The 46,781-nt window shown below is 71.2% G+C and carries 48 protein-coding genes and 1 pseudogene; 33 read left to right on the top strand and 16 right to left on the bottom strand.

Annotated elements, in window-relative coordinates:
- Nucleotides 1–689: CPBP family glutamic-type intramembrane protease (locus ACT3T5_RS17140; RefSeq protein WP_444595018.1), on the bottom strand; the 689-nt coding region annotated here is incomplete at its 3' end.
- Nucleotides 690–853: 164 nt separating this feature from the next.
- Between ACT3T5_RS17140 and ACT3T5_RS17135 the strand changes: the two genes are divergently transcribed.
- Nucleotides 854–2,137: a sensor histidine kinase gene (locus tag ACT3T5_RS17135; protein WP_444595017.1), complete on the top strand. Its 1,284-nt coding sequence runs from the start codon at nucleotides 854–856 to the stop codon at nucleotides 2,135–2,137.
- Nucleotides 2,122–2,901 carry a response regulator gene (locus ACT3T5_RS17130; RefSeq protein ID WP_444595016.1) on the top strand — a complete coding sequence of 260 codons (780 nt, stop codon included), beginning with the start codon at nucleotides 2,122–2,124 and terminating at the stop codon, nucleotides 2,899–2,901. Before ACT3T5_RS17135 ends, ACT3T5_RS17130 begins: the two co-directional genes overlap by 16 nt.
- Nucleotides 2,902–2,907: 6 nt before the next feature.
- Here ACT3T5_RS17130 and ACT3T5_RS17125 read toward each other — a convergent pair whose 3' ends face one another.
- Both ACT3T5_RS17125 and ACT3T5_RS17120 read right to left on the bottom strand, forming a co-directional pair.
- Nucleotides 2,908–3,342 carry a hypothetical protein gene (locus ACT3T5_RS17125; protein ID WP_444578848.1) on the bottom strand — a complete coding sequence of 145 codons (435 nt, stop codon included), beginning with the start codon at nucleotides 3,340–3,342 and terminating at the stop codon, nucleotides 2,908–2,910.
- 163 nt (nucleotides 3,343–3,505) lie between these two features.
- Complete coding sequence (locus ACT3T5_RS17120) at nucleotides 3,506–3,682, bottom strand: hypothetical protein (RefSeq protein ID WP_444578847.1); 177 nt, start codon at nucleotides 3,680–3,682, stop codon at nucleotides 3,506–3,508.
- A 249-nt stretch (nucleotides 3,683–3,931) separates the two neighbouring features.
- Here ACT3T5_RS17120 and ACT3T5_RS17115 point away from each other — a divergent pair, with 249 nt between their 5' ends.
- Nucleotides 3,932–4,525, top strand: coding sequence for an AAA family ATPase (locus tag ACT3T5_RS17115; RefSeq protein ID WP_444578846.1), 594 nt, complete (start codon nucleotides 3,932–3,934; stop codon nucleotides 4,523–4,525).
- Nucleotides 4,526–4,586: 61 nt separating this feature from the next.
- Here the strand turns inward: ACT3T5_RS17115 and ACT3T5_RS17110 are convergent, their stop codons facing one another.
- On the bottom strand, nucleotides 4,587–4,763 hold the full coding sequence (locus ACT3T5_RS17110; RefSeq protein ID WP_444578845.1) for a hypothetical protein: 177 nt from the start codon (nucleotides 4,761–4,763) through the stop codon (nucleotides 4,587–4,589).
- A gap of 236 nt (nucleotides 4,764–4,999) precedes the next feature.
- Between ACT3T5_RS17110 and ACT3T5_RS17105 the strand changes: the two genes are divergently transcribed.
- Nucleotides 5,000–5,755, top strand: a complete 756-nt coding sequence (locus ACT3T5_RS17105) for an SAM-dependent methyltransferase (protein ID WP_444595015.1) — start codon at nucleotides 5,000–5,002, stop codon at nucleotides 5,753–5,755.
- 71 nt (nucleotides 5,756–5,826) lie between these two features.
- On the opposite strand, the gene ACT3T5_RS17100 is transcribed toward ACT3T5_RS17105, so the two are convergent.
- Entirely contained in the window at nucleotides 5,827–6,807 is a 981-nt protein-coding gene (locus ACT3T5_RS17100) for an aldo/keto reductase (RefSeq protein WP_444595014.1), read from the bottom strand.
- A gap of 169 nt (nucleotides 6,808–6,976) precedes the next feature.
- Nucleotides 6,977–8,242 carry a thermonuclease family protein gene (locus ACT3T5_RS17095; RefSeq protein WP_444595013.1) on the bottom strand — a complete coding sequence of 422 codons (1,266 nt, stop codon included), beginning with the start codon at nucleotides 8,240–8,242 and terminating at the stop codon, nucleotides 6,977–6,979.
- 174 nt (nucleotides 8,243–8,416) lie between these two features.
- Here ACT3T5_RS17095 and ACT3T5_RS17090 point away from each other — a divergent pair, with 174 nt between their 5' ends.
- Nucleotides 8,417–8,953 (top strand): DUF2087 domain-containing protein, encoded by a 537-nt coding sequence (locus ACT3T5_RS17090; protein WP_444578841.1) that lies wholly within the window; start codon nucleotides 8,417–8,419, stop codon nucleotides 8,951–8,953.
- Nucleotides 8,954–8,968: 15 nt separating this feature from the next.
- Here ACT3T5_RS17090 and ACT3T5_RS17085 read toward each other — a convergent pair whose 3' ends face one another.
- A complete protein-coding gene (locus ACT3T5_RS17085) occupies nucleotides 8,969–9,481 on the bottom strand; it encodes a hypothetical protein (RefSeq protein WP_444578840.1) in 513 nt (170 codons plus the stop codon).
- Between the two features lie 51 nt (nucleotides 9,482–9,532).
- Here ACT3T5_RS17085 and ACT3T5_RS17080 point away from each other — a divergent pair, with 51 nt between their 5' ends.
- The 4 genes from ACT3T5_RS17080 to ACT3T5_RS17065 all read left to right on the top strand — a co-directional run bounded on the left by ACT3T5_RS17080 (nucleotide 9,533) and on the right by ACT3T5_RS17065 (nucleotide 13,438).
- Nucleotides 9,533–10,429 (top strand): ornithine cyclodeaminase, encoded by an 897-nt coding sequence (locus tag ACT3T5_RS17080; protein WP_444595012.1) that lies wholly within the window; start codon nucleotides 9,533–9,535, stop codon nucleotides 10,427–10,429.
- Nucleotides 10,430–10,639: 210 nt separating this feature from the next.
- On the top strand, nucleotides 10,640–11,128 hold the full coding sequence (locus ACT3T5_RS17075) for a DUF4383 domain-containing protein (protein ID WP_444595011.1): 489 nt from the start codon (nucleotides 10,640–10,642) through the stop codon (nucleotides 11,126–11,128).
- 137 nt (nucleotides 11,129–11,265) lie between these two features.
- Entirely contained in the window at nucleotides 11,266–11,634 is a 369-nt protein-coding gene (locus tag ACT3T5_RS17070) for an ArsR/SmtB family transcription factor (protein WP_444595010.1), read from the top strand.
- Between the two features lie 7 nt (nucleotides 11,635–11,641).
- Entirely contained in the window at nucleotides 11,642–13,438 is a 1,797-nt protein-coding gene (locus tag ACT3T5_RS17065) for a SulP family inorganic anion transporter (RefSeq protein WP_444595009.1), read from the top strand.
- Between the two features lie 38 nt (nucleotides 13,439–13,476).
- On the opposite strand, the gene ACT3T5_RS17060 is transcribed toward ACT3T5_RS17065, so the two are convergent.
- From ACT3T5_RS17060 to ACT3T5_RS17050, 3 genes are all read right to left on the bottom strand, one after another.
- Nucleotides 13,477–13,899 carry an organic hydroperoxide resistance protein gene (locus ACT3T5_RS17060; RefSeq protein WP_444595008.1) on the bottom strand — a complete coding sequence of 141 codons (423 nt, stop codon included), beginning with the start codon at nucleotides 13,897–13,899 and terminating at the stop codon, nucleotides 13,477–13,479.
- Nucleotides 13,896–14,396, bottom strand: coding sequence for a MarR family winged helix-turn-helix transcriptional regulator (locus tag ACT3T5_RS17055; protein ID WP_444595007.1), 501 nt, complete (start codon nucleotides 14,394–14,396; stop codon nucleotides 13,896–13,898). The genes ACT3T5_RS17060 and ACT3T5_RS17055 overlap by 4 nt, the downstream gene beginning before the upstream one ends.
- A gap of 84 nt (nucleotides 14,397–14,480) precedes the next feature.
- Nucleotides 14,481–17,057 (bottom strand): FAD/NAD(P)-binding protein, encoded by a 2,577-nt coding sequence (locus ACT3T5_RS17050; protein ID WP_444595006.1) that lies wholly within the window; start codon nucleotides 17,055–17,057, stop codon nucleotides 14,481–14,483.
- A 146-nt stretch (nucleotides 17,058–17,203) separates the two neighbouring features.
- Here ACT3T5_RS17050 and ACT3T5_RS17045 point away from each other — a divergent pair, with 146 nt between their 5' ends.
- From ACT3T5_RS17045 to ACT3T5_RS17005, 9 genes and pseudogenes are all read left to right on the top strand, one after another.
- Nucleotides 17,204–18,244: an amino acid ABC transporter permease gene (locus ACT3T5_RS17045; protein WP_444578833.1), complete on the top strand. Its 1,041-nt coding sequence runs from the start codon at nucleotides 17,204–17,206 to the stop codon at nucleotides 18,242–18,244.
- Between the two features lie 176 nt (nucleotides 18,245–18,420).
- Nucleotides 18,421–19,158, top strand: a pseudogene (locus ACT3T5_RS17040) (amino acid ABC transporter ATP-binding protein); the annotation flags it as partial.
- A 203-nt stretch (nucleotides 19,159–19,361) separates the two neighbouring features.
- Nucleotides 19,362–20,378, top strand: a complete 1,017-nt coding sequence (locus ACT3T5_RS17035) for a transporter substrate-binding domain-containing protein (protein WP_444578832.1) — start codon at nucleotides 19,362–19,364, stop codon at nucleotides 20,376–20,378.
- Nucleotides 20,375–21,343 carry an LLM class flavin-dependent oxidoreductase gene (locus ACT3T5_RS17030; protein ID WP_444595005.1) on the top strand — a complete coding sequence of 323 codons (969 nt, stop codon included), beginning with the start codon at nucleotides 20,375–20,377 and terminating at the stop codon, nucleotides 21,341–21,343. Before ACT3T5_RS17035 ends, ACT3T5_RS17030 begins: the two co-directional genes overlap by 4 nt.
- Nucleotides 21,340–22,719 (top strand): LLM class flavin-dependent oxidoreductase, encoded by a 1,380-nt coding sequence (locus ACT3T5_RS17025; RefSeq protein ID WP_444595004.1) that lies wholly within the window; start codon nucleotides 21,340–21,342, stop codon nucleotides 22,717–22,719. The genes ACT3T5_RS17030 and ACT3T5_RS17025 overlap by 4 nt, the downstream gene beginning before the upstream one ends.
- A gap of 327 nt (nucleotides 22,720–23,046) precedes the next feature.
- The gene (locus ACT3T5_RS17020) at nucleotides 23,047–23,925 is read left to right on the top strand and encodes a helix-turn-helix domain-containing protein (RefSeq protein WP_444595003.1); all 879 of its coding nucleotides are present in this window, start codon (nucleotides 23,047–23,049) and stop codon (nucleotides 23,923–23,925) included.
- A 3-nt stretch (nucleotides 23,926–23,928) separates the two neighbouring features.
- Entirely contained in the window at nucleotides 23,929–24,363 is a 435-nt protein-coding gene (locus ACT3T5_RS17015) for a VOC family protein (protein ID WP_444595002.1), read from the top strand.
- Between the two features lie 54 nt (nucleotides 24,364–24,417).
- Nucleotides 24,418–25,335, top strand: coding sequence for a LysR family transcriptional regulator (locus tag ACT3T5_RS17010; RefSeq protein ID WP_444595001.1), 918 nt, complete (start codon nucleotides 24,418–24,420; stop codon nucleotides 25,333–25,335).
- 120 nt (nucleotides 25,336–25,455) lie between these two features.
- Nucleotides 25,456–25,980, top strand: a complete 525-nt coding sequence (locus ACT3T5_RS17005; protein WP_444578826.1) for a hypothetical protein — start codon at nucleotides 25,456–25,458, stop codon at nucleotides 25,978–25,980.
- Between the two features lie 167 nt (nucleotides 25,981–26,147).
- Here the strand turns inward: ACT3T5_RS17005 and ACT3T5_RS17000 are convergent, their stop codons facing one another.
- Nucleotides 26,148–26,432 carry a YciI family protein gene (locus ACT3T5_RS17000; protein WP_444595000.1) on the bottom strand — a complete coding sequence of 95 codons (285 nt, stop codon included), beginning with the start codon at nucleotides 26,430–26,432 and terminating at the stop codon, nucleotides 26,148–26,150.
- Between the two features lie 119 nt (nucleotides 26,433–26,551).
- On the bottom strand, nucleotides 26,552–27,340 hold the full coding sequence (locus tag ACT3T5_RS16995; RefSeq protein WP_444594999.1) for an alpha/beta hydrolase: 789 nt from the start codon (nucleotides 27,338–27,340) through the stop codon (nucleotides 26,552–26,554).
- Nucleotides 27,341–27,438: 98 nt separating this feature from the next.
- Between ACT3T5_RS16995 and ACT3T5_RS16990 the strand changes: the two genes are divergently transcribed.
- From ACT3T5_RS16990 to ACT3T5_RS16965, 6 genes are all read left to right on the top strand, one after another.
- Nucleotides 27,439–28,857: an alpha-amylase family glycosyl hydrolase gene (locus tag ACT3T5_RS16990; protein ID WP_444594998.1), complete on the top strand. Its 1,419-nt coding sequence runs from the start codon at nucleotides 27,439–27,441 to the stop codon at nucleotides 28,855–28,857.
- Between the two features lie 52 nt (nucleotides 28,858–28,909).
- On the top strand, nucleotides 28,910–29,269 hold the full coding sequence (locus tag ACT3T5_RS16985) for a hypothetical protein (RefSeq protein ID WP_444578818.1): 360 nt from the start codon (nucleotides 28,910–28,912) through the stop codon (nucleotides 29,267–29,269).
- A 42-nt stretch (nucleotides 29,270–29,311) separates the two neighbouring features.
- Entirely contained in the window at nucleotides 29,312–29,503 is a 192-nt protein-coding gene (locus tag ACT3T5_RS16980; RefSeq protein WP_444578817.1) for a hypothetical protein, read from the top strand.
- A 180-nt stretch (nucleotides 29,504–29,683) separates the two neighbouring features.
- Nucleotides 29,684–31,525 (top strand): ABC transporter ATP-binding protein, encoded by a 1,842-nt coding sequence (locus tag ACT3T5_RS16975; protein WP_444578816.1) that lies wholly within the window; start codon nucleotides 29,684–29,686, stop codon nucleotides 31,523–31,525.
- On the top strand, nucleotides 31,522–33,339 hold the full coding sequence (locus ACT3T5_RS16970) for an ABC transporter ATP-binding protein (protein ID WP_444594997.1): 1,818 nt from the start codon (nucleotides 31,522–31,524) through the stop codon (nucleotides 33,337–33,339). The genes ACT3T5_RS16975 and ACT3T5_RS16970 overlap by 4 nt, the downstream gene beginning before the upstream one ends.
- Nucleotides 33,340–33,597: 258 nt before the next feature.
- A complete protein-coding gene (locus ACT3T5_RS16965) occupies nucleotides 33,598–34,110 on the top strand; it encodes a lamin tail domain-containing protein (protein ID WP_444578814.1) in 513 nt (170 codons plus the stop codon).
- 178 nt (nucleotides 34,111–34,288) lie between these two features.
- Here ACT3T5_RS16965 and ACT3T5_RS16960 read toward each other — a convergent pair whose 3' ends face one another.
- Nucleotides 34,289–34,945 (bottom strand): GNAT family N-acetyltransferase, encoded by a 657-nt coding sequence (locus tag ACT3T5_RS16960; RefSeq protein ID WP_444594996.1) that lies wholly within the window; start codon nucleotides 34,943–34,945, stop codon nucleotides 34,289–34,291.
- Between the two features lie 95 nt (nucleotides 34,946–35,040).
- Here ACT3T5_RS16960 and ACT3T5_RS16955 point away from each other — a divergent pair, with 95 nt between their 5' ends.
- Both ACT3T5_RS16955 and ACT3T5_RS16950 read left to right on the top strand, forming a co-directional pair.
- The gene (locus ACT3T5_RS16955) at nucleotides 35,041–35,241 is read left to right on the top strand and encodes a hypothetical protein (protein ID WP_444594995.1); all 201 of its coding nucleotides are present in this window, start codon (nucleotides 35,041–35,043) and stop codon (nucleotides 35,239–35,241) included.
- The gene (locus ACT3T5_RS16950) at nucleotides 35,214–35,669 is read left to right on the top strand and encodes a pyroglutamyl-peptidase I family protein (protein WP_444594994.1); all 456 of its coding nucleotides are present in this window, start codon (nucleotides 35,214–35,216) and stop codon (nucleotides 35,667–35,669) included. The genes ACT3T5_RS16955 and ACT3T5_RS16950 overlap by 28 nt, the downstream gene beginning before the upstream one ends.
- A gap of 857 nt (nucleotides 35,670–36,526) precedes the next feature.
- On the opposite strand, the gene ACT3T5_RS16945 is transcribed toward ACT3T5_RS16950, so the two are convergent.
- Nucleotides 36,527–37,447 (bottom strand): rhomboid family intramembrane serine protease, encoded by a 921-nt coding sequence (locus ACT3T5_RS16945; RefSeq protein ID WP_444594993.1) that lies wholly within the window; start codon nucleotides 37,445–37,447, stop codon nucleotides 36,527–36,529.
- A gap of 158 nt (nucleotides 37,448–37,605) precedes the next feature.
- The gene (locus ACT3T5_RS16940) at nucleotides 37,606–38,760 is read right to left on the bottom strand and encodes a DNA glycosylase AlkZ-like family protein (protein ID WP_444594992.1); all 1,155 of its coding nucleotides are present in this window, start codon (nucleotides 38,758–38,760) and stop codon (nucleotides 37,606–37,608) included.
- A gap of 238 nt (nucleotides 38,761–38,998) precedes the next feature.
- Between ACT3T5_RS16940 and ACT3T5_RS16935 the strand changes: the two genes are divergently transcribed.
- Together ACT3T5_RS16935 and ACT3T5_RS16930 are read left to right on the top strand one after the other, a co-directional pair.
- Nucleotides 38,999–41,200: an MMPL family transporter gene (locus ACT3T5_RS16935; RefSeq protein ID WP_444594991.1), complete on the top strand. Its 2,202-nt coding sequence runs from the start codon at nucleotides 38,999–39,001 to the stop codon at nucleotides 41,198–41,200.
- Between the two features lie 188 nt (nucleotides 41,201–41,388).
- Nucleotides 41,389–42,243: a VIT1/CCC1 transporter family protein gene (locus ACT3T5_RS16930; protein ID WP_444594990.1), complete on the top strand. Its 855-nt coding sequence runs from the start codon at nucleotides 41,389–41,391 to the stop codon at nucleotides 42,241–42,243.
- Between the two features lie 178 nt (nucleotides 42,244–42,421).
- Here the strand turns inward: ACT3T5_RS16930 and ACT3T5_RS16925 are convergent, their stop codons facing one another.
- The gene (locus ACT3T5_RS16925) at nucleotides 42,422–42,958 is read right to left on the bottom strand and encodes a peptidylprolyl isomerase (protein WP_444594989.1); all 537 of its coding nucleotides are present in this window, start codon (nucleotides 42,956–42,958) and stop codon (nucleotides 42,422–42,424) included.
- A 260-nt stretch (nucleotides 42,959–43,218) separates the two neighbouring features.
- Here ACT3T5_RS16925 and ACT3T5_RS16920 point away from each other — a divergent pair, with 260 nt between their 5' ends.
- The 5 genes from ACT3T5_RS16920 to ACT3T5_RS16900 all read left to right on the top strand — a co-directional run.
- Nucleotides 43,219–44,007: a hypothetical protein gene (locus tag ACT3T5_RS16920; protein WP_443397960.1), complete on the top strand. Its 789-nt coding sequence runs from the start codon at nucleotides 43,219–43,221 to the stop codon at nucleotides 44,005–44,007.
- 34 nt (nucleotides 44,008–44,041) lie between these two features.
- The gene (locus ACT3T5_RS16915) at nucleotides 44,042–44,701 is read left to right on the top strand and encodes a GNAT family N-acetyltransferase (protein WP_444594988.1); all 660 of its coding nucleotides are present in this window, start codon (nucleotides 44,042–44,044) and stop codon (nucleotides 44,699–44,701) included.
- Between the two features lie 145 nt (nucleotides 44,702–44,846).
- Entirely contained in the window at nucleotides 44,847–45,056 is a 210-nt protein-coding gene (locus tag ACT3T5_RS16910) for a hypothetical protein (protein WP_443335534.1), read from the top strand.
- Nucleotides 45,057–45,087: 31 nt separating this feature from the next.
- The gene (gene gluQRS / locus ACT3T5_RS16905) at nucleotides 45,088–46,023 is read left to right on the top strand and encodes a tRNA glutamyl-Q(34) synthetase GluQRS (RefSeq protein WP_444578805.1); all 936 of its coding nucleotides are present in this window, start codon (nucleotides 45,088–45,090) and stop codon (nucleotides 46,021–46,023) included.
- 80 nt (nucleotides 46,024–46,103) lie between these two features.
- The coding region (locus tag ACT3T5_RS16900; RefSeq protein WP_444595019.1) for a YhgE/Pip domain-containing protein at nucleotides 46,104–46,781 on the top strand (678 nt) is incomplete at its 3' end.

Genomic DNA, 46,781 nt, shown 5'->3' with positions numbered 1-46,781 from the left:
TTCCAGGCCAGCAGGCCCATCACGATCGCGAAGAGGGCGATGTCGATCTGCCCCACCCAGTTGTAGCCGTGGCCCAGCACGAACAGCGGCACGGGCACCAGGATCCCGAGGAGCGGCCAGCGCAGCCAGGTGCCGAGGACCTGCATCGGCAGCGCCCGGAAGGCGACCTCCTCGCCCGCGCACTGCAGCGGGGCGAGGAGAAGGGCCACGAGCCACGCCAGGATCACGGCCGGCCCGAGATGCGGGATCACGATCGCCTCGCGCTCCAAGATCAGGTTCAGCACCATGTTCAGCAGCACGTACACGGGGCCGACGACGAGCGCCGCCCGCCCCAGCAGGCCCCAGCGGAATCGCCCCATCACCGACAGCACGATGCCTGCCCGGCCGTAGCCGGCCAGCGATCCCACCAGCACCGCGGGGACCAGCAGCGCGAGCATGCCCAGCCCCAGCACCTGGTCGGCCGGGTTCAACGGATCCATCAGGGAGGGGCTCGTGGAGGCCGCCGGCCAGAGCTCCCCGAGGATCATCAGCGGCACCATGACCTGGAGGTTCATGGCGATCCACACGAATGCTGCCACGGCGGTCGTGACCAGCGGGCGCCACCAGTAGCCGCGGTGCGGGATCGCGCGGGCGATGCGATGGTAAGGCTGGGACGGCGTGGTGCGGGGAAGGGGTTCGTGCTGCGTCATGCCCCGATCCTCTCGTCCCGGCTCGGGTGTGGGCATCCGCCGTGCGTCCTCGTCTGCGCCGCTCGGGTCCTCCGCCCGGACCTGCCGCTCGGCTGATGGCGCGACGAGGGTCATCGGCCGCATGGCCGATCCGTCGGCCGCAGATCGATCTCTACGCTGGTGCCATGACCGTCACCGCGCCTCCTGCTCCCGCCGCGCCGTCCGTGCGCAGCGTGCGCCAGTGGGCGACCGCGGTCGCCCAGTCCCTGGTGTGCACGGCGCTGGGCTTCCTGTTCTTCCTCATCAACTTCGGCATGCTGCTCGAGGAGTTCTCCCACAACCCTCCCGAGGGTCTGCTGGGGATGTACGGGGTCGACGCCCTGGTGGGTGTGGTCGCCACGCTCGCGATCGGTCCCTTGCGGTTCGTGCCTCCCGGTCGGTGGCACAGCGCAGCGCATCTGCTGGTTGCCACCGCGGCCGGGATCAGCGGATGGGCGTGGGTGGCCGCGGCGATCGGCATGTACCGACTGGGGGTCCGGCGCCGCCTGGTGCTCGACGTCGTGGCAGTGCTGCTGGTCTCCGGGATGTCGCTGGCGACGATGGTCCTCGATACCCGGATCCGGGGGACCGACCCGGGCATGCTGGAGCTCACCACCATGGGCATCATCGTGGTCCTCGCCCTGGTCCCCCTGCTGCTGGGCCATGTGGTCGGCACCCGCACCGAGCTCCTGGCGTCCCTGCGGGAGCACGCCGCCTCCGCGGACAGGGAACGGGAGGCCGCGCAGCTGGCGCGCGACGCCGCCGAGCGCGAAGCTGCTGCTCTGGTGCGCGAGCGCGACGCGGACGACGCCCGGGTGCGCGCCGAGGAGCGCTCCGCCCTGGCCCGCGACATGCACGACAGCATCTCCCACCATCTGGCCACGATCGCCATGCACGCCGGCGCGATGTCCTACCGCGACGACCTCCCGGTCACCGAGCTGCGACGCAGCGCGGGCACGGTGCGGGACGCCGCCCAACAGGCCAACCGCGAGCTGCGCACCGTGCTGATGACTCTGCGCACCACCGGCGGCGACACTCCGCTGGCCACCGTCCCCACGCTCGCCGACGTGGTGCAGAGGTGCCGCGAGGAGGGCCAGGACGTGGACCTGACCTGGGTCGGGCTCACCCCGGAGGATCTCGAGGGTGCCGATCGCAGCACCGTGGTGACGCTCGCCCGGATCCTCACCGAGATCACGACCAACGCCGCCAAGCACGCGCCCGGCGCGCCCCTGGCGATCACGCTCTCGCGGGCCGACCACACCGTGCACCTCCACGCCTCCAATCCGCTGCCGGCGAGCGCACTGCACGCGTCGACCTCCACCGGGCACGGGCTGCTCGGGGTGCAGGAACGGGCCCGCCTGCTGGGCGGCGACGCGAAACATCGCGTGCACGAGGACTCCTTCGAGGTGGAAGCATGGATGCCATGGTGAACGAGACGGAATCAGAGGGATCCGCAGGATCCGAGAGGTCTGTGACGGCCCCGGTCCGGGTGCTGCTGGTGGACGACGAGGCGCTGATGCGCGCCGGTCTGCGCCTGATGATCCACGGCACCCACGGCATCGAGGTGATCGGGGAGTCGGCCGACGGGAGCGCGGCGCTCGAGCAGATCGGCGCCCTGGACCCGGACGTGGTGCTGATGGACATCCGCATGCCCCGCATGACCGGGCTCGAGGCGCTGCGGTCGCTGCGCGAGGCGGGATCCGACGCACGCGTCATCATGCTCACCGCCTTCGACACCGACGAGTTCCTGCTGGAGGCGCTGCGGGCCGGCGCGGTGTCGTTCCTGCTCAAGGACTCCCCTCCCCAGGAGGTCGTGCAGGCGGTGCTCGATGCGGCCGGTGACCGTCCGCGCTTCTCACCCGACGTGCTCACCCGCCTGGTGCGCCTCGCGTCCGACGGCACGCAGACTCCCGCGGGCGCTGTGGGAACCGGAGGGAAGAGGCCGGAAGGACAGGGGTCCGCCGCGGAGGCCGACGCCGAGGCACCGGCATCATCCCCGGCCCCGTCAGGGATCACCGACCGCGAATGGGAGGTGGGCAGGCTCGTCGCGCAGGGACTCGCGAACCCCGAGGTCGGCGAGGCGCTGTTCATGTCCGTCGCGACGGTGAAGACCCACCTGGGCAGGCTCTATCACAAGCTGCAGGTCACGAACCGCGTGCAGCTCGCGATCCGGGTGCTCGAGCTGGGCGGCTGAGCACTCTCACCTCTTGAGGATCCGCCACAGCGCCGTCGCGACGGGCTTGAGCACGCCCACGACGAGGAACAGTCCGATGATCAGGACCATCGGAGAGAACGGCAGGGAGTCGAACATGCCCCCGCTGGAGACGTCTGTCGAGCCGGAGAAGCCCGCCTCGATCTGCGCCCGCTGGCGGGAGATGAAGAGCCAGATGCCTCCGATGAAGGCCAGCACCACGAGGAAGAACGCGGCCTTGCCGATGCTGCTCACGAGGTCGGCCCGATCGGACGTGGCCGTGTCGTGCTCGGGCGCGGTTGCGGAGAAGTCCGCGTTCCACTGTGTGCTTCCGTCGCGGTCCTCGCGGAACGGGAGCGCGGAGTGCGAGCCCTGTTCGTGCGGTGCCGGGTCCTGTCCGAAGGGGTCCTGAGGCATGCCCTCGGGCCCGGTGCTGTCCATCATCGCGTTCGCTCCTGTGTCGCGGCGCCGCGGCGCTCCCCCTGCGACGACCGCCCCCGCGGCCGCGCTCTGCTGGGTCAGAGGATACGACACCCCACCGCCCCGCGGCCGAGGCCGCGCACGTACGCCCGGGCGTCGGCCGACGGAGCAGGCGTCGGGCGACGGATCAGAAGAAGGACAGCACCGCCGCGGTCGCGACCACGAGGCAGGCGCCGCCGAGGGCGAAGATCCACCGGGGGATGGGCCGATTCCGGGCCGTCACGCAGGAGAGGTGGATCGAGATCATGGTCGCCAGGAACAGGATCCCGGCGAAGGCGGTCAGCAGGATCGTGAGGGTGCTCATCGAGCCACCCCACCGGTGGAGGGTCGTGACGACACCATCGGTCCTCTTTCTCGCGCTTCTCGGGCGTCTCGGGTTCCTGGTGCGTGGGCCGGTCATGGCGATCCGGGGGACGGGACATGGGCGCCGCCGACGAGCCCGCACGCTCCTGGGGCAAAGCCTGCAGAATACTCCTCCGTGATGGATCCCTGATGGGCGCCGATGGCTCGCCGGGGTCGTCTTGCTCACGTCCTCCCAGGCATGATGGGCCGCATGCCCCGAGACCACGTCCTCCCGGTCCGCACGACGCTGATCCTGATCGCCGGTCCTCTCGCCGCCGGGAAGAGCGCCGTCTCCCGGCGCCTTGCCGCGGACCTGCGCCGCCGGGGCCGGCAGATCGCGCTGGTCGAGCTCGATGCCATCGCCGACATGGCGCGGCCGACGCTGCCCGACTGGGCCGCTGCGCACCGGATCTTCGCCCAGGTCACCGGGCAGTGGCTGCGGACCGGTCTGGACACGGTGATCGCCGAGTCGGTCAGCGACCAGGGCGAGCTCGACAGGGTGCTCCAGAACGTTCCCGCGGGAACGCCTGTGCTGACCGTCGTGGCCACCTGCCCTGTCGAGGTCGCGCTCGAGCGCGCGCTGGCGGATCCGACCCGCGGGGTCTCCCGGGACCCTGGATTCCTCCGTGCGGCGCACGTGCGATGGGCCGACGACGCCCGGTCGATCAACGCCGACCTCGTGCTGGAGACCTCGACGACGAGCCTCGAGGAGAGCGTCTCGCGGATCCGGGCGGCGATCGCCGAGCGGTCGACCGGGTCCGGCTGGTCAGCCGAGCCCGAACCGTCAGCCGGTTCCGGGGCCTGACCCGTCGTGCCCGCACGGTCGCTGCACAGCGTTCACGGGCCAGAGGGTCGGGGCCAGAGGGTCAGAGCGCAGAGACCACGGCGGCAATGCTGACGAGGAGCGCGGCGCAGCTCAGGACGACCACCCAGCGCGGGATCGCGCCGGGTCGCGCGGTGACGTTCGTGAGGTAGACGGAGATCACCGCGGCGACGCACAGCACGCCCGCTGCGATGGCCAGGGCGAGGGTGGGGCCGCTCATGCGGCAGCCCGCTCGGTCGGGGGCGTGAAGGGCATCTGCTGTCCTTTCCCTCCGTGCTGCGGAGGTGGCGACGGGCCGGTCGTATGCACCCGACAGGCGTCCTGCTCGACCATGCATCATACCCGTTCAGGGGCCAGAAATGAGCTCCTCCGGCGCCCCGACGGGACGATGCCGGGTGGTTCCCCAGAGGGGTATTCTTTCGACGCTCGCGGGCGGCTCCCGGCACCATGGTCCCTATGAGCACTGCCGAGACGCTGATCGCCGAGGCCGCGCGGGCTGATGTGGACGGCTGGGGCTTCGGCCACCTCGCAGGGCGCGCCACCGAGGAGCGCCCGCCCTGGGGCTATGCGGTCCTGCTCGCCGACGCCGTGGCCACCGCGGGGGTGGCGATCGATCTGGACACCGGCGGCGGCGAGGTGCTCGGGCAGTGCCCGCGCCTGGCCGCGCAGCAGCACGTCACCGAGAGCTGGCCGCCGAACGCCGCGCAGGCCCGGGCGCTGCTGAGTCCCCGCGGGGTGGTCGTGCACGAGACCGCTCCCGGCGCGCCGATCCCTCTGGCCGACGGCGCCGCGGACCTCGTCACGTCCCGCCATCCGGTGCGCCCGGACTGGCCGGAGATCGCCCGCGTGCTGGGGCCGGGAGGCCAGTACCTCGCCCAGCACGTCAGCCCGAGCTCGGCCTTCGAGCTGATCGAGCACTTCGTCGGCCCCACCACCGCGCAGCAGCGCCGCGGCCGCCACCCCGACGACGAGGTGGCCGCGGCGCAAGCCGCCGGCCTCGAGATCCTGGATCTGCGCACAGCGCGGCTGCGCATGGCGTTCTTCGACGTGGGGGCCGTGGTGTGGATCCTGCGCAAGTGCGTGTGGTGGGTGCCGGATTTCGAGGTCGACCGCTACCGGGATCGACTGCTCGCGATGGACGCGATCATCCGCCGCGAGGGTTCCTTCGTCGCCCACTCGACGCGGCACCTGATCCGGGCACGGCGCCGCTGACCGCACTTCACGAGAGCAGTGACGTTCCCGCGGGAACGCCACTGCTCACTGTGAGGTCTGCGCACCGTGGGTCACTGGGCGCCGACGACCTCATGGGGGACGTACGGAGCCTCGAGCGCGGTGATCTCCTCACTGGTCAGCTCCAGATCCAGAGCACCGAGCGCCCCGTCGAGGTGGCTGGTCCTCGTGGCGCCGATGATCGGGGAGACCACCGGGTCCTTCGCGAGCAGCCAGGCCAGGGCCACATGCACCCGTTCCACGCCCCGGTCGGCGGCGATGCGGGCGACCTGCTCCACGATCTCCCGGTCGGTGCCCTGGGTGGAGTCGTACTTCGTCTTCGCGGTGGTGTCGGTGCGGGCGCGCTCGGTGTCCGCGTTCCAGTCGCGGGTCAGGCGCCCGGCGGCCAGCGGGCTGTATGGCGTGGAGGCGACGCCGAACTCGCGCAGCAGCGGCATCATCTCCCGCTCCTCCTCGCGGTACAGGAGGTTGTAGTGGTTCTGCATGGAGATGAACGTCGTCCAGCCGTTGACCTCGGCCACGTGCTGGGCCTGCAGGAACTGCCACGCGAACATCGCGGACGCGCCGATGTGGCGGACCTTCCCCGAGCGCACCACGTCATCCAGCGCCCGCATCGTCTCCTCGATCGGGACCGTGTAGTCCCAGCGATGGATGATGTACAGGTCGATGTAGTCGGTGCCGAGGCGCTCGAGGCTCTTGTCGACCTCGGAGAGGATCGCCTTGCGTGAGAGGCCACTGCCGTTGGGGCCCTCGTGCATGCGGCCGTGCACCTTGGTGGCGAGCACGATCTCGTCGCGGTTCGCGTAGTCGACCAGCGCCTTGCCGAGGATCTCCTCGCTGCGCCCGATCGAGTACACGTTCGCGGTGTCGAAGAAGTTGATGCCGGCGTCCAGCGCATGCTGGATGACAGGACGGGCGGCATCCTCCTCGAGCACCCACGGGTGGATCCAGCGCTCGGGATCACCGAAGCCCATCGCGCCCAGGCACAGCCGCGAGACATCCAGTCCGGTGTTTCCCAGCTTCACGTACTCCATGAGGTGCTCCTTCTGAGTTCGGCTCCGGGCTGCGTCGCCCGTCGAGCTCCATCATCCCCGGGAGCAGCAGGACGAGGGAGTGCCTGCGAGTGCACCCCTCGGCGCCGGAGCGCCAGGCGGAGGCGCTGCCCGGCCAGGCGTTCCCTCTCCTCCACGTCGCCCTCGAGGATCACGAGCACTTTCGGAATGTCTTCCCACCAGGCATTCCATAGCGAAGACCCGTGTATCCCCCGTCAGCAGCGTTCGAAATTTCGGGCCCATAGGGGGTGCAGCCGGAGGACGACTTGGGCTTCTCCGATTCCGGTGCGGGAGCAGGCTTCTTGGTCTGCTGCGAGGTCGAGCCGCCGCCGGAGGACGATCCGTTTCCCGACCCACCGCTCGAGCCTCCGGTCTTGGGCGGGGCCGAGGGAGCGGGGGCCGATTTCTCGGACTCTCGATCCTTCCGGTCCTGCTCCTCTCGGTCCTGACGATCCTGTTCCTCGCGGTCCAGACGTTCCTGCTCCTCGCGGGCCTCACGATCCAGGCGCTCCTGCTCCTCCCGTTCGAGGCGTTCCTGCTCCTCCCGTTCGAGGCGTTCCTGCTCCTCCCGTTCGAGGCGTTCCTGCTCGGCGTCGAAGTCACTCTTCGCGTCGTCAAGGGTCATGCGAGCCGTCTCCGCGTGCTCCCGTGCACCGTCGGCCTCGATGCTCAGCGTGCTGAGGAAGGTCTCCATGGCAGGGACCGCCATCACGGCGTTCCCGAGGCCGGGCAGCCCGTCCGGCCCGAGAGCCGTGCGAAAGGCGTCGAGCTCTTCGACCAGCGACGTCGCTCCGGCGAGGGCGTCGGCCGGGTCCCCGTCGACAGTGAGCGGAATCTGGCCGGCGGCGTTGTCCAGAGCCTGCACCTGCGCCGGCAGCGAGCAGGCGATCTCTGCGGAGAACAGACCCAGACCTGCCTCCTGTGCGGCCCGGGACGCCTCCTCGACCTCCGGGAGGAAGCGATCGTTGGGCTCGAAGAGCACCGGGACCCCCAGGCCCTCGGCGGCGATCTCTGCATTGATCAGTGCACCGGATTCGTAGACGCCCGCCAGCGTCCGGTCGTAACGGTCGGTCCGTTCCCGGTCGTACTCGAGCTCGATCTCGGTGCCGGCCGGAAGCCGCTCGACGAGGAACTCCGCACTCTCCGGGCCCAGACACTGGACCTCCTCATCGGGGTCCTTCGTCTCCGGGGTATCGATGTTCAGCAGACGGATCGTCGTCTCCTCCCCATCGACCAGCGCGATCAACGTGTCCCCATCGATGACGCGTACGACCTCTCCTCGACGATCGTCGCCGGTCGTCATCGCATACGCCCCACCGGCGAGCAGGCCCATTGCTGCGAGGCCGACAGCGGCTTTCCCCCACGGCCTGCTCCGCCGCGGCCCGACCTGGCCCGGCACCCCCTGTCCAACGCTCACGACGCCGCCTCTCAGAGATCAACCCGCCCGATACGCCATGATCCCAGAGAATCTGACAAACCGGGCGCCCCCGAATCAGCCTCGGCAGGCTCCCCGAAGAAAGAGAGAGACCGATGGCCGGACCGTGCGCCATGCTGGGCATCCCCGTGTCGTGCACCCGAAAGAACTGATCCCATGACCACACCCCGTGACCTCCAGGCCCCACTGGGCCGAGCCCGCATGCTCTTCTCACTGCTCGCGACCCCGAAGCTGCGCGCCGGGCTGGGTGCGCGGCTCTCGGGCGCCGGGGCATCGGCCACCGGGACATCCGAGACCAACGCCGAGACCACCGGGGCGCCCGAGAACCCGAGCGTGAGCGGGCCGTTGTCCCGCATCGACTGGCTGGACGCGGACGGCGAGGTCGATCTTGCCGCTGTCCGCGACGTGGCCGACGTCCTCTCGCTGATGCGGTCCGATCAGGCGATCCTCGAGGTGCCGCGCCTCGACGGCATCCCAGTCCCGACCGCGGAGAGCCGCGAGGTCAGCGGACGGATCGCGCGACTGGTGTTCGAGCGCGTCGGGCGCGACCGGGTGCTGAGCGAGCCCGAGCTCAATGCCGCGATCGCGATGTTCGTCGGCGACGTCGCGCTCGTGCGGCGCGATGCGGTGGATTCCGGGGTGCTGACCCGCACGCCCGACGGCACCGCCTACCGGCTCACCGGGTGCACCTGACCGGGGCTCAGGCCGTCACCTCCGGGTGGACCTCCCCAGCAGGCGACCCACCCGGCGGATCAGGGGAATGCCCACGAACAGCAGCACCCACCAGAAGTCCATGCCCATCTTGAAGGCGAAGACGGCGACGATGACGATGCCCACCACGGAGGACAGCACCCCGATCAGCACCGCGGCCGTCCCCTTGCCCGAGCCGTGACTGCTGCTGCTGCTGCCGGAGTCGTTCGCGCCGGTGAAGCCCGAGGCCCAGCCCGAACCGTTCCCCTCGCTTCGGCTCGAGCCGTCCTGGCCGGACCTGTCCCCGAATACGGGCCCCTGCTGGTCGGGTCCATGCTGGTCAGGCGCCCGCTGGTCCGTCGCCCCGGAGGCCGGACCGCTGTCGCCGAAGTCCGAGGACCACCCGGTCCCGGACGATCCGGAGCCGGACGGATCGGAGCCGGACGGACCGGACCCTCCGCGGTCCTTGCCACCCAACCAGGATTGGTCGTCACCTGGCCCCTGACCGTTGTTCCCCCATGTGCTGTCCATGCCCCCAGCCTAGAGCTGCCCCCTCCCCGGTGCGGCGGCTACGGTGCACCCATGCTCCATCTCAGCGATGACCAGGTCCGCGACCTCCTGCCCGACCCTCTCCACGCCGTCGAGCTGATGCGCGAGACGCTGCTGGCCCTGGCCGATGGTGCCGCCTCGGTGACCCCGAAGAGCCAGGTCGTGCACGAGGAGGGCGGGTTCGCCAACGCCATGCCGGCGGCGTGGCCGGAGCGCGGCCTGCTCGGCATGAAATGGGTGACCGTCACGCCCTCGAACCGCGACCAGGGCCGGCCGCTGATCGGCGGGCTGATGGTGCTCTCTGCGGCCGACGGGTCCACCCGCGCCACGATGGACGCCGCCGCGCTCACCGCCCTGCGCACCGCGGCGGTCACCGGTGCCTCGCTCGCACTGGACGATCGCCCGGTCGCCTTCGTCGGCACCGGGGTGCAGGCCCGATCGCATGCCCGGGTGCTCGAGTCCCTGGGCCGCGGCCCCCTCACGGTGTGGGGCAGGCGCCGCGAGGCCCTCGACGAGCTCGCAGCCTGGTGCGCCATCCACACGCCGGACCTGGAGCTGCGCCTGACCACTAACCGCGCCGAGGCAGTCGCTGACGCAGGCGTGGTGATCAGCGGACTGCCCATTGGCCTCACCGGCTCGGAGCTGTCTCTGCGCGAGATCCGTCCCGACGCGACGCTCCTCCCCCTGGACTACGCCTCGGTGGCCGGCGCCGAGCTCTCCCGCACCGGCACCGTGGTGGCCGACGATCCCGTGCAGTTCGAAGCGCTGCGCGTGCTCAAGCACGGCGCGGACTATCCGCTCGCGAGCGGCAGCACCGGTGACCTGCTGCGCGAGGGCCGTCCCGAGGGCCTGCTCGTGGTGCAGAACCTCGGTTCGGGCCTCGGCGACGTGGTGCTCGCCGACGTCGTCGCCCGGGCGGCCGAGGCCTGAGCATGGCACCGGCCGACGGCGCAGGCTCCGAGGCGCCGAGCCCCGTCGAACCGATCCGTCGACCCCTTTCGCGGCCGCCACTGCGGGCGTAGCCTGGGTCACACAGCGTCGGACGGAATGTCCGCTTCGCAGCCGTGCCCGTCGGTGCATCCACCGCGCCGGCGGCCCCATCGAAGCTCCTGCACGGAGCACACGATCGGAGGACCTGTCATGGCAATCGACGGCCCCATCGACCCACCCCTGACACGGGCGAACGATGATCCTGCACGCGCCCCCGTGAGGTGGGCAGCGATCATGTGCGGGATCTTCTTCCTCATGATCGGCTTCGCCGGATTCGTCCCGAGCGTGACATGGAACTTCAACAACATCGAGATGGGCTACGGCTCCGAAGCGATGGTGCTGGGCATCTTCCAGGTGTCCGTGCTGCACAACGTCATCCATCTGCTCGCCGGCCTGGCCGGTCTCGCACTGTCGAGGTTCTCGGACTCGGCGCGCTGGTACCTGCGGGTCGGCAGTGGTGTCGCCGTGGTGCTGTGGGTCTTCGGCCTGCTCGTCGACCGGAGCTCGTACTCCAACTTCCTGCCGCTGAACAGTGTCGACGACTGGGCGTATTTCGTCATTGCTCTCGTCATGTTCGGACTGTCGTTCCTCTCTCGAGATGTCACTCCCGCGGCGACGAAGGCCCACCAGCCCTCCTGAGCGTCGATCGTGGGCCGTTGCGCGGACGCCGACGGCAGTATCTGGTCGGCGAGGTCGCCGCTTCTCGGGACATCGCGACATCGCTGTGCTCACATGGGGATGCCGCCCCTACCCAAACCCGATATGATGATTTCATCATGTCGTTAAGTCAGTCGCAGCGCCCCCTCTACGAGGTGAAGGCCAACCTCTTCAAGGGCCTCGCCCATCCCCTCCGGATCCGCCTCCTCGAGCTGCTCTCGGCCGCCGACGAGGTCAGCGTCACCACGCTCCAGCAGGAGACGGGGCTCGAGGCGTCCCACCTCTCGCAGCACCTGTCCGTCCTGCGGCGTCACCACCTGGTGACCTCCGAGCGCCGGGCGAGCCACGTCTACTACCGCCTCGCCGACCCCCGCACCGCGGAGCTGCTCGCCGTGGCGCGCGCACTGCTGCTGGGCATCCTCGCCGCGGACAGCGACCGGCTCAGCGACGCCCAGGGGCTCCCGGCACTGCCCGGTGCGGAGCGATGACCGGCCGATGACCAGCTCTGCGCGGATCCCCGCTCCCCCACGTACCCAGACCGAGAACGCCCCTGCCACCCCGTCGGCCCGCTGGCGCACGCAACTGCGACGCGCGACCTCCCTGCTGCCCGGCCCGTCCGACTACCGCGACCTCCGCCGCACATGGAAGGGCGACCTGGTGGCGGGCGTCACGGTGGGCATCGTGGCGCTCCCGCTCGCCCTCGGCTTCGGGGTCAGCTCCGGGCTCACCGCGGAGCAGGGCCTGGTCACCGCGATCATCGCGGGCCTGCTGGCGGCCGTCTTCGGCGGATCGAACGTGCAGGTCTCCGGGCCCACCGGGGCGATGGTCGTGGTGCTCGTCCCGATCGTCGCGAACTACGGCGCAGCCGCCGTCGCCTCCGTGACCCTGCTGGCCGGACTGCTGGTGCTGGCCGCCGGAGTGCTGCGCCTGGGGAGGGTCGTCGGGATCATCCCCTGGCCCGTCATCGAGGGGTTCACGCTCGGGATCGCGTGCATCATCTTCATGCAGCAGATCCCCCTGGTGACGTCTCCGGTGCAGGCGGCCCCCGGTGAGCTCAGCTCGAATGCCCTGGTCGCCGCTGCCCAGGCCCTCTCCGCGGCCGATCCCGGATACCTGCTCCAGGCTCTCGGTGCGGTCGCCGTGGTCGTGACCTGCATGCTGATCGCCCCGCGGATCCACCCCTCGGTCCCGGGCTCCCTGATCGGCATCGTCCTGGTGACCGTGCTGTGCGCCGTCCTGCCCGGTCCGCTGGCACGGATCGGGACGATCCCCGCGACGCTCCCCTCCCCGTCCCTGCCCGCCCTGGATCCGGCGCTGCTCCAGGTGCTGCTGCCTGCTGCGGCGACGGTCGCGGCGCTGGCCGCCATCGAATCGCTGCTCTCGGCGCGGGTGGCTGCCGGGCTCGCCGACACCGGCGTGTACGACCCGGATCGGGAGCTGGTGGGGCAGGGCGTCGCCTCGATCGGCGCCTCCCTGTTCGGCGGCATGCCGGCCACCGGCGCGATCGCCCGCACCTCGGTGAACGTGCGGGCCGGTGCGCGCAGCCGCCTGGCCTCGGTGGTGCATGCGCTTGTGCTGCTCGCCGTGGTCTATGCGGCGTCCGGCCCGGTGGGGGCGATCCCGCTGGCGGCGCTCGCGGGCGTGCTGTTCATGACGGCGGTGCGCATGGTCCATCTGGCGACGGTGCGCACGATCCTTCGTTCCACCCGGGCGGATTCCCTCACCTTCGTCATCACCGCTCTGATCACGGTCTCCTTCGACCTCATCGCGGCCGTGCTGATCGGTGTGACGCTCGCGGCGATCTTCGCCCTGCGCGGGATCTCCCGTTCCAGCGGGGTCACCCTCGAGCCGATCCGTTCCGCCCAGCCGCAGGAGGGCGACGAGGAGATCCTCGCGGTGCGCTTCGACGGGCAGCTGTTCTTCGTCTCCGCGGAGCGGGTCTTCGACACCGTGATGGCGGTGGGGCCCGTGAGCGTGGTGATCCTGCGGATGTCCGCCCTCGAGGCGGTGGACGCCTCCGGCGCGAAGATCCTCTCGGAGATCGTGCGCGGGCTCGAGCGGCGAGGGATCACCGTGCTCCTCAAGGGCGTGCAGGACGACCACTCCGCGCTGTTCCGCAAGGTCGGGGTGCTGCGGGCGCTGCGCCACCACAATCATCTGTTCGTGGAGTTCGACGCCGCGCTCGAGCATGCCCGCTCGCACGTGCGGCGCGATCGTGCAGCCCGGCAGCCGGCGAAGTCGCAGGAGGCGCCGACCCCCGATGGGCCGACGGCTCGGGCCACGCGCAGCTGATCCCATCGACCCCGGCGCCGACGGGATCAGCGGAGCGGTCAGTCGTCCGAGACGGTGACCGTGACCTCGATGTTGCCGCGGGTGGCGTTGGAGTACGGGCACACCTGGTGGGCGGTGTCGGCGAGCTCCTGCGCCTGCTCGTGGGGCAGGTTCGGGATGACGACCTCGAGCTCGACGGCGAGCTGGAAGCCGCCGTTCTCGTCGGGGCCGATGTGCACGCGGGCGCCGACGGTGGAGTCGGTGACGTCGGCCTTGGCCTTGCCGGCCACCAGGGTCAGCGCCGAGTGGAAGCAGGCGGCGTAGCCGGCGGCGAACAGCTGCTCGGGGTTCGCGCCGTTGCCGGAGCCGCCCATCGCGGTCGGGGTCGCCATGTCGAGGTCGACGGCACCCTCGACGGTGCGCACGTGGCCGTCGCGTCCCGAGCCGGTGGACAGGGATTCTGCGGTGTAGAGAGTCTTCATGATGTCTTCTCCTCTGATGCCGATGCGGGTCGGCGGGTGGCCCCGGCGGGTGCGCCGGGGAGCTGGGGCGGGACGACGTCGCGGATCGACCGGGTGAGGTCCTGCAGCGTGGAGATCAGCGCCTGCGCCTCCTGAAGGCTGCCGATCCCGGTGCCCTCGGCGATGCAAGCGGGGACGTGGGAGAGCTGATCACGCAGGTCCTCGCCGTGCTCGGTGAGCGACACGGTGACCACTCGCTCATCGGGACCGCCGCGTCGGCGCACGACCACCCCGGCCGTCTCCATGCGTCGCAGCATCGGCGAGAGGGTCCCGGAGTCCAGCTGGAGCGCCTCTCCCAGCGCCGAGACGCTCTGCTCACCCTCGGACCACAGCATCACCAGCACGAGGTACTGGCCGTAGGTGAGCCCCCAGGGCTCGAGCAGCGCCCGGTAGGCCTGGGTTGTGGCGCGCGAGGCCGCGTAGAGAGCGAAGCACACCATCTCGTCCGTCGTCGTCATGCGCCCATCGTGGCACCCCATCAAGTTGTGCACAACCGAGTTGTGCACACGTCACATCATCCAGGCACCGGGCGGGGTGCCCGCTCAGGCCACGCGCACCTGCTCGCGATGGCGGCGATGAAGCTCATCCCGGGTGCTCCAGCCGCTGAACAGCCCGGCTCCGGGCTCGAGGTGGCGCCCGGCGGCGAGGGCGCCGAGCGCAACCCCGTCGTAGCCCAGGCGGTTCAGCAGGGCGGCGACCACGTCGGCCGCGCGGGAGTCATCCGCGGCGACCGCGATCGCCCGGCGTCGCGGATGCCCGGATTCCCGGCCCTGATCCTCGACGTCGTGATAACCGATGTGGTTCAGCGCCTTCACGACGCGGGAGCCGGTCAGGTGGGTGGCGAGCAGCTCGCTCGTCGAGAGCTCGTCGCGCAGGTCGCCGGCCCCGAGACGAGCGGCGGCCACCGCGAGGGCGTCGGCCTCGCCCCAGGGGTTGGTGGCGTCGATGACGATCGCGCCGCGCAGCACCTCCGGATCGATCGCCAGGGCCACGTGCAAGGGCACGGTGAGCGCCACGACGTCACAGGTCATCGCGAGATCCTCGGCGTCCACGGGGAGCGCGCCGGGGAGCTTCGCGGCGACCGCCGGGGCCGCGGCGCGGCCCGCGACCTGGACCTCGAGGCCGCCGCGCAGGGCGGTGCGGGCCAGGGCCGTGCCGATCTTGCCGGGGCCGAGGATCCCCAGGCGCGGCGCCGTCAGGGCACGGGGCAGCGGGTCGCCCAGGGCAGGGTCGCTCAGCGCCGGGCCACCCGGAGCGGCTCGCCCCGCGCGGCTCGGGGCAGCGGGCACCGCGCCGGGCCGCGCGGTCCGCCCGGACAGGGCGAGCGCCGCATCCAGGATCTCCCGGGCCAGGGCATCGTTGCGGCGATGGCAGGGCGCGTTGGTGCGGGGGCGGGCGAAGGCGCCGATCGGCAGCTCGGAGGTCCAGGGACCCACCGCCCAGAGCCCCTCGTGCGCGGCGCCGTCGGGCGCGATGACCCGGTATCGCTCATCGACCTCGAGCGTGCCGGCCGCCGCGGCGGATTCGCGCCCCACAGCGCTCTCGCCCGCGACCAGATCCCGCAGCAGCGGGTTCGTGGACTCCACGAGCGATGGCTCGGGCAGGAAGGCATCGACCAGGGCGGTGGCGGAGACCTGCACGTCGGCGCCGCCGCGTGCCACGAAGCGCCCGGTGACGTCGTCCGCGCGAACGCGGGTGCGCGGGCCGAGGAAGCGCACGACGCCTGCGCGCTCGAGGGCGAGCAGCTGGTGGAGGCGGTGCGGGGGCGGGCCGGAGTCCACGAAGCTGAACAGCGAGTGCCACCAGTGCGGATAGTCGCCGCGCGAGGACTCTCGCAGCCGGCTGGCGGGCAGCTGGTCCACGAGCACTCCGTGCAGGCGCAGCAGCAGCTGGAACAGCGCCCGGGCGGAGCTCACGTCGCCCTGGGTGCGGGAGCGCAGGTCGTGCTCGATGTGGCGGACCACGGCGTCGCGGGCGGCCTGCTCCGAGGCATCCTCACCGAGCCGGGCCAGCGGATCATCGAGCCAGGCCAGGGGCTCCTCCCCCGGCTGGGCGCGCGGGGCATCGGGCACCCATCGCGCCACCTCGGCGGCGATCAGGGGCACCACGTCGGCCCGGAAGTCGAGGCGCCCCTGGGCGTCCTCCCGCTCCCGGAGCTTCTCGGCGGTGACGTGCACGAGGTCGCCGGGCCCGGCAGGATCGCCCTCGTCGCGCACCTTCGAGTGATACGGCACGCCGCGACGCGAGCCGACCCAGAGCCGGGGCTCACGACCGGAGGGCCGGTACTCCACGCGATCCGGGTCCTGCGGCAGCGGGGAGGGCTCGAACCGGCCGCCGCGACCCTCGGTGAGCAGCGCCATGAGGTCGATGAAGCCCAGGCCCATGCCGCGCACGATCGTCTCCTGACCGGCGGCGAGCTGGTCGAGATGGGCATCGCCGGCCTGCGAGGGTGCCAGATAGGCGCCGCCGTGGCGACGGGCGAAGGCGGCCAGCTCATGGCGCGCGGCCGACGGGCGGGAGTCGGTGTGACCGGCGGCGAGCACGAGCAGGTCGGCTTGCAGCGGGTCGCGCTCCTCGAGCTCGACGCTCCAGCTCGCGGGCCCACGTCGGCGCACGGCGGTCGCCGTCGTGCGGTGCACCGTGACGGTGACGGTCGCCGGCAGGGCCGCGAGCACCTGCCCGAAGAACCATTCGAGGTACAGCGCCTGCACCCGGCGGCTGGCGAAGCTGGTGGCCACGAGGGCGTCGATCTCCGCGAGGCGATCCGTACCGGCGGTCGGCGCGGCGATCGTGCCGCGGCGGATCCCGTCGGCCCACTGGGCCAGCGAGGGCCCTGCGACGACCGGGCCGTCACAGTCCACGGTGTCGTCGGTGAAGATCGAGACGTCGGCCGCGCGCGAGTTCATCAGCAGCAGCGGGCTCTCGGTCGCGCGCCAGATGCGCCCGGCGCCGGGCATGTGCGGATCCACGATGTCCACGTGCAGCCCGGTGCGCGCCAGCTGCGCGGCCTGCTCGGGCAGCGCGGCGCTCGCGCCGAGGCGTTCGAGCACGCCGATCGCTCGCGGTCCGCCGCCGACGATCACGAGGCGGGTGCTCGCGAGGCTGTTCCGAGAGGTCATCAGGGGATCCCTTCCGAAGCTGTATCTGTGTCGCACTGTGACGACCCATAGCCGCCGCCTTGCATGTCCATTAGGTTCGCTTATACCGTCGGGCAGTGCAAGCCATGTCCGCCCTCGCGTTCATGCATCGTCACGGAAGGCACCTCATGACCTCCTCCGCCGTCTCCGAAGAGACCGCACGCCACGTCCCCCAGGCAGCCGGTACCGCTGCCACCGGGCACGCCTCGGCGACCGGAGCGGACCCCATGTCGTGCCAGCCCGCCCCGATCCCTGCCGAGGACCTCTCGCATCTGCGGGTGGTGCCGGCCCGCCATCCGGGCCGCGTGGTCCTCGCGGTCGCCGTCGGCCTCCTGGTGGCCGTCGTCGCGTACTCCTTCGTGACCAATCCGCGCTGGGAGTGGGGCGTGGTCGCCCAGTGGTTCCTCGCCGAATCGATCCTCCGCGGCCTGCTGGAGACCCTGAAGCTCACGGTCCTCGCCGGCGCGGTCGGGTTCACCCTGGGGCTGATCCTCGCTCTCATGCGCCTGTCCCCCTCCGGACTGATCTCCGGGGTGGCCTGGACGTTCTCGTGGATCTTCCGGTCCACGCCGCTGCTGGTGCAGCTGCTGCTCTGGTACAACCTCGGCTACCTCTACGAACGCGTGACCCTGGGCATCCCGCTCACGGACATCACCCTCGTCGACGCCCGCACCAGCGACCTCATGACCCCGATGCTCGCCGCGATCCTGGGGCTCGGCCTGCACCAGGCGGCCTATGCGGCCGAGCTCATCCGCGGCGGGATCCTCTCCGTGGACCAGGGGCAGCTGGAGGCGGCGGGCGCGCTCGGCATCCCGGCCCGCGACCGCTCCCTGCGGATCGTGCTGCCCCAGGCGATGCGGGCGATCCTGCCCACCGCGTTCAACGAGATCATCGGCCTGGTCAAGGGCACCTCGATCGTCTACGTGCTGGCCCACGCCGAACTGTTCTTCACCATCCAGCTGATCTACGGACGCACCCAGGAGGTGCTGCCGATGCTGCTGGTCGCGACCCTCTGGTACGTCGTGATCACCTCGCTGCTCTCGATCGGGCAGTACTACATCGAGCGCCACTACGCGAAGGGCGCCGTGCGGAACCTGCCGCCGACGCCGCTGCAGAGCCTGCGCGCCCGGTTCGCCCGCCGTTCCACCCCGACGGGAGCCGTCGCATGAGCATCCTCGACCGCCTGCGGGGGCGCGGCATCTCGCGCCCTCACCTCATCCCGGAGATCGGATCCGATTCCGAACCGGCCCTCCGATTCTCCGAGGCGGATCGGCACGCCACGGAGCCTCCTGCTCACGCACCCTCCGCGCGCCCCGCTGCCCGCTCACGCGGCGGGCTCGTCGAGATCCGCGGCGTGCACAAGTCCTTCGGGGACCTCGAGGTGCTGCGCGGCATCGACCTGCAGATCGCTCCCGGCTCGGTCACGGCCGTGCTGGGCCCCTCCGGTTCCGGCAAGTCGACCCTGCTGCGCACGATCAACCACCTCGAGACCCTGGATCAGGGCCTGATCAGCGTGGACGGCGAGGTCATCGGGTACCGCCGTGAGGGCGACCTGCTGCACGAGCTGCCCGAGCGCGAGGTGCTCCATCAGCGCACCGCGATCGGGATGGTGTTCCAGAGCTTCAACCTGTTCGCCCACATGACGGCGCTGCAGAACGTCACCGAGGCTCCGCGTCGGGCGCTCGGCGTGCCTGCCCGTCAGGCCGAGGCGCGGGCCCGCGAGCTCCTCGCCCTGGTGGGGCTCTCGGACAAGGCGGACGTGTATCCGCGCCAGCTCTCCGGCGGCCAGCAGCAGCGGGTGGCGATCGCCCGGGCCCTGGCCCTGGAGCCGAAGGTGCTGCTGTTCGACGAGCCCACCAGCGCGCTGGACCCCGAGCTGGTCGAGGAGGTGCTCGCGGTGATCCGGTCCCTCGCTCGGGCCGGCACCACGCTCGTGATCGTCACCCACGAGATCTCCTTCGCCCGGGACGTGGCGGACACGGTCGTGTTCATGGATCAGGGGCTGGTCGTCGAGCAGGGGCCCCCGTCCCGCGTGATCGACCATCCCGCCCACGAGCGCACCCGGTCCTTCCTGCAGCGCGTGCGCACCGGCACGGAGGATCCGGACCTCCGCCCGGCACCGGCCCCGGCGTCCCCCGCGCAGCAGCCCGTCTCCGGTGCCGCTCCCGAGCGGACGGCCCCGCCCGGCGATCTCGCCGGCGTCGGCTCCTCCCATCCCCCCGTCATCGGCGCGGACCAGGCCACCAGCCGCACCCCGCTCCCCCGTCATCACTCCGAGGACCACTCATGACCCGTTCCCGCTTCCTCTCAGGCCTCCCGTCCCGTCGCGCCGTCACGACCGCGGGCCTGCTGCTGCCCGTCGGCCTGCTCGCCGCCTGCTCCGATCCGGTGCCCACCGCGTCCGCCGGGGGCACCGTCTCCGACGGCGGCTCCGGAGCGTCCGACGGGGGCGGCTCGGGCGCCGGTCCCATCGACACCTCGGGCAGCCAGGACCTGATCCGGGCTTCTGCCGACGCGGAGGCCGCCGCCCTGCTGCCCGCCGAGATCGCCGAGTCCGGTGTGCTGCGCGTGGGGATCAACGGCACCAGCGCCGCCCCGCTGTCGTTCCTGGCCGACGACAACCAGACCTACATCGGCTCCGAGATCGACATCGCCCGGATCGTCGCCGACAAGCTCGGCCTCGAGTTCGAGCTGAATCTGACCACCTGGGAGAACTGGCCGCTCAAGCTCGAGGCCGGGGAGTTCGACGTGGTGCACGCCAACATCGGCATCAACGCCGAGCGGCTGCAGAAGTTCGACTTCGCCTCCTACCGGGCGGCGTACATGTCCTTCCTCGCGAAGAAGGGCGCCGACTTCTGGCTCGAGGACGCCGACTCCCTCAGCGGGCGCATCATCGCCGTGGGCAATGCGACCAACCAGGAGCGGATCCTCACCGACTGGAACGCGGAGCTCGAGGCCGCCGGCAAGGAGCCGGCCGAGCTGAAGAACTACTCGACCGACGCCGACACCCTGCTGGCCCTCGGCTCCGGCCGGGTCGACGGCTATCTCTCCCCCTTCGCCTCGCTCTCCTTCGTGGCCTCGCGCCGCGACGACATGGAGCTGCAGGGCAAGATCAACGCCGGCTGGCCCGACGAGACGCTGGTCGCGGGCACGTTCCCCGCCGGCAGCGGTCTCGCCGAGCCCTATGCGGCCGCGCTGAACGCCCTCATCGAGGACGGCACCTACGCCCAGGTGCTCGAGCGCTGGCAGCTGACCGAGGAAGCCGTGACCACATCCCGCGCCCACACCCAGGAGAACCCGTGAGCAGCACCATCCAGCACACCGCCGACCGGACCCGGGGCGAGAGGTCCACGACCCTGCCCGTGCTCGCCGTGGACCTCGTCAGCGATCCCGCCCTGCTGGGCTCGTTCGCCGCTCTGGCCCACGGTCTCGAGCGCGCGGGCATCGGCGCCCTCACGATCAGCGACGGCGGGCTCCACCCCATCCATGTCGCCTCCCACCTGGCTCCGCTCACCGACGCCATTGCGCTGCTGCCGCGCACCGACGCCGTCTACGTGGAGCCGTTCCACCTGGCCACGCAGCTGATGAGCCTGGACCACATCAGCCACGGTCGTGCCGGGTGGCTGCTCACGGCGGAGACCGATCCGACGGTGGCCGCGACCGTCGGCCGCACCACGCTGGGTCTGGAGGACACGGCGCGCGAGGCGGCCGACGTGCTCGAGGCCTCGCGGCTGGTGTGGGACTCCTGGGCCGAGGACGCCGTGGTGCGCGATACCGCATCGGGCGTGTACGTGGACGCCGCGCGCCTGCAGTACGCCGATTTCGAGGGCGAGTCCTTCGCGGTGCGCGGGCCGGCGATCACCCCGCGCTCCCCGCAGGGCCTGCTCCCGGTGCTGATCGCCGATGCGGACCGCGCCGCCGCCGGCGAGCGCGTCGCGACCGAGCTGGCCGATGGGCGCGTGCTCGACCTCGATGTGTCCACGGGCGCCCGCCCCGACGCCGTCGTCGACGCCGTCGAGCGGGCGCTGGCCGAGGATGCCGGTCCCGCCGTGCGCCTGGTGCGCCTGGTGGGTCTGGACCTGGAGGCCGATCCGCTGGGCACCGTGGCCGAGCTCTCCGCCGCCCTGCGGGAGCGCGGGCTGCTCGCCGCGGCCCCGTCGGCCGGGCAGAGCCTGCGTGACCAGCTGGGCCTGCCCGTCGCGGCCCGTGCCGCCGATCCTGCGCGTCGCTCCGACCGCGCCCGTCTGAACTCCGAGGACCTCGCATGAGCACCACCGCCCCGTTCCGCCCCGCCGCCGACACCGAGCCGTCCGCCGAGGCCGCCGCCCTGGCCACCGGCCCCGCTGAGCATCCGATCCATCCTGCGCACACCCCCACCGGGCAGCTGTCCTTCGGGGCGTTCTTCCAGGGCGTGAACTCCTCGACCATCTGGCGACTGCCCCAGAGCGGCGACCAGGTGGCCTGGGAGTCCTTCGAGGCGCTGGTGCGCACCGCCGAGCGCGGGAAGTTCGCGGCGTTCTTCCTGGGTGAGGGGCTGCGGCTGCGTGAGCATCGCGGCGTGCCGCTGGAGTTCGACGTGGCCGGGCGTCCCGATGCGCAGGCCCTGCTCGCGGCGCTGGCGGCGGTCACGGACCAGATCGGTCTGGTCGCCACCCAAAACACGACCTACAACGACCCCGTGGACCTCGCCCGTCGGTTCCAGACCCTTGATCTGCTCTCGGGCGGCCGGGCCGGCTGGAACGTCGTGACCACGGACAACGCGTGGACAGGGGAGAACTTCCGGCGCGGCGGCTATCTCGACCACGCGGACCGGTACGTGCACGCCGAGGCGTTCGTGGAGGTCGCCCAGCAGTTCTGGCGCGGCGAGCAGATCGAGCACGACGGCGACCACTACTCGGTGCGTGCTCAGGGCGATCTGCCCCGTTCCGCGCAGGGCCGGCCGGTGCTGTTCCAGGCCGGGGCCTCGCCCGCCGGGCAGGACTTCGCCGCCCGCACGGCGGACGTCATCTTCTCCCCGCACGGCACCCTCGAGGCGGCGGTCGACTTCCGCCGCAGCATCGCCGAGCGCACCGTCGCGGTGGGCCGCGACGCGAACAGCGTGAAGATCCTCCCGGGCGCGGAGGTGGTGCTCGCGCCCACCGAGAAGGAGGCCGACGAGAAGATCCGCTGGGTGCGCGATCTGCAGGTGGGCCCCGAGCAGGCGATCGCCCTGCTCGAGCAGTACTGGGGCCGGGACCTGTCGGACTTCGATCCCGAGGGGCCTCTCCCCGACGTCGAGCCGGAGGTGGTCGAGTCCGGCGTGACCCGCGGGGCCGGCTTCCAGTTCGCCAAGGCCCAGGAGCTCACGCAGCAGTGGCGCGAGGAAGCCGCGGAGAAGGGTCAGTCGATCCTCGAGTTCGCCCGGGTCAAGGCCGGTTCCCGCCGCGGCACCTTCAGCGGCAGCTACGACGCGGTCGCCGATCGTCTCGTGGAGTTCGCCCGGCTGGGAGCGATCGACGGCCTGAACATCACCCCGTGGCTCATCCCCTCAGGCCTGGACGACATCGTGGACCACCTCATCCCCCGCCTGCAGGAGCGCGGCGTCTACCCGACCGACTACGCCGGCTCCACGCTGCGGGAGAACCTGGGGCTGCCGCCCGTCTGAGTCGCCGCTGAGCGGCACACCGTGACGACGCCCGGGGAATGGACGACGTGGGGGACTGAATGAGACGAAGTTGGGGTAATGGCAGTCGCTATCCCCCAACTTTGTCACGCCGGGCAGAGGAGCGCTCGGGTGAGTCGGCACGCCGGGCAGAGGAGCACGCGGACAGGTCGGGACGCCGGGCAGAGGAGCGCGCGGGCGAGTCGGCACGCCGGTCTGATCCCGGTTTCCTCCGACGGGTCACGCTGCGGCCCTGACCGCTCCCCACCCGACGCGCTTCCGGAGGCGGCGACCCTTGCCGTCCATGGAAGGGAGCGGGATCCTGGGATCGTGAGCGACCATGCCGCGCCGCCCGCCACGCTCGAGTTCGTGAGCGTGGCGCCGGCCGCTGTGCCCGGCCTCCGCGGCGGCTCTGCGTACCGGGCCCGCGGGTTGGAGGCAGGGGTGCACCGCGGTCTGCCGAGCACCACCCTCACCACCATCTTCAGCCTGGACGGACCTGTGCTGGGCGCCTGGGACGAAGGCGCATTGGGCACGTCGGCCGGATCCCGCGCCGATCTGGTCCTGGCCGGGATGCACACGGCGCCGATCCTCATCGACCAGCCCACCCACCAGGAGGGCATCCAGCTGCAGATCGACCCCCTCGCCGCCCGCACCCTGTTCGGCGTGCGGGCGGCGGATCTCGTCGGCGCCTTCGACGGCGCCGAGGTGCTGGGCCGAATCGGACGAGACCTCTGGGAGCGGGTCGGCGACTCCGCCGGCCCGAGGGAGCGCATCGAGCGGATCGCCCGCACGTTCCGCACCTGGTGCGCCGACCCTGCGGCGCGCGCCGGGCGCGTCCGGGCCGACGTGGCCGAGGCCTGGCGACTCGTGCTCGCCTCCCGGGGACGGATCACCATGGACACTCTCGCGGGCCAGGTATTCCTATCCCCGCGGCAGCTGCGCACCGAGTTCGCCCGCGAGTTCGGACTTGGTCCGAAGAGCGCTGCCCGTCTAACCCGCTTCGAGGCCGCGCTCGCGACGATCGCCGGCACCGTGCATCACGAGCGCAGCCCTGATCTCGCGGGAATCGCCGCCGATGTGGGCTATGCGGACCACGCTCATCTCACCCGGGAGTTCCGTCGTTTCACGGGTGCCTCCCCCAGCGCCTGGATCCAGGAGGAGCGCCGAAACCTTCAAGCGGGCGGCCATGGCACCGCGCAGGATTGAGGCATGGACACCACGACCGACCCCACACCCCCGACCCGCGTCTTCGTCGCCTTCCAAGCCCGCGACGCCCTCGCCGAGATCCGCTTCCTGTGCGATGTGCTCGGCTTCGCCCAGAACCTCGTCGTCCCCGGCGAGGGCGACACGATCGCGCATGCCCAGCTGGACTGGCCCGGCGGCGGCGCCGTCATGCTCGGCAACCATCGGCCGGACGCGGAGTACCAGCGCGAGCCCGGAACGTCTGGCACCTATCTGGTCCTGGACGATCCCGATCTCGACGCCCTGCTGGCCCGCGCCCAGTCGGAGGGCTCCGGTGCGCGAATCGTCCAAGCGCTGCGCGAACGGGACCACGGAGGGCGGGAGCTCACCCTCGCCGACCCGGAAGGGAACTTGTGGTCCATCGGCACCTATCCGGGCGAGCCGTCGGCTGCAGACTCCTGAGCGGTGTGCCTCAACCCATAAGCAGGGCTTGCTACCCGCGCCTAGAATAGGCGTATGGATCCTCGTCGTCTGCTCATCTTCCGCACCGTCGTGCGCAACGGTTCGATCGGTGCCGGTGCGCGCGAGCTGGGCTGGACCCAGCCCGCCGTCTCCCAGCACCTCGCGGCGCTCGAGAAGGAGGTGGGCACCCAGCTGCTGCTGCGCTCCTCCTCCGGCATCACGCCCACCGAGGCCGGCGGCCGGCTCGCCGCGCACGCCGAGGCGATCGCGGCCCAGCTGCACGCCGCCGAGGAGGAGCTCGCGGACATCACGGCACTGCGCCGTGGCACCGTGAAGTTCGGGACGTTCCCGTCGGCCGCCGCCGTGCTGCTGCCGCCGGTGCTGGCGAACCTGGCGAAGACGGCCCCCGATCTCGAGGTCACCTTCTCCGAGCTCGAGCCGCCGGATGCGATCCCGGCCGTGCGCGAAGGCGCCCTCGACCTCGCCCTGGTGTTCCGCTACCCGTGCAGCGACATCGACGACGAGGGCACCCTGGAGTGGACCCCGCTCCTGGAGGATCGCGTGATGGCCGTGCTGCCGCGCGAGCATCCCCGCGCCGAAGATCCGGACCTGACGTTGGCGGACCTGGCCGAGGATCCATGGATCGCGGGCTGCGAGCGCTGTCGGGCGAACCTGCTCAGCAGCGCCCGTCGGGCGGGCTTCGTGCCGAAGATCCGCCACTCCACCGACGATTCGATCGTGGTGCAGCGCCTGATCGTGCACGGCGGCGGCGTCGCCCTGATGCCCGAGACCGCGCTCGAGGCCGCTCCCCCGACCGACGACGTCGTGGTGCGCCACCTGCCGGACCTCGATGACCGCATGATCGGCCTGATCAACCGTCGCGGGGCCCTGTCGATCCCGGCCGTCGGCGCCCTGCGCGATGCGCTCGTGGCCGAGACCAACACCCGGCTGTCGACCGCGGCGATGATCTGAGCGTCCGGCCCGCGCAACGCACCCGGTGCATCGTGAGTATCTAGTGCACTCGGTGCATCGTGAGCTTCCGGTGCACCCGGCGCATCTGCCGCGCTCAGCGAGCACCTCTACCCTGGACCCATGACCAGCCCTGATACTTCCGGCCCTGCGCCTGCACCCCGCGCCCGTGCCCCGCTCTCGGCGTGGTTGCGGCCGGCTCTGCTGCTGGTGGGCGGGCTGATCGCGGCCGGCCTGCTGGTGCTGGCGCAGCAGCGGATCGCCGCCGTGGCGGTCGTGCTGTTCTCGCTGTTCATGGCGTACTGGACGAGCCCGCTGCACGCCGGGCCGCACACTCCGCTCGCCACCGCGCTGCGCCGTCGCGGCGATGACGTGGCGATCGTGCTGTGGGCGCCGGGCAACGCCCTCTCCGCCCGGCTGCAGACCGCGATCCGCAGCCCCCGGGAGGACGTGATCTGGGTGAACGTCTACCAGGATCCGGCCGCCCAGCAGTTCCTCGCAGAGCACGGCGGGGCCGAGGCCGTGCCGCTCGTGATCGTCGGCGAGGAGATCACTCCCGCGGCGAGCGTCGTGCAGCTGCTGGACGCCCAGGCCGAGGGTCGGGAGCGCGCCAAGGGTGGGGACCAGCCCGAGGGAAACTCACCGTAACGCCGTATCCAGTGGCGCCTGGCGTACAGGCTGCCTCTCTAGGGGCGAGGCTGCACACCACGCGCCAGTGGGCACGACTGCCGGAACAGCGCCCGATGCACCCCCGTGACCGACGCCGGAACAGCGCCCGATGCACCTCGATGACCGACGCCGGACCGACCCTCGCCTCAGGCGCCGGGCAGCTCGCCGATCGAGACGGACCACTCCCGCGCGCTGCGATCGATGATCACGCCCTCGCGCAGGAAGGGGTCGCCGTCCAGCGCCGCGAGCGCCGCCGTCTCGGAGTCGGCGCGCACAATCAGCAGGGCGCCCGGCGCGCCGCTGAGCGGACCGGCGAGCAGCAACGTTCCCGCGGCGAGCAGCTCGCGCAGGTGCTCGCGATGCTCGGGCCGCACGGCCTGCGTCTTCTCGGCGTCGTCGGTGTAGGTGTACTGGACGGCGAAAACGGCCATGGTCGCTCCTGGGGTCGGGGATGCGGGGCCGACGTCGGGCGTCGGCGGGGCAGGACTGGGACCATCGTGCCCCACCACGCCGCCCGCCCGACGAACGTCTCGCGCTAGCCGCCCTTCCGTCAGGCGCCGGTGGCGCGGCGGATCGGCAGCCAGTCCAGGACGTCCTGGATTCCCTGGTCCCAGAACTCCCAGGCGTGGTCGCCGGGGCGCAGGCGCGAGGCGAGGTCCACGCTGTGCTGCTCGGCGGCGTCGATGAAGCGCCGGTTCTGCTCGAGCAGGCCGTCCTCGGTGCCGCAGTCCAGGAACAGCGCGGGCAGCGACTGCGGGTCGACGGTGCCGACCAGGCCGAGCAGGTCGTCGGCGGTTCCCGCGAGATCGCGATCTCCCCAGATGCGCGGAGCCAAGGCCGCATCACGGGCGCTGAGATCCATCGAGAGCAGGTCGACCGCGCCGGAGAGGCTCGCGGCGGCAGCGAAGCGGTCGGGGTGGTTCAGGGCCAGCTTGAAGGCGCCGAACCCACCCATGGACAGGCCCGCCACGAAGGTGTCCTCGCGGGCGGTGGAGACGTGGAAGGTGCGGGCGACCAGCTCCGGCAGCTCCTCGGCCACGAAGGTCCAGTACTTCTCCCCCGCCTCCTCGTCGCAGTAGAAGGAGCGCCGCACCTCCGGCATCACCACGGCGATGCCCTTCTCGGTCGCGTAGCGCTCGATCGAGGTGCGCCGTTCCCAGATCGTGCAGTCGTCGCTGAGTCCGTGCAGGAGGTAGAGCACCGGCACGCCGTCGCCCGGGGCCTGGCCGGCGTCGGCCCCCTCCATGCCGATCCCGGAGGCGGCCTGCGGCATCAGCACCACCATCGAGGTGCCCATGCCGAGGGACTCGGCGAAGAAGTCGGTGCGCATACGGATCATCGGTGATCACTCCAGAGGTCGACGGGCGCCGCAGGAGAGAATGGCGCAGTGCCCATTGAAGCAGTGCCCCTCGACCACGTCCCGCCTACGATGGGCGCATGAACACGACTGCGCCGTCCGCACCGAGCTGGATCCGCGACGCGATCTGCTGGCAGGTCTACCCGCTGGGCTTCTGCGGCGCACCCCAGCACCGCGAGGACCTGGGCGGGGAGGGCTACGGCGGCGCCGACGGCGAGAACGTCGTGCACCGGCTGCGACGCCTGACCGGATGGCTCGACCATCTCGTGGGCCTCGGCGCGAACGTGCTGATCCTCAACCCGATCTTCGACTCCGTCTCCCACGGCTATGACACGCTCGACCATCGCCGCCTCGATCCGCGCCTGGGGAACGACGCGGACTTCGACGCGCTGATCGCGGCCTGCCGGGAGCGGGGCATCCGCCTCGTGCTCGACGGCGTGTTCAACCATGTCTCCGATCAGCATCCGGTGGCCCGTCGGGCGATCTCCACCGGGCCGGGCAGCCCCGAAGGTGCCCACATCCGCTGGTCCGGGGACCAGCCCTACGGCTTCGAGGGCAACGCCGACCTGGTGGAGCTGGAGCTCGGCGACTCCGTGGTGCAGGACGCGATCGTGGACATCATGTGCCTGTGGCTGGACCGCGGGGTCGACGGCTGGCGGCTGGATGCGATGTACGCCGCGGGGGTCGACGCCTGGGCCCCGATCATCCAGCGCGTACGCGCCGCGCACCCCGACGCGTGGATCCTCGGCGAGGTCATCCACGGCGACTATCCCGCGTTCGCCGCGGCCTCCGGCGCGGACTCGGTCACCCAGTACGAGCTGTGGAAGGCGATCTGGTCCGCGCTGCGCGACGGGAACCTCTTCGAGCTCGCCCATGCGCTGGGTCGCCACCAGGAGTTCCTCGAGGCCGACGGGGGCGCGCACCCGCTGACCTTCGTGGGCAACCACGACACCACCCGCATCGCCTCCCAGCTCACCGACGGCCGGGACCTCGCCGCCACCTACGCCCTGCTGGCGCTGCTGCCCGGCATCCCCGCCGTCTACGCGGGAGACGAGTTCGGGGCCACCGGCGTCAAGGAGGAGCGACCCGGCGGCGACGACGCGGTGCGCCCCACCTTCCCCGAAGACCCTGCCGAGTCTCTGACCGGAAATCATCCTGCGGTGCTGCGCCCCGAGGCGGCCCCGCGGATCCTCGAGGTGCACCAGCGCCTGCTCTCCCTGCGCCGGCGCGAGCCCTGGCTCGCCGAGGCGAGCGTCGTGGTGCGCGAGGAGTCCCTCGAGAACACCTACGCCGAGATCGTGCTGAGCCCCCGTGGCGACGAGGACAGCGCCGACGGCGGCGAGCACTCCGCGCTCACCCTCGTGCTGAACCTCGGCGACGAGGACCGGCCCGCTCCCGGCGAGGTGGTGGAGTCCGTCAGCGGCGCCGACATGCTCGACGGCGTGGGCCCGGCGGCACCGGGCGTGGTGCCCGCGCACGGCATCGCCGTGGTGCGGTGACGGGCTGCTCTGCTTCAGAGTCCGCACACCGGCCCGGCGTAGGCTCCCGGCCATGAGCATCACGATCAAGCCTGCCGAATCCGTCAACACCGCCTCCGTCGTCACCGCCGGACTGATCGGCGGCTGGCTGACCGCCCGCGAGACCGGGATCCGTCCGCTGGGCGGCGTGGTGCTCGCCGCGGCCGGGATCTACGCCGGGCGCACCTGGCTGGCCCGTCGCGGGGCCGGGACCACGGCCGTGCTCGGCGCGACCTACGTGCTCGGCTTCGGCCTCTCGCACCCGCTCGCGAAGAAGATCGGCTCCTGGCCGGCAGTGCTCACCGTGACCGCCGCGACCGCCAGCGCCGCAGCGCTGCTCTCCGACGCCGCCTACAGCGAGTGGAGCCCGGTCGAACCGGCCGACGAGGCCTGAGACGCCCCCGCCCCACTCGGCTGGACGGCCGAGGGTGGAGGGATGCGCAATCTGACGAACGGTCTCGCCCTCGGATTCGCCCTGGGCCTGCTCCTCAGTGCCGCCGCGAGCGAGCTGGGCGGCGGCGAGATCCCGGTGATCCGGCTGATCCTCGCCGCGGTGCTCCTCGTAGGCATCGTCTTCGAGATCCTGAGGGTCCGACGTGTCGAACGGAGCGAAGCCTCTAGCGGGTGACGTCTCACCCCGCCTCGTGATCGCCATGAACGAGGCCGGGGCGACGGGCAGGGATGCGGTCCAGGCGGTGATCGATTCACAACGCGCGCGGAATGCGCTATCGGTCGTCGGGATAGTTGACTAGGCTAAGACTTCGTCCCGACCGCCGGGACAGCGCAATCCCTGAGGACTCCTTTCCCCATGCTCGGCACCATGAGCCGCCTCTGGCAGACGGTCCGCCCTATCCGATTCCGCCTCTACCTGGGCCTTCTCAGCGCCCTCACCGCGTCCCTCGTGGCGCTGATGATCCCCCAGGTCCTCGAATACATCGTCAACCGCCTTGAATCCGACGCCGTCGCCGCGACCATCTGGACCGGTGGTGCGATCGTGCTGGCCCTCGGTCTGCTCGAGGCGTCCCTGATCTGGCTGCGACGCACGTTCGCCGTGGCCCCCTCGACCACGGTCGAGAAGCAGATCCGCGTGAACTTCTACGAGAAGATCCAGAACATGCCGGTCTCCTTCCACGACGGCTGGGGGTCCGGGCAGCTGCTCTCGCGCATGCTCACGGACATCAACCAGATCCGCCGCTGGATCGCCTTCGGCATGATCATGGCGGTGACCAGCTCGGTCACGGTCATCGTGGGCATGGCCCTGCTGTGGCGCTCCTCGGGGATCCTCGCGATCATCTTCTTCCTGGCCGCGGTGCCGGTCTCCGTGATCGCCTACCGCTTCAACCGCAGCTTCTCGGTGCTCTCGCGCACCTCGCAGGACCAGAACGGCGACCTGGCCACCACCATCGAGCAGTCGGTGCAGGGCATCCGCGTGCTCAAGGCCTTCGGGCGGGGCCCGTCGGCCCTCGAAGGCTTCACCGAGCAGGCCGAGGAGCTGCGCCAGACCGAGGTGCGCAAGGCGACCGCCATCGCGCGCTTCGACATGTTCATGTTCATGCTCCCGGAGCTCGCACTCGGTGTGGCCCTGCTGGTGGGCCTGTACCTCACCGCGGGCGGCTCGATCTCGACGGGGCAGCTGGCCTCGTACTTCGCGACCGCCACCCTGGTGGTCGGCCCGGTGCGGCAGCTCGGCATGCTCCTGGGCCAGGCCGTCAACGCGACCACCGCCCTGGACCGTCACTACGAGGTCATGGACGAGGAGAACCGGATCACCTCCCCGGAGCACCCCGTTCCGGTGGACCCGGCCCGAGCTCTCGGAGCGGTGCGCCTCGAGGGTGTGCACTTCCGCTACGAGGATGCCCCGGAGCATGTCCCCGACGTCCTCGACGGCGTGGATCTCGAGATCCGTCCCGGTGAGACGATGGCCCTGGTGGGCGTGACCGGCAGTGGCAAGTCCACGATGCTGCAGCTGGTCCCGCGCCTGTACGACGTCACCGGCGGCACCATCACGATCGACGGCGTCGACATCCGCGACATGGACCTGATCGCCCTGCGCTCCCTCACTGCGTTCGCCTTCGAGGACGCCACCCTGTTCTCCGACTCGGTGCGCGAGAACGTGCTGCTGGGAGCAGATCCGACGCTCCCCGAGGCGGAGCGCGAGCAGCTGCTCGACCTCGCCCTGCGCACGGCCGACGCGACCTTCGCGTTCGACCTTCCCGACGGGGTGGACACTCCCATCGGCGAGGAAGGCATGAGCCTGTCCGGTGGCCAGCGTCAGCGCCTGGCTCTGGCCCGCTCCATCGCGGCCAAGCCCGCCGTGCTGCTGCTGGATGATCCGCTGTCCGCGCTGGACACCAAGACGGAGGAGACCGTCACCGGTCGCCTGCGCGAGGTGCTCGCGGGCACGACCACGCTGATCGTCGCCCACCGCACCTCCACCGTGGCCCTCGCCGACCGGGTGGCCATGCTCGACCACGGTCGCGTGATCGAGGTGGGCACCCATGCGGACCTGTTGAAGACCTCCCCGCGCTACCGCTGGGTGATCGCCAACCAGGAAGAAGAAGCCCGCCGCGACCAGGACATCGAGACCCTCACCGGGGAGCTCGAGCTGTCCGCGATCCGCGACGCCGCCGGGGAGGGGGAGCAGCGATGAGCGCCACGGCCGTCGAACAGGACAAGGACGACGACAACCAGGATGCCCCCACCGCCGCCGAGAACAAGGCCTCCCGGCAGCGCTCCTTCGCACTGCTGCGAGAACTGATCTCCCCCGTCAAGAAGCAGTTCCTGCTGATGGCCCTGATGGTGGTCGTCGCCCAGCTCGCCGTGGTCGCGGGCCCGACGATCATCGCCTGGGGCATCGACACCGGCCTGCCCGAGCTGAAGGCCGGCAACCCGGTCCCTGCCATCCAGGCGGCCGCGCTGAACGTCGCCGCGGCCATCATCGGCGGTCTGCTGACCTTCGGGTACGTGCGCCAGTCCGTCGTCGTCGGCCAGAAGATGCTGCTGTCCCTGCGCCGCAGGGTCTTCCGCTTCACGCAGCGCCAGGACCTCGAGTTCCACGAGAACTACACCTCGGGCCGGATCGTCTCGCGCCAGACCTCGGACATGGAGGCCCTGCGCGAGCTGCTGGACTCGGGCGTGAACGTCATGGTCGGCGCGTTCCTGTCCATGGTGTTCACGATCGTGCTGATCGTGACCATGGACTGGGTGACCGGCGTGGTGATGCTGGCGATGCTGATCCCTTGCGTGCTGCTGACCATCTGGTTCCAGAAGCGTTCCCGCATCGAGTACCGCGCGATCCGCACCCACTCGGCGCGGCTGATCGTGCACTTCGTCGAGGCCCTCGCCGGGATCCGCGCGGTCAAGGCGTTCCGCAAGGAGGAGCGCAACCAGAAGGAGTTCGACACCCTCGCCCAGGACTACCGCGACGCCTCGCTGCGCTCGGTCAACGTGTTCGGCATCTACCAGCCGGCGCTGCGCATCCTCGCGAACGTGACCATCGCCGCCGTGCTGCTGGTGGGCGGCTTCCGGGTGCTCGACGGCAACCTCCAGGTCGGCGTGCTGGTCGCGCTGGTGCTCTACTCCCGCCGGTTCTTCCAGCCGGTCGACGAGATCGCGAACTTCTACAACGCCTTCCAGTCCGCTGTGGCGGCGCTCGAGAAGATCGCGAACCTCCTGGCCGTGCAGCCGCACGTGCAGGAGAAGGAGAACCCCACGCCGCTGCCGACATCATCCGGCAAGGTCGACTTCGTGGACGTGGCCTTCCGGTACACCGAGTCCGGGCCGCTCGTGCTCAAGCCCATGGACCTGCACATCCCCGCCGGGCAGACGATCGCCCTGGTGGGCCAGACGGGCGCCGGCAAATCCACGGTCGCCAAGCTGATCAGCCGTTTCTACGACGCGACCGAGGGCAGCGTGCGCCTGGACGACGTGGACCTTCGGGACATCTCCATGAAGGACCTCACCCGCAACATCGTCATGGTCACCCAGGAGGCGTACCTGTTCTCCGGGACCGTCGCGGACAACATCGCGCTCGGCAAGCCCGGGGCGAGCCGCGAGGAGATCGAGGGCGCCGCGCGAGCCATCGGAGCGGATTCCTTCATCGAGTCGCTCCCCTACGGCTACGACACCGATGTGAACAAGCGCGGCGGGCGCGTCTCGGCCGGTCAGCGTCAGCTGATCTCCTTCGCGCGCGCCTTCCTCGCCGATCCGCGCGTGCTGATCCTCGACGAGGCCACCAGCTCGCTGGACATCCCCAGCGAGCGCATGGTGCAGGAGGGGCTCTCGAAGCTCCTCGGGCACCGCACCTCGCTGATCATCGCGCACCGCCTGACCACCGTGATGATCGCGGACAGGGTGCTCGTGGTGCATGGCGGCGAGGTCGTCGAGGACGGCTCCCCGCAGGAGCTCGTCGCCCAGGGCGGCCGCTTCGCAGCGCTCTACCAGGCGTGGCAGGACTCCATGTGAGCCAGCGGTGGGAGCCGACGTGATCGCGTCGGCTCCCACCTCGGCACCGGGTCGCCGCATGGTCGCTGAGCGAGGAGCTGACCAGGAAGAACGCGCTGTGACGCGCATCGCTGGGCAACTGCGCAGAATCTCTGGCGCGAAGGCGCCGGGCGGGTTACATTACTTCCACAATCAACCACCTCGATCCTGAGGAGCCCCGGGCGCACCGTCGCGTCCCGACCGGCCACCCGCGGATCGCCCTCACCCTCAGAGGCACCCATGCTCTCCTCTATTGTGTCGCGCGCCCGTTTCCTGACCATGCTCCTCGCCGCCCTGCTGGTCGTGGGCATGGTGGGGATCGCTCCACCTGCCGCCGAGGCCGCGGTGAAGAAGCCGCTGGACATCGTGAAGGTCTACTACGATCCGCCGGGCAAGGACTACTCCAAGAACAAGCTGTTCAACAAGGAGTACATCCAGGTGAAGAACACCGGGAAGAAGACCCTCACGCTCACCGGCTACACGATCCGTGACAGCGGCCCGAAGAAGTTCACCTTCCCCAAGGGCACGAAGCTCAAGCCGGGTAAGACCCTCACGATCCGCACGGGCAAGGGCAAGAACACCGCCAGCACCGTGTACTGGAACAACAAGGGCTACGTCTGGAACAACACCGGCGACACCGCCCGCACCTACACGAACAAGGGCAAGCTCATCGAGTCCTGCAAGTACAAGGGCGGCTCTCACAAGGCGACGAAGACGTACGTGCGCACGAGCAAGACCACTGCCTACTGCTGACGCGTTCGCGCGGAGCAGCCTCTCGGGCCGTTCGAGCTGCCAGGGTTCCTCCGGCAGCTCGAGCGGCCCGAGCTCATCGGCCCGCCCGGAACGCCCAAGACGCTCGGACGCTACGGATCCCATCGTGACCGGGACCTCCGGTCGCCCGACCCTCCCGACCCCTGGGCAGCTGCCCGGTTTAGGCGCCGAGCAGCTCCCTCAACTGGTCAGTGACTCCCTCGACCCCGACCGGCACCGCGGGCCGCACGAAGCGGTCCGGGGTGAGCAGGAAGCGCTGCTCGACGATCCCCGGCCCGGGCTGCGGGCCCATCGCGGTGCCGTTGTCGACGTACCCGCAGCCGTGCGAGACCGCGAACGAGGGCGCGTTGCCGAGCACGGCCGAGGACTCCGCCCGCTGCGCGCCGAGGTGGTCGAAGGCGAAGACCAGCATCGCCTGCCGCATGAGCTTCCCGTAGCCCTTGCCGTGCGCATCGAGGGTCAGCCAGGAACCGGTGGTGACGGTGCGTCGCTCCGCGAACCGCTTCGCGCTGATGTCCTGGCAGCCGATCATCCGGCCGCCCGCCCAGATGCCCAGCGGCAGCTGCCATTCCTCCGGGGAGACTCCCGCGCGCAGGCGCCAGTTGAAGCTCAGCGCCTGGCGCACCCTGGTGTCGGGATCGGTCCGGTACCAGGGGAAAACCTCCGGGGAGTCGGGGTTCGCGAAGATCGGCCGACGCAGCAGCGCGGCGTATTCGGGCAGGTCGTCGTCGCGCATCATGCGCAGGGTGAGGTCTCCCGCGCGCAGGAGCAGCCCGAAGGGCGGGAACAGGGCAGCGAGGTCGGGCGTGAGCGACATCGCCCCAGGGTAGCGCCAGGTCCCGTCGTCGCCCACCCGAATATCGACAGCCTCCTTCCGCCCCGCTCGTCCTGCCCGCTCCGTAGGCTGTGCGCATGATGATCGATGTGCTGCTGAGCGGTTTCGAGCCCTTCGCCGGGGCTGTGGAGAACGAGTCCTGGCAGGCGGTCTCGCAGGCTCTGCCCGTGCTGCGCGAGAGCGGCCTGCGGGTCGAGGCTCTCGAGCTCCCCGTGGAGTTCGGGAGATCCGGGACCTGCTCGAGCAGGCCGTGCGCACGCATCGTCCGGCCCTGGTGATCGCCGTGGGGCTCGCGGCGGGACGCAGCGGGATCACCCCCGAGCGGGTGGCGATCAACGTGCGCGATGCCCGCATCCCCGACAACGCGGGCGCCTCCCCCGTCGGCGATCCGGTGGTGCCGGGCGGCCCCGTCGGCCACTTCACGAGCCTGCCGATCAAGGCGATGGTCGCCGCACTGGGCGAGGCGGGGATCCCGGGCTCGGTGTCGCAGACCGCCGGGACCTACGTGTGCAACGACGTCTTCTACCGCCTCCAGCACCTGCTCGCGACCGACTCTGAGCTGGCGGGTGTGCGAGGCGGATTCGTGCACGTCCCGTCGGCAGACGTCGTGGCCCCTCAGGCGGCGGCTGCCGCCCTGGTGTCTATGGTCGGGACGATCCGGGAGACCGACGTCGACATCGCACGGACCGGCGGCACCGAGCACTGATCCACGCGACACCCCGTGCCGACGGCGCTACCACATGTCGGCGACGGTGAACAGAGCGGCCCTCCGTGGGGCTCCGGGGCTGTGGACAGCCGCCTTCATGGTGGATGACCACACTCCGTCCACACCCTGCCACGCCTGAATCCAGAGGTTATCCACAAGACTCTCCACAGTGGTGGACGAATGACAGAGTTGTAGTTCCGCAGGTACGGGCGTCGCATGCGGCGTGTCGCGCCAGGCGTTGAGGATAACCCGTCCAGCGGCCCCATCCGCGCCGTTCCCGCTCCTGACCTCCCCTCAATGAGGCGACCATCACTGCAGGTCATCGCGAGATCGGCGATTTTTCGCACAGTCCGCGATATGTGGGGCCCGGAGTGCCCCGATCAAGTCCAGAGGGAGGTCAACGCGCTGTGGATCGCGGGGATGAGGCCTGGAAGTCAACCGTCGCCGGATTGCTTTCCCCACTGTCTGTCCACACCCCATCCCCGGTTTTCCACATCCCGCGGCCCACATCCCCCACTCGATCGCAGTCCGTCCCCAATGTTGTCCACAACTGGGGATAGTCACACCGTTGTCATTCGCCCCGGTTCGCAGGCCACAAGAATGCGGTGCCGCAGGGCCCTCGGGGTGCCGGGGTGCCGGGGTGCCGGGGTGCCGGGGTGCCGGGGTGCCGGGGTGCCGGGGTGCCGGGGTGCCGGGGTGCCGGGGTGCCGGGGTGCCGGGACACAGCGCCTGCCAACGCACAAGCACGTCGCACGGGAACGGAACGACACGGAACGGGCCGGCGCAGCGTCATCGGCTGCACCGGCCCGTGCACGGTGGGGTCTGCCCGGGCAGGTGCCTGCCGGGCGAGGTCCCGCTCAGAGGGGGAGCATCAGAGTCTTCACGATGATCGCCACCACGCACAGCAGCACGACGCCGGCCACGCAGGCGGCGTGGAGCAGTGCCGACCGCTTGGCCAGGGCCTGCCTGTCCTCGCCGGGGCTCGCCTTCGGGCGCAGGGCGAACATGGCCGCCGTGAGCGCGCCGCCCACCACGAGGCCGCCGAGGTGGCCCTGCCACGAGATGTTCGGGAAGGTGAAGGTGATGACGAGGTTCAGCGCGATGAGCACCACGATCTGCGCGGTCTGCCCGCCCAGGCGACGGTTCACGATGAACATGGCCGCGAAGAGGCCGAACACGCCGCCGCTGGCCCCGAGGGTGCCGCCGTACCAGGCGTTGCTCATCGGATCGGTCAGGAGGTAGACGGCGGTGTGCCCGCCGATGAGCGAGGCGAAGTACACCGCTGCGAACCGGGCGTGGCCCATGGTCGGCTCGAGGTACTGCCCCACGATGTACAGCGCGTACATGTTCAGCAGCAGGTGCATCACCCCGCCGTGCAGGAAGCCCGCCGTGAGGAAGGTCCACGGCATGATGAGGATGCGGAAGGGCGCGAACACCCCGAACTGGTACACGATCTCGGGCACGAAGGTCTGGCCGAGGTAGGCCAGGATGCACAGCGCCATCACGGTGTAGGTGACGTAGGGCCTGCTGCGGCCCATGCCACCGCCCATGGCGTTGCGGGGGCGTGAGGCGGCCTGCTGCTTGCTGAGCTCGCGCTCGCAGTCCACGCACAGCATGCCCACCGAGGCGGATCGCTGGCAGTCCGGGCAGGCCGGACGCTCGCAGCGCTTGCAGCGCACGTAGCTCACCCGGTCGGGGTGGCGAGGGCAGACGGGGGCCGTCTGCTGCGCTGGGTCCGGATTGTCCTCGGCGCTGTAGCCGTAGCTGGGGCGTTCCATGGGGTCATTCCATCACGAGCACCTGGGCCGTTGCGGTGCCTTGCGGTTCGGGGCGGGCTGCAGCGGGCCGACGGGCGGGCCGACGGGCGGGCGGGCCGACGGGCGCGCGGCGGCGGGGCCGACGGGCGGGCGGGCCGCCCAGTCCCGGGGCCGACGGGTCAGGGCGCCGTGTACGGGAAGGCCGTGAAGAGCGTCGCGAACCTCTTCCGCTGCGGGGCGCTGATCGGACGCAGCTCGGTGAGATCCAGTGACCGCTTCCCGGCGGGTCCCTTCCGCGTCCAGGTGCCGACCACCTCGCCGCGACGGATCGCCGCACGCTTGAAGACCCCGTTGTTCCCGGGGACGAGCGCGTGGTGCCGCTCCTGGTCCAGGAGATAGAGCCGGTCAGGGTAGCCGAGCTCCAGTTCGTCGAAGCCGGGCAGCAGCATCTCTGCCATCGTCTCCTTCTCCCGGGCCGCGTACTCCTCGGCGAGGCCGGGACGCCACCACAGCTGCTCACCATCGCCCCCGCGGGCCTCGGCCGCCGTGGCGTGGAGGCGGCCGTCCTTGTCGGCGCAGCCGCTCTCGAGGTGCTCGGTGACCAGCGGGATCGCTGCGCGGATCGTGCGCAGCGGCAGTTTGGACCACCAGGCGAGGTCGCGCTCCCCCGCCGGTCCACGGGTCGTGAAATACCGGCGGGCCAGCTCGGCGGTGGCCGCGACCTCGTCGCCCCCGAAGGCGCCGTCGAGATCCGTGCCCGCGGGCAGCCAGGTCCTCGCGAGCACGACGGCCGTCTCCCCGTCGCGCCAGGGCCCGTAGGCGGCGACACCGAAGGAGATGAGCTCGCTGAGCAGGTGGTAGCCGCGACCCTGATCGGTGCGGATCCCGGCCGCCTCCCAGGCGGCGACGAGCTCCTTGCGCAGCACCCCGCGGCCCACGCCGGGCGTCGAGTGCTCCGCGGCGACCTCCTCGAGCACCTCCTGCGCGCGGCCCACATGGCGGTCCTCGAGCTCGAGCTGGCTGCGCCGGGAGATCGCGGCCCGCAGCGGGCCGCTCGCACACAGCTCGGTGAGCCAGGCGAGGGTATCGGCGGCGACCGCGAACACCGTGCCGCGCATCGGGTAGCCGCGCACGATCTCGCCCCGGTCGAAGGCCGCGAGGACAGCGCCCACATCTCCCCCGGTGCGCAGGGCGAGAGAGGCCATCACCCCGGACAGGTCCTGCCCCTGATGGGCCCCGAATTCCCGTGCGGCCTGCACCGGGCTCGTGAAGCGCTGCGGGCCCGCGAGGCCCTGCGCGAGGATCCGGGCACCGGCGAGGCGTCGCTGCGTCATGGAGCGAGAGTAGCGGCCACCACCCACGTCCGATCTCATGCCCGGCCCCCGCCCGACAGCGCACCCGGCTGTTGTCGTCGGCAGCACCGCTGGCAGCACCGCCGCCAGCCCCACGCCCGTCCGGCGAATACATCGAACGGTTGATCCCCTTCCGTCGGCCCGTCCATAGCGTGGGAAGCACCCGATCCGGGGACCGCAAATTTCCCGCCACCAGCGGCTTTCTTACGAAGGACCCACAGTGCCTGCATCCACACCGCTCACCCACCGCCACCGGGCCGGTGATCCCGTCCCGTCCGATCCGTCGGCCGCGGGCCGTCTCGGTCCCGACTCGGGCTCCACGCCCGTCGGCGAGGGCCCCACCGGTCCCCGCGGCCCCCTCGGCCGTCTCGCCGAGCGGATCGCCGGGGCCCTCACCGGTCGCCGCTCCGCCTGGGTGATGCTCGCCGTGTTCGTCGCGCTCCTCGTGGCCATGGCCGGTGGCCTGCGCGGCGCCGGCCCCGCCGCCGGGATGGACGCGCTGCCGGACTCCTCGGAATCCTCGCGCGCCGCCGCGATCGCCGACACCATGGAGGGCAACCGCTACCAGCCGGTGTTCGCCGTGGTCACCCGCGATGACGGCGGCGCTCTGACGGCTGACGACACCGCCGCGATCGAGTCGCTGAAGGCGGACCTCGCCGAGGTCTCCGGCCGCGACGCGATCGGCCCCATGCCCGCTGAGGACGGCGAGGCGGATCTGGTCATGACCACGGTCGACTCCGAGGCGGACAACGACACGATCGATGCGATGATCACCGATCTGCGCTCGGCGGCCCAGGACTCCGCCCCCGAGCAGCTCACCGTGTCCGTCACCGGCGGGCCGGCCGTGGGCTCCGACATCCGTGGCGCGTTCTCCGGCGCGAACTTCACGCTCCTCGCCGTCACCATCTCCGTGGTGGCCGTGCTGCTGCTGCTCACCTACCGCTCCCCGATCCTGTGGCTGATCCCGCTGTCGATCGTGGCCCTGGCCGACGGCGCCGCCGGCGCGCTGACGTCGATGCTCGGCGAGCAGTTCGCCCTGGCCTTCGACGCGGGCGTGATCAGCGTGCTCGTCTTCGGCGCCGGCACGAACTACGCCCTGCTGCTGATCTCCCGCTATCGCGAGGAGCTGCACGCCACGGACGACCACCGCCCCGCGTTGCGCACCGCCTGGATCCGCACGGCCCCGGCGATCATCGCCTCGAACGTGACCGTGGTGCTCGCGCTGATGACCCTGCTGGCCGCCGTCATGCCCGCCACCCGGGGACTCGGCATCGCCGCCGCAGCCGGGCTGGTCGTCGCCCTCGTCGCCGTGCTGTTCCCGCTCACCGCGCTGCTCGCCGTCGTGGGCCGCAAGGTGTTCTGGCCCTTCGTGCCCAAGCCCGAGACCTCCGCGGACGCCGCCCCCCGTCGTGACGATGCCGAGCACGGCCCGTTCGCGGTCGTCGCGCGCACCGTCACCAAGCGACCGGCCTTCGCCGCCATCATCTCCGTGCTGCTCCTGGGTGTGCTGGCCACGGGCCTGATCGGCACCCGGGTGGGCCTGTCACAGGATGAGCAGTTCGCCTCCGCGAACGAGTCCTCCACCGGTTTCGCCGCGATGGCCGAGCACTACGGCGCCGGCGAGAGCGCCCCGCACCAGATCGTGGTCCATGAGGACTCCGCGGACGCCGCCGTGGCGGCCGCCGAGACCGTGCCCGGCATCGACCGCGCTTCGGTCACGGGCACCACGCCGGACGGCTGGGCCGTGCTCTCCGCTGTCGGCACCGCTCAGCCGGAGTCCCCCGCCGCGATCGACGAGGCCCAGGGACTGCGCGACACCCTGCACGACCTCTCCGGGGCCGACGCACTGGTGGGCGGCACCACCGCGAGCGCCATGGATGTGCGCGCCGATTCCACCCGCGACCTGCTGGTGGTGGCCCCGATGATCCTGGGCGTGGTGCTGCTGGTGCTGATGGTCCTGCTGCGGGCCGTGGTGGCGCCGCTGGTGCTGCTCACGGTGAACGTGGCCAGCGCTGTCGCCGCGATCGGCCTGGGTCTGTGGGCCGGACGTCTTCTGCTGGACATCCCTGCGCTCGACGTGACGGTGCCGCTGCTGGCTTTCCTGTTCCTCGTCGCCCTTGGCGTGGACTACACGATCTTCCTGGTCCACCGCGCCCGGCATGAGGCCGTCGAGCACGGCACGAAGAACGGCATGGTGCGGGCCGTCGGCTCCACCGGCGTGGTCATCACCAGCGCGGGTGTGGTGCTCGCCGCAGTGTTCGCCGCCCTCGGGGTGCTGCCGCTGGTGGTGCTGGGGCAGCTGGGCCTGATCGTGGGCCTCGGCGTGCTGCTGGACACCCTGCTGGTGCGCACCGTGCTGGTGCCTGCACTGTTCGCCCTGATCGGCGACCGCATGTGGTGGCCCTCCAAGCCCACCGCTTGAGCAGCGCCACCGCTCGCGCAGCGGAGCCACCGGATCGACGGGGCCCGCGGGGAGACCCGCGGGCCCCGTCCGGCGATTTACGGCCCGATAGAGTTGCCTGATTCGGAAAGCCTCACCTTACGTTCATGCAGGTCAGCGTAGCCTCACCTTGCTTGTCTGTACTGAGTCCAAACAACTAGAGTGCCGATATGGCTCTCGTCGACTCGCTCCCTCCCACGGCACCGCCGTCGGCCCGCCCACGCCCCGCAGCGCCGACCGCCGCAGGCACCTCCAGCGCCCCCGGCACTCGCAGGGGCCCTGCGCCGGCAGCCCCCAGCACGCCCACTTCCGCCTCCCGCACCCCGTCGGACCTGGAGCGGGAGCGCGCCTCCCGCTCGGAGCGCGTGAACCGGCTGCGCGCCGGGGTGCTCGGGGCGAACGACGGCATCGTCTCCGTGGCCGGCCTCGCGGTCGGCGTCGCGGGTGCCACCACGGACATCCGCTGGCTGCTGATCTCCGGCCTCGCCGCCCTGGTCGCCGGTGCCCTGTCCATGGCGATGGGCGAGTACGTCTCCGTCTCCACCCAGCGCGACACGGATCGGGCCCTCATCGCCCGCACCCGCGCCGATCTCGCCGCACAGCCCCGCCGCGAGCATGGCCACCTGGTCGAGGCTCTGACCGAGACCGGCATCCCGGACGACGTCGTGGAGTCGGTCGCCGACTCCCTCGAGCGCCACGACGCCCTGGACGCCCACACCCGGTTCCGCCACGGCGTGGAGGGGGACGCTGTGGTCTCCCCCTGGGGCGCCGCGATCACCTCGCTGGTCTCCTTCGCGATCGGCGGCGTGATCCCGCTGCTGGCGATCCTCATCTCCCCCGCCATCTGGCGACTGCCGGTCACCATGGCCGCCGTCGTGATCGCCCTCGGCGTGCTGGGCATGGTCAGCGCCCGTCTCGGTCAGGCGCAGGCCCGCAGGGCGACCGTCCGGACGATCGCCGGAGGCCTGCTCGCCCTGCTGGTCACCTACGGGATCGGCGCGGCGCTGGGCGTGGCCATCGGCTGACCGTCGGCCCGCTGGTCCCCGGGGGCCCACCGTCGTGCAGGCCCATGGGCGCGCGCCCTGAGCCACGAGAGCCACGAGGACCACACACGAAGAAGGCCCGACCCCAGCAGGGGTCGGGCCTTCTCGCTATCAAGGGCCCCTCGCCGAGACTGCGCTCAACGGGGCATCCCGAACGGGATCACTTCTCGATGGTCACCGAGTTGATGACGACGTCCTCGAGGGGACGATCGCGCATGTCGGTCTTGACGCCCTCGATCGCGTCGACGACCTTCTTGGAGTCCTCATCGGCCACGGCACCGAAGACGGTGTGCTTGCCCTGCAGGTGCGGGGTCGGGCCCACGGTGATGAAGAACTGCGAGCCGTTGGTGCCGGAGGGCTGACCGGTGATCGCGTTGCGACGCTTGCCGGCGTTGGCCATGGCCAGCACGTACGGCTCGTTGAAGTTCTTCTCCGAGATCTCGTCGTCGAAGGTGTAGCCGGGGCCGCCGGTGCCGGTGCCCAGCGGGTCGCCGCCCTGCAGCATGAAGCCGGAGATGATGCGGTGGAAGACGACGCCGTCGTAGAAGGGACGCGTCACCTTCTCGCCGGACTCGGCGTCGGTGAACTCGCGAGTGCCCTCGGCGAGGCCCACGAAGTTGTCGACGGTCTTGGGGGCGTGATCGGGGTACAGCTCGAGACGGATGTCCCCGTGATTGGTATGAAGAGTTGCGAACATGCGGTCATCTTCCCACAGACCTCGCATCGGGCACCGGGAGCCCGCCCCGGAGCGCTCCGTGGAGCCGTACGCCCTCAGCGGACACCCGCTGTGCCCAGGCCCGACCGCTCGGCAGGGAGCAAACCTGACCTTTGTCCGAGGACCGCACATACTCGCTCGCGTTAGAGTTGTGCCACACGGGTCGTGTCATCCTCCGGGATGCCCCGGCCCAGGGACCACCGTCGGCCCGACCCGGCGGATTCGACCGAAAGGGGAACCTCATGGCGCTGACCACCAAGCGTGAGTCCAAGAAGGCCAAGAAGCAGGCCGAGAAGACCGCGGCTGCCGCAGGCTCGACCGCACAGAGGGCCGAGAAGGCCGTGGAGGAGCTCCAGAAGCTCGCCGCGACCGTCGGCCCGGTCGTGTCCGAGGGTGCCCGCGAGGCGCGTTCGCGCGCCACCGGCCTCGTGGACCAGTACGGCCCGGGCGTCGAGGAGCGCTTCCGCCAGCAGGGCGAGAAGATCTCCGAGCTGTCCTCGAACCTCGGCCCGCGTGCCGACAAGTTCAAGCAGGACGTGCAGGACGACTACATCCCGCGCGCCCGCAAGACCGCCGAGACCACCGGCTCCGTGCTGAAGGCCGCCGTCGACGCGGCCCGCAGCGAGCTCGAGAAGGGCCAGGGCGACATCAAATCGGCCGCGCTCGCCCCGACCCCGGCTGTGAAGAAGAACCGCGCCGGCAAGGTGCTGCTCGTCCTCGGGCTGGCCGCCGCCGGTGCCGCTGCGGGCTACATCGCCTGGCAGAAGACGCGTCCGGTCGAGGACCCGTGGGCTCCGCCCGCGGACTTCGCCCGCGCGCACTACCCGGCCTCCGCCTCGAGCGAGGACGACTCCTCGACCGTCTCGGACACCGTCGGTTCGGCCGACGCCGGCGACGTGGCGCAGGCGCTCAAGGGCGACGACCGTTCCTCGGACACGACCCCCAAGGAGGTCAAGGTCGACTCCGACCTCGACCAGAGCAACGGCGCCTCGGACGACGAGAAGCGCGGCAACCACCGCAGCGACGTCTGAGTCCCGGCTCAGCACCCTGACCGCGGAGCATTCCGTGCCCGGCGCGGCGACCCCGTCCTTCGACGGCGGTCGTCGCGCCGTCGTCATGCGCGGGATCCTCACGACACGGCGCCTGCGGCTGACCCCCGTGGGCGAGGACGATCTCGAGGAGCTGCTCGCGCTGCACGCCGATCCCCGCGCCTTCGCCGAGGATCTCACCGAGCCGCTCACCGACCGTGAGCAGATGCGCTGGGTGCTGGACCGGTGGATCCAGGCGTGGCAGCAGCACGGCACCGGCTACCTCACGGTGCGGGCGCGAGCACAGGCACCAGCACCAGCACCAGCACCAGCACCAGCACCAATACAGCAGACGGGCGGTGCAGCGATTCCCTCCGGCCTGCTGGGCGTCGTCGGCCTGACGCACCTCGAGCACGAGGGCGAGCAGTCCCTCAGCGCCTACTGGCGGCTGACCCCTGCGGCGACCGGGCACGGCATCGCCACCGAGGCGATGGCCGCCGTGCTCACCGATCCCCGTCTCGGTGGCGCCGACCACGAGGTGATCGCCGTGACCGCCGAGGCGAACCGCCCCTCGCGCTCCCTCGCCGCACGGCTCGGTTTCGCCCCGGCCCCGCCGGGTCGGGCTGCACCCGGCGGCCGGGAGGGGGACATCCTGCTGATCCGCCCTCCCGGTCGGACCCCGCCGCGTACCCTCTGAGCCACAGGCTCGCAGAGGCCGGCGTCGCGATCACCCGCAGGCGGCAGCGCCCGACGGCCAGCAGCGACCAGAAGGTTGCAGCGACCGGCAGGCTGCGGCGCCCGGCGGCCAGCAGCGGACGACGGACGACGGAAGAGTGGTCACGATGCGCAGGAATCCCCTTCGACCCGGCGGCGTGCCCTCGCTGCCGGAATACTTCCCGGGCGCGAACGAGAGGGTCTCCAGGATCGAGATCGCCTCGGAGCAGGAGGACACGAGCCTCGTGGAGGACCGCCCCGACGCCTCGTTCCTCGAGACGGGCCGGATACGGATCGAGCTTCCGAGCGACCCCGAGGACGGCACGGCCACACCCTGAACACGGCGCGGCACCCCTAGACTCGGGCGCCATGGATGCCCCGGCCGCAACGACCCCCTCCTCGACACCGGGGGCCGGGCGCTACGCCCCCTCCCCCAGCGGCGATCTGCATCTGGGGAACCTGCGCACCGCGATCCTGGCGTGGACCCTCGCCCGACGCACCGGCCGGGCCTTCCATCTGCGCATCGAGGACCTCGACCGGGTGCAGGAGGGCTCCGCGGCGCGACAGCTCGAGGATCTCGCCGCCCTCGGCCTGGACTGGGACGGCGAGGTGGTGCGGCAGTCCGAGCGCGGATCCGCGCACGACGCCGCGATCACCCACCTGGTCGAGCGCGACCTGGTCTTCGAGTGCTACTGCACGCGGCGGGAGATCCAGGACGCCCCGAGCGCTCCGCACGCCCCGCCCGGGGCCTATCCGGGCACCTGCCGTGAGCTCTCGCCCGCCGCCCGCGAGGCCGGCCGGGCGCGGATGCGGGAGCTGCGGCGGGAACCGGCGCTGCGCCTGCGTGCCGGGACGCGCGACTGGACGGTCCAGGACCTCTGGGCCGGAACGGTCACCGGATCCGTCGATGATCTGGTGCTGCGCCGCGGCGACGGCGTGGTCGCCTACAACCTGGCGGTCGTGGTCGACGACGCGGCGGCCGGGGTGGACCAGGTGACGCGGGCCGACGACCTGCTCAGCTCGGCGCCCCGCCAGGCGTACCTGGCGCAGCTGCTGGGGCTGGAGGAACCCACGTACGCCCATGTGCCGCTCGCGGTGAACACCGACGGGGCGCGCCTGGCCAAGCGCGACGGGGCCGTGACCCTGCGCGACCGCCTCGAGCGCGGCGAGAGCACGGCGGATGTCGTCGGCCGGATCGGTGATTCCCTGGGCCTGCCCGGCTGTCGCACCGCCGCGGACTTCCTGGAACGCTGGGACCCGTCGGCCCTCGTGCACGAGCCGTGGGTGGTGGAGCTGCCCTCCTGAGCGCTCCCCACGTCTCCCCCACCACACTTACTTCTGGGTGATATCCAAACTCGATACACCTCTGTATCGTACTTCCCGTGATGGGAATTCTTCGAGCTCTCCTGACCGCCCTCTCAACGGCGGTCCGTGCCGTCGCGTCCGCCATCGGCTCCGCCGCAGACGCCGTCGGCCGTGTCTTCTCCGCCACCGGGCGCGGCATCGCCGCCACCGGCCGCGGTGCCACGGCCCTGCTCCCGTCGGAGTGGAAGAAGCCGATCGCGGCACTGTTCGTGGTGGGCCTGGCCCTGGTGCCGCTGATCTACTCCGGCAACATGACCTGGTCCTTCCTCGACCCCAGCAACAACCTCAACCAGGTCACCGCCGCCGTGGTCAACGAGGACGAGGGCGCGACCACGACGCCTCCGGGTGGCGAGGAGACCACGATCGACGTGGGCCAGGAGTTCACCGACACCCTGCTCGACATGGACAAGGAGAACGTCTTCCACTTCGTCGAGGTCTCCCCGGAGGAGGCCCATCGCGGCCTGGAGGACGGCACCTACGGCGCCACCGTGGAGATCCCGTCGGACTTCTCCGCGAACGTCGCCTCCCTGGGCGGCGACGCCGAGAAGGCCGCCCCCGCGCTGCTGACCGTCACCACCAACGACTCGGTCAACTACGTGGGCGGCAACTTCACGAAGTCGGTGGGCACCGCCCTGACCGACTCCCTGCGCGCGAGCGTGCTCGAGCAGTACCTCGACAACATCTACGTGGGCTTCACG

Source organism: Brachybacterium sp. AOP3-A1-3 (assembly GCF_052378285.1).
Taxonomy (GTDB): Bacteria; Actinomycetota; Actinomycetes; order Actinomycetales; family Dermabacteraceae; genus Brachybacterium.
This window is presented reverse-complemented; position numbering and strand designations above follow the sequence as displayed.

Coding starts and splice junctions, on each gene's coding strand:
- ACT3T5_RS17135 (WP_444595017.1), top strand. CDS start 854: ATGACCGTCACCGCGCCTCCTGCTCCCGCCGCGCCGTCCGTGCGCAGC.
- ACT3T5_RS17130 (WP_444595016.1), top strand. CDS start 2,122: ATGGATGCCATGGTGAACGAGACGGAATCAGAGGGATCCGCAGGATCC.
- ACT3T5_RS17125 (WP_444578848.1), bottom strand. CDS start 3,342: ATGATGGACAGCACCGGGCCCGAGGGCATGCCTCAGGACCCCTTCGGA.
- ACT3T5_RS17120 (WP_444578847.1), bottom strand. CDS start 3,682: ATGAGCACCCTCACGATCCTGCTGACCGCCTTCGCCGGGATCCTGTTC.
- ACT3T5_RS17115 (WP_444578846.1), top strand. CDS start 3,932: ATGCCCCGAGACCACGTCCTCCCGGTCCGCACGACGCTGATCCTGATC.
- ACT3T5_RS17110 (WP_444578845.1), bottom strand. CDS start 4,763: ATGAGCGGCCCCACCCTCGCCCTGGCCATCGCAGCGGGCGTGCTGTGC.
- ACT3T5_RS17105 (WP_444595015.1), top strand. CDS start 5,000: ATGAGCACTGCCGAGACGCTGATCGCCGAGGCCGCGCGGGCTGATGTG.
- ACT3T5_RS17100 (WP_444595014.1), bottom strand. CDS start 6,807: ATGGAGTACGTGAAGCTGGGAAACACCGGACTGGATGTCTCGCGGCTG.
- ACT3T5_RS17090 (WP_444578841.1), top strand. CDS start 8,417: ATGACCACACCCCGTGACCTCCAGGCCCCACTGGGCCGAGCCCGCATG.
- ACT3T5_RS17085 (WP_444578840.1), bottom strand. CDS start 9,481: ATGGACAGCACATGGGGGAACAACGGTCAGGGGCCAGGTGACGACCAA.
- ACT3T5_RS17080 (WP_444595012.1), top strand. CDS start 9,533: ATGCTCCATCTCAGCGATGACCAGGTCCGCGACCTCCTGCCCGACCCT.
- ACT3T5_RS17075 (WP_444595011.1), top strand. CDS start 10,640: ATGGCAATCGACGGCCCCATCGACCCACCCCTGACACGGGCGAACGAT.
- ACT3T5_RS17070 (WP_444595010.1), top strand. CDS start 11,266: ATGTCGTTAAGTCAGTCGCAGCGCCCCCTCTACGAGGTGAAGGCCAAC.
- ACT3T5_RS17065 (WP_444595009.1), top strand. CDS start 11,642: ATGACCAGCTCTGCGCGGATCCCCGCTCCCCCACGTACCCAGACCGAG.
- ACT3T5_RS17060 (WP_444595008.1), bottom strand. CDS start 13,899: ATGAAGACTCTCTACACCGCAGAATCCCTGTCCACCGGCTCGGGACGC.
- ACT3T5_RS17055 (WP_444595007.1), bottom strand. CDS start 14,396: ATGACGACGACGGACGAGATGGTGTGCTTCGCTCTCTACGCGGCCTCG.
- ACT3T5_RS17050 (WP_444595006.1), bottom strand. CDS start 17,057: ATGACCTCTCGGAACAGCCTCGCGAGCACCCGCCTCGTGATCGTCGGC.
- ACT3T5_RS17045 (WP_444578833.1), top strand. CDS start 17,204: ATGACCTCCTCCGCCGTCTCCGAAGAGACCGCACGCCACGTCCCCCAG.
- ACT3T5_RS17035 (WP_444578832.1), top strand. CDS start 19,362: ATGACCCGTTCCCGCTTCCTCTCAGGCCTCCCGTCCCGTCGCGCCGTC.
- ACT3T5_RS17025 (WP_444595004.1), top strand. CDS start 21,340: ATGAGCACCACCGCCCCGTTCCGCCCCGCCGCCGACACCGAGCCGTCC.
- ACT3T5_RS17015 (WP_444595002.1), top strand. CDS start 23,929: ATGGACACCACGACCGACCCCACACCCCCGACCCGCGTCTTCGTCGCC.
- ACT3T5_RS17010 (WP_444595001.1), top strand. CDS start 24,418: ATGGATCCTCGTCGTCTGCTCATCTTCCGCACCGTCGTGCGCAACGGT.
- ACT3T5_RS17005 (WP_444578826.1), top strand. CDS start 25,456: ATGACCAGCCCTGATACTTCCGGCCCTGCGCCTGCACCCCGCGCCCGT.
- ACT3T5_RS17000 (WP_444595000.1), bottom strand. CDS start 26,432: ATGGCCGTTTTCGCCGTCCAGTACACCTACACCGACGACGCCGAGAAG.
- ACT3T5_RS16995 (WP_444594999.1), bottom strand. CDS start 27,340: ATGATCCGTATGCGCACCGACTTCTTCGCCGAGTCCCTCGGCATGGGC.
- ACT3T5_RS16990 (WP_444594998.1), top strand. CDS start 27,439: ATGAACACGACTGCGCCGTCCGCACCGAGCTGGATCCGCGACGCGATC.
- ACT3T5_RS16985 (WP_444578818.1), top strand. CDS start 28,910: ATGAGCATCACGATCAAGCCTGCCGAATCCGTCAACACCGCCTCCGTC.
- ACT3T5_RS16980 (WP_444578817.1), top strand. CDS start 29,312: ATGCGCAATCTGACGAACGGTCTCGCCCTCGGATTCGCCCTGGGCCTG.
- ACT3T5_RS16975 (WP_444578816.1), top strand. CDS start 29,684: ATGCTCGGCACCATGAGCCGCCTCTGGCAGACGGTCCGCCCTATCCGA.
- ACT3T5_RS16970 (WP_444594997.1), top strand. CDS start 31,522: ATGAGCGCCACGGCCGTCGAACAGGACAAGGACGACGACAACCAGGAT.
- ACT3T5_RS16965 (WP_444578814.1), top strand. CDS start 33,598: ATGCTCTCCTCTATTGTGTCGCGCGCCCGTTTCCTGACCATGCTCCTC.
- ACT3T5_RS16960 (WP_444594996.1), bottom strand. CDS start 34,945: ATGTCGCTCACGCCCGACCTCGCTGCCCTGTTCCCGCCCTTCGGGCTG.
- ACT3T5_RS16955 (WP_444594995.1), top strand. CDS start 35,041: ATGATGATCGATGTGCTGCTGAGCGGTTTCGAGCCCTTCGCCGGGGCT.
- ACT3T5_RS16945 (WP_444594993.1), bottom strand. CDS start 37,447: ATGGAACGCCCCAGCTACGGCTACAGCGCCGAGGACAATCCGGACCCA.
- ACT3T5_RS16940 (WP_444594992.1), bottom strand. CDS start 38,760: ATGACGCAGCGACGCCTCGCCGGTGCCCGGATCCTCGCGCAGGGCCTC.
- ACT3T5_RS16930 (WP_444594990.1), top strand. CDS start 41,389: ATGGCTCTCGTCGACTCGCTCCCTCCCACGGCACCGCCGTCGGCCCGC.
- ACT3T5_RS16925 (WP_444594989.1), bottom strand. CDS start 42,958: ATGTTCGCAACTCTTCATACCAATCACGGGGACATCCGTCTCGAGCTG.
- ACT3T5_RS16920 (WP_443397960.1), top strand. CDS start 43,219: ATGGCGCTGACCACCAAGCGTGAGTCCAAGAAGGCCAAGAAGCAGGCC.
- ACT3T5_RS16910 (WP_443335534.1), top strand. CDS start 44,847: ATGCGCAGGAATCCCCTTCGACCCGGCGGCGTGCCCTCGCTGCCGGAA.
- gluQRS (WP_444578805.1), top strand. CDS start 45,088: ATGGATGCCCCGGCCGCAACGACCCCCTCCTCGACACCGGGGGCCGGG.